At 63.7% G+C, this 57671-nt stretch carries 50 protein-coding genes (1 of these 50 running past the window's edge); 20 read left to right on the top strand and 30 right to left on the bottom strand.

The annotated features are described in order from the left end of the window. From FG95_RS08450 to FG95_RS08440, 3 genes are all read right to left on the bottom strand, one after another. On the bottom strand, positions 1-484 hold the 5' portion of the coding sequence (locus tag FG95_RS08450) for a superoxide dismutase (RefSeq protein WP_188682256.1). 185 nt of this gene lie to the left of the window's left edge; 484 of the gene's 669 nt are visible here — the first part of the coding sequence; the start codon lies at positions 482-484; its stop codon lies off the left edge, out of view. Positions 485-558: 74 nt separating this feature from the next. Further along, positions 559-1956, bottom strand: a complete 1398-nt coding sequence (chrA, locus tag FG95_RS08445) for a chromate efflux transporter (RefSeq protein ID WP_037555262.1) — start codon at positions 1954-1956, stop codon at positions 559-561. A gap of 2 nt (positions 1957-1958) precedes the next feature. Next, complete coding sequence (locus FG95_RS08440; RefSeq protein ID WP_037555261.1) at positions 1959-2882, bottom strand: chromate resistance protein ChrB domain-containing protein; 924 nt, start codon at positions 2880-2882, stop codon at positions 1959-1961. A gap of 183 nt (positions 2883-3065) precedes the next feature. On the opposite strand from FG95_RS08440, the gene FG95_RS08435 reads away from it, so the two are divergent. The 3 genes from FG95_RS08435 to FG95_RS21340 all read left to right on the top strand — a co-directional run bounded on the left by FG95_RS08435 (position 3066) and on the right by FG95_RS21340 (position 4760). Next, entirely contained in the window at positions 3066-3956 is an 891-nt protein-coding gene (locus tag FG95_RS08435; RefSeq protein WP_037555260.1) for a DUF1259 domain-containing protein, read from the top strand. A gap of 69 nt (positions 3957-4025) precedes the next feature. Beyond that, positions 4026-4355 (top strand): PepSY domain-containing protein, encoded by a 330-nt coding sequence (locus FG95_RS08430; protein WP_235211502.1) that lies wholly within the window; start codon positions 4026-4028, stop codon positions 4353-4355. 78 nt (positions 4356-4433) lie between these two features. Further along, complete coding sequence (locus FG95_RS21340) at positions 4434-4760, top strand: Rap1a/Tai family immunity protein (RefSeq protein ID WP_373289591.1); 327 nt, start codon at positions 4434-4436, stop codon at positions 4758-4760. A gap of 209 nt (positions 4761-4969) precedes the next feature. Here FG95_RS21340 and FG95_RS08425 read toward each other — a convergent pair whose 3' ends face one another. From FG95_RS08425 to FG95_RS08400, 6 genes are read right to left on the bottom strand one after another with little or no spacing between them, the layout of a single operon-like run. Beyond that, on the bottom strand, positions 4970-5326 hold the full coding sequence (locus FG95_RS08425; RefSeq protein WP_268746859.1) for a DUF6118 family protein: 357 nt from the start codon (positions 5324-5326) through the stop codon (positions 4970-4972). A 35-nt stretch (positions 5327-5361) separates the two neighbouring features. Then, positions 5362-5973 (bottom strand): plasmid pRiA4b ORF-3 family protein, encoded by a 612-nt coding sequence (locus FG95_RS08420; protein ID WP_037555259.1) that lies wholly within the window; start codon positions 5971-5973, stop codon positions 5362-5364. Continuing rightward, positions 5970-7511, bottom strand: a complete 1542-nt coding sequence (gene tnpC, locus FG95_RS08415) for an IS66 family transposase (protein WP_037555258.1) — start codon at positions 7509-7511, stop codon at positions 5970-5972. The genes FG95_RS08420 and tnpC overlap by 4 nt, the downstream gene beginning before the upstream one ends. Before the next feature lie 53 nt (positions 7512-7564). Beyond that, entirely contained in the window at positions 7565-7912 is a 348-nt protein-coding gene (gene tnpB, locus FG95_RS08410; RefSeq protein ID WP_006963110.1) for an IS66 family insertion sequence element accessory protein TnpB, read from the bottom strand. Next, positions 7909-8328: an IS66-like element accessory protein TnpA gene (gene tnpA, locus FG95_RS08405; RefSeq protein WP_037555256.1), complete on the bottom strand. Its 420-nt coding sequence runs from the start codon at positions 8326-8328 to the stop codon at positions 7909-7911. Before tnpA ends, tnpB begins: the two co-directional genes overlap by 4 nt. A gap of 25 nt (positions 8329-8353) precedes the next feature. After that, complete coding sequence (locus tag FG95_RS08400; RefSeq protein ID WP_052182211.1) at positions 8354-8704, bottom strand: hypothetical protein; 351 nt, start codon at positions 8702-8704, stop codon at positions 8354-8356. Positions 8705-8886: 182 nt separating this feature from the next. On the opposite strand from FG95_RS08400, the gene FG95_RS08395 reads away from it, so the two are divergent. After that, positions 8887-9993 carry a recombinase family protein gene (locus FG95_RS08395; protein WP_081933069.1) on the top strand — a complete coding sequence of 369 codons (1107 nt, stop codon included), beginning with the start codon at positions 8887-8889 and terminating at the stop codon, positions 9991-9993. Between the two features lie 327 nt (positions 9994-10320). On the opposite strand, the gene FG95_RS08390 is transcribed toward FG95_RS08395, so the two are convergent. From FG95_RS08390 to FG95_RS08370, 5 genes are all read right to left on the bottom strand, one after another. Further along, on the bottom strand, positions 10321-11301 hold the full coding sequence (locus tag FG95_RS08390) for a TerC family protein (RefSeq protein WP_037555255.1): 981 nt from the start codon (positions 11299-11301) through the stop codon (positions 10321-10323). A gap of 140 nt (positions 11302-11441) precedes the next feature. Next, entirely contained in the window at positions 11442-11738 is a 297-nt protein-coding gene (locus FG95_RS08385; protein WP_037555253.1) for a TFIIB-type zinc ribbon-containing protein, read from the bottom strand. 3 nt (positions 11739-11741) lie between these two features. Then, a complete protein-coding gene (locus FG95_RS08380; RefSeq protein ID WP_308423591.1) occupies positions 11742-11900 on the bottom strand; it encodes a DUF465 domain-containing protein in 159 nt (52 codons plus the stop codon). A gap of 229 nt (positions 11901-12129) precedes the next feature. Further along, a complete protein-coding gene (locus FG95_RS08375; protein WP_037555250.1) occupies positions 12130-13056 on the bottom strand; it encodes a hydrogen peroxide-inducible genes activator in 927 nt (308 codons plus the stop codon). Positions 13057-13260: 204 nt separating this feature from the next. Continuing rightward, a complete protein-coding gene (locus FG95_RS08370) occupies positions 13261-14148 on the bottom strand; it encodes a LysR family transcriptional regulator (protein WP_037555249.1) in 888 nt (295 codons plus the stop codon). Positions 14149-14248: 100 nt separating this feature from the next. Here FG95_RS08370 and FG95_RS08365 point away from each other — a divergent pair, with 100 nt between their 5' ends. Genes FG95_RS08365 through FG95_RS20490 form a run of 5 tightly spaced genes read left to right on the top strand, consistent with a single transcriptional unit; the run spans position 14249 to position 20422 of the window. After that, entirely contained in the window at positions 14249-15874 is a 1626-nt protein-coding gene (locus FG95_RS08365; protein WP_037555247.1) for an NADH-quinone oxidoreductase subunit L, read from the top strand. After that, positions 15871-18429 carry a YbcC family protein gene (locus FG95_RS08360; protein ID WP_037555245.1) on the top strand — a complete coding sequence of 853 codons (2559 nt, stop codon included), beginning with the start codon at positions 15871-15873 and terminating at the stop codon, positions 18427-18429. Before FG95_RS08365 ends, FG95_RS08360 begins: the two co-directional genes overlap by 4 nt. Further along, complete coding sequence (cysD, locus tag FG95_RS08355) at positions 18426-19331, top strand: sulfate adenylyltransferase subunit CysD (protein WP_037555243.1); 906 nt, start codon at positions 18426-18428, stop codon at positions 19329-19331. Before FG95_RS08360 ends, cysD begins: the two co-directional genes overlap by 4 nt. A gap of 2 nt (positions 19332-19333) precedes the next feature. Next, the gene (locus FG95_RS08350) at positions 19334-20197 is read left to right on the top strand and encodes a DUF6671 family protein (protein ID WP_037555242.1); all 864 of its coding nucleotides are present in this window, start codon (positions 19334-19336) and stop codon (positions 20195-20197) included. 27 nt (positions 20198-20224) lie between these two features. Then, positions 20225-20422: a hypothetical protein gene (locus tag FG95_RS20490; RefSeq protein ID WP_144035767.1), complete on the top strand. Its 198-nt coding sequence runs from the start codon at positions 20225-20227 to the stop codon at positions 20420-20422. 149 nt (positions 20423-20571) lie between these two features. On the opposite strand, the gene FG95_RS08345 is transcribed toward FG95_RS20490, so the two are convergent. Together FG95_RS08345 and traA are read right to left on the bottom strand one after the other, a co-directional pair. Beyond that, on the bottom strand, positions 20572-21285 hold the full coding sequence (locus FG95_RS08345) for a DUF6118 family protein (RefSeq protein WP_052182209.1): 714 nt from the start codon (positions 21283-21285) through the stop codon (positions 20572-20574). Between the two features lie 10 nt (positions 21286-21295). Beyond that, positions 21296-24256: a Ti-type conjugative transfer relaxase TraA gene (traA, locus tag FG95_RS08340; RefSeq protein WP_037555240.1), complete on the bottom strand. Its 2961-nt coding sequence runs from the start codon at positions 24254-24256 to the stop codon at positions 21296-21298. Positions 24257-24428: 172 nt separating this feature from the next. Here traA and traD point away from each other — a divergent pair, with 172 nt between their 5' ends. From traD to FG95_RS20915, 3 genes are read left to right on the top strand one after another with little or no spacing between them, the layout of a single operon-like run. Further along, positions 24429-24734 (top strand): conjugal transfer protein TraD, encoded by a 306-nt coding sequence (traD, locus tag FG95_RS08335; RefSeq protein ID WP_037555239.1) that lies wholly within the window; start codon positions 24429-24431, stop codon positions 24732-24734. Next, positions 24697-25014, top strand: a complete 318-nt coding sequence (locus FG95_RS08330; protein ID WP_327195728.1) for a conjugal transfer protein TraD — start codon at positions 24697-24699, stop codon at positions 25012-25014. The genes traD and FG95_RS08330 overlap by 38 nt, the downstream gene beginning before the upstream one ends. Continuing rightward, a complete protein-coding gene (locus tag FG95_RS20915; RefSeq protein ID WP_169714565.1) occupies positions 25011-25178 on the top strand; it encodes a DUF6771 family protein in 168 nt (55 codons plus the stop codon). The genes FG95_RS08330 and FG95_RS20915 overlap by 4 nt, the downstream gene beginning before the upstream one ends. 3 nt (positions 25179-25181) lie before the next feature. On the opposite strand, the gene FG95_RS08325 is transcribed toward FG95_RS20915, so the two are convergent. From FG95_RS08325 to FG95_RS08305, 5 genes are all read right to left on the bottom strand, one after another. Continuing rightward, positions 25182-25619 carry a MucR family transcriptional regulator gene (locus FG95_RS08325; RefSeq protein WP_088441750.1) on the bottom strand — a complete coding sequence of 146 codons (438 nt, stop codon included), beginning with the start codon at positions 25617-25619 and terminating at the stop codon, positions 25182-25184. Positions 25620-25690: 71 nt separating this feature from the next. After that, entirely contained in the window at positions 25691-26197 is a 507-nt protein-coding gene (locus FG95_RS08320; protein WP_052182207.1) for an RNA polymerase sigma factor, read from the bottom strand. Beyond that, on the bottom strand, positions 26194-26691 hold the full coding sequence (locus tag FG95_RS08315; RefSeq protein ID WP_229667090.1) for a hypothetical protein: 498 nt from the start codon (positions 26689-26691) through the stop codon (positions 26194-26196). The genes FG95_RS08320 and FG95_RS08315 overlap by 4 nt, the downstream gene beginning before the upstream one ends. A gap of 220 nt (positions 26692-26911) precedes the next feature. Further along, entirely contained in the window at positions 26912-27832 is a 921-nt protein-coding gene (locus tag FG95_RS08310; protein ID WP_037555238.1) for a HEPN domain-containing protein, read from the bottom strand. 122 nt (positions 27833-27954) lie between these two features. After that, positions 27955-29703 carry a ParB/RepB/Spo0J family partition protein gene (locus tag FG95_RS08305; protein ID WP_037555237.1) on the bottom strand — a complete coding sequence of 583 codons (1749 nt, stop codon included), beginning with the start codon at positions 29701-29703 and terminating at the stop codon, positions 27955-27957. A gap of 714 nt (positions 29704-30417) precedes the next feature. On the opposite strand from FG95_RS08305, the gene FG95_RS08300 reads away from it, so the two are divergent. Further along, entirely contained in the window at positions 30418-32529 is a 2112-nt protein-coding gene (locus FG95_RS08300) for a DUF4238 domain-containing protein (RefSeq protein ID WP_037555236.1), read from the top strand. A gap of 210 nt (positions 32530-32739) precedes the next feature. On the opposite strand, the gene FG95_RS08295 is transcribed toward FG95_RS08300, so the two are convergent. Both FG95_RS08295 and FG95_RS08290 read right to left on the bottom strand, forming a co-directional pair. After that, positions 32740-34743, bottom strand: coding sequence for a UvrD-helicase domain-containing protein (locus tag FG95_RS08295; RefSeq protein ID WP_037555277.1), 2004 nt, complete (start codon positions 34741-34743; stop codon positions 32740-32742). A 4-nt stretch (positions 34744-34747) separates the two neighbouring features. After that, positions 34748-36796: an ATP-dependent nuclease gene (locus tag FG95_RS08290; RefSeq protein ID WP_052182206.1), complete on the bottom strand. Its 2049-nt coding sequence runs from the start codon at positions 36794-36796 to the stop codon at positions 34748-34750. 618 nt (positions 36797-37414) lie between these two features. Here FG95_RS08290 and FG95_RS08285 point away from each other — a divergent pair. From FG95_RS08285 to FG95_RS08270, 4 genes are all read left to right on the top strand, one after another. Continuing rightward, positions 37415-37642 (top strand): helix-turn-helix transcriptional regulator, encoded by a 228-nt coding sequence (locus FG95_RS08285; RefSeq protein ID WP_037555235.1) that lies wholly within the window; start codon positions 37415-37417, stop codon positions 37640-37642. Further along, positions 37639-37845 (top strand): hypothetical protein, encoded by a 207-nt coding sequence (locus FG95_RS08280; protein ID WP_037555234.1) that lies wholly within the window; start codon positions 37639-37641, stop codon positions 37843-37845. Before FG95_RS08285 ends, FG95_RS08280 begins: the two co-directional genes overlap by 4 nt. 73 nt (positions 37846-37918) lie before the next feature. Beyond that, a complete protein-coding gene (locus tag FG95_RS08275; RefSeq protein ID WP_229667087.1) occupies positions 37919-39556 on the top strand; it encodes a recombinase family protein in 1638 nt (545 codons plus the stop codon). Positions 39557-39726: 170 nt separating this feature from the next. Further along, the gene (locus tag FG95_RS08270) at positions 39727-41100 is read left to right on the top strand and encodes a M20/M25/M40 family metallo-hydrolase (RefSeq protein ID WP_037555232.1); all 1374 of its coding nucleotides are present in this window, start codon (positions 39727-39729) and stop codon (positions 41098-41100) included. A gap of 79 nt (positions 41101-41179) precedes the next feature. Here the strand turns inward: FG95_RS08270 and FG95_RS08265 are convergent, their stop codons facing one another. Continuing rightward, on the bottom strand, positions 41180-41773 hold the full coding sequence (locus FG95_RS08265) for a TetR/AcrR family transcriptional regulator (protein WP_037555231.1): 594 nt from the start codon (positions 41771-41773) through the stop codon (positions 41180-41182). A gap of 33 nt (positions 41774-41806) precedes the next feature. Between FG95_RS08265 and FG95_RS08260 the strand changes: the two genes are divergently transcribed. The 3 genes from FG95_RS08260 to FG95_RS08250 all read left to right on the top strand — a co-directional run bounded on the left by FG95_RS08260 (position 41807) and on the right by FG95_RS08250 (position 45916). Next, the gene (locus FG95_RS08260) at positions 41807-42994 is read left to right on the top strand and encodes an aromatic ring-hydroxylating oxygenase subunit alpha (RefSeq protein ID WP_037555272.1); all 1188 of its coding nucleotides are present in this window, start codon (positions 41807-41809) and stop codon (positions 42992-42994) included. 103 nt (positions 42995-43097) lie between these two features. Further along, positions 43098-44315 (top strand): FAD-dependent oxidoreductase, encoded by a 1218-nt coding sequence (locus FG95_RS08255; RefSeq protein ID WP_037555229.1) that lies wholly within the window; start codon positions 43098-43100, stop codon positions 44313-44315. Then, the gene (locus FG95_RS08250; RefSeq protein ID WP_037555228.1) at positions 44312-45916 is read left to right on the top strand and encodes a phytoene desaturase family protein; all 1605 of its coding nucleotides are present in this window, start codon (positions 44312-44314) and stop codon (positions 45914-45916) included. The genes FG95_RS08255 and FG95_RS08250 overlap by 4 nt, the downstream gene beginning before the upstream one ends. Here FG95_RS08250 and FG95_RS08245 read toward each other — a convergent pair. The 6 genes from FG95_RS08245 to FG95_RS08220 form a co-directional block, all read right to left on the bottom strand. Beyond that, a complete protein-coding gene (locus FG95_RS08245; protein WP_081933070.1) occupies positions 45878-47134 on the bottom strand; it encodes an amino acid permease in 1257 nt (418 codons plus the stop codon). The genes FG95_RS08250 and FG95_RS08245 overlap by 39 nt on opposite strands. Before the next feature lie 58 nt (positions 47135-47192). Continuing rightward, a complete protein-coding gene (locus tag FG95_RS08240; RefSeq protein WP_037555225.1) occupies positions 47193-49619 on the bottom strand; it encodes a TonB-dependent receptor in 2427 nt (808 codons plus the stop codon). 140 nt (positions 49620-49759) lie between these two features. Further along, positions 49760-51574, bottom strand: a complete 1815-nt coding sequence (locus FG95_RS08235) for a tetratricopeptide repeat-containing sulfotransferase family protein (RefSeq protein ID WP_037555223.1) — start codon at positions 51572-51574, stop codon at positions 49760-49762. Between the two features lie 11 nt (positions 51575-51585). Then, the gene (locus tag FG95_RS19845; protein WP_052182205.1) at positions 51586-53199 is read right to left on the bottom strand and encodes a DsbA family protein; all 1614 of its coding nucleotides are present in this window, start codon (positions 53197-53199) and stop codon (positions 51586-51588) included. 54 nt (positions 53200-53253) lie between these two features. Further along, positions 53254-54657: a M48 family metalloprotease gene (locus FG95_RS08225; protein ID WP_200880174.1), complete on the bottom strand. Its 1404-nt coding sequence runs from the start codon at positions 54655-54657 to the stop codon at positions 53254-53256. Between the two features lie 144 nt (positions 54658-54801). Beyond that, positions 54802-57414 (bottom strand): Rne/Rng family ribonuclease, encoded by a 2613-nt coding sequence (locus FG95_RS08220; RefSeq protein WP_037555221.1) that lies wholly within the window; start codon positions 57412-57414, stop codon positions 54802-54804. Positions 57415-57671 lie beyond the last annotated feature (257 nt).

Raw genomic sequence — 57671 nt, 5'->3', positions numbered from 1 at the left:
AATGGTTGTGCAGCGAGCGGGTGTGGAGATTATAGACGAGCACGCACCAGCCCGATCCGCCGGCAAGGCTCATACCGGTGCGGCGAAAGTCGGCCTCCCAGCGGTCGAACGAGCCGAACGCCGCGCCCAGCGCATCGCGGATCGAGCCGGCTGCCTGGCCGTTGCCGCCAAGCCCGTCGAAATATATTTCATGAAGCACGACCGAACCGGTGCGGTGCAGCTCCTCGCGCTTGAGGCCGCCATAGACCACCGGCGGCAGATCGGGGTCGGCGAGCGCGGCGGCAAGCCGGCTTTCAATCATATTCAGTGCCTTGACCGAGCCCGCATAATTGTTCTCGTGGTGCGATGTGATCAGCCGTTCCGAGAGGCCGTGGAGCCTGGCGGGATCGAACCTGAGCGGCTTGACCTGATGATTTCCGGCAAAGGCGGGGACAGCCGTCGGCGCTGCGGTCGGCGTCTGCGCGGAGGCTTCGTTCATAGTCATGGCGGCGGCTCCGATGCCAAGAGTTGCGATTGCACTGCGTCGGGAAAGATGGTCGATCGTCACACGTCACTCCTTCAGATGGTCATTACATATGCGGCCCCGAGGACCGAGCAGACGCCGAGCACCGGCAGCATGCCGGCCTTGAACCGGAACATGGCGAGTATCGCACCCACGGCCAGCGCCAGCGCCGGCCAGTTGACGGACGTCAGGACTGGGAGATCGATAGCGCCGGCTGCGAACGGCACTTCGCGGACTCGGCCGAACAGAGTGTGGATACCAAACCAGACCGCCAGATTGAGAATCACGCCGACCACTGCGGCAGTGATCGCCGAAAGCGCGGCCGACAATGCGCGGTTGCCGCGCAACCGTTCGATGAACGGCGCGCCGGCGAAGATCCATAGAAAGCAGGGCAAGAATGTGACCCAGGTGGTGAGGATCGCGCCCAGCGTCGCGGCGACAAGCGGAGGCAACCCGGTCGCCTCGCGGAAGGCTGCCAGAAAGCCGACGAACTGCGTCACCATGATTAGCGGTCCCGGCGTAGTTTCGGCCATGCCGAGCCCGTCAAGCATTTCGCCGGGCTGGAGCCAGCCATAGGTCTCGACCGCCTCCTGCGCGACATAGGCTAGCACAGCATAGGCGCCGCCGAAGGTCACCACCGCCATCTGGCTGAAGAAGGTGGCGATACGGCTGAATACGTCGTCCGCACCGAATGCGATCACTAGCGCTGCGACCGGCGCCAGCCAGAGCACCAGCAGAACGCCGGAGATGCGCAGCGACCATGAAAGGTTCGGCCGCGCATGGTCGGGAAGGCCCTCGCCAAGCGCGGTGTCGCGGTCGTGGACTATCTCGGCACCGGCGGGACCATGTCCGCCGCCGCCATTGAATGCGGTGTAACCAGCGCGGCCACCGAAGAAGCCAATCAGCGCGGCGGCAAGCACGATCAGCGGGAAGGGTACGTCGAGCACGAAGATCGCGACGAACGCCAGCGCGGCAAGGCCGCGCATGACGTTGTTCTTCAGGGCACGCGAACCCACCCGAACCACCGCCTGCAGAACCACCGCCAGCACGGCCGCCTTCAAGCCAAAGAACAATCCCTCGACCAGCGGCACTTCGCCCAGCAGCACATAGACATAGCTGAGACCGAGAATCGCAAGGAAGCCCGGCAGCACGAACAGCGCGCCCGCGACCAAGCCGCCTTTGGTCTTATGGAGCAACCAGCCAATATAGACTGCTAGCTGTTGCGCTTCAGGGCCGGGCAGCAGCATGCAATAGTTGAGCGCATGAAGGAACCGCTCCTCGCCGATCCAGCGCTTCTCCTCGACCAGGATGCGATGCATCACCGCTATCTGGCCCGCCGGTCCGCCGAAGCTGAGCAGCGCGACCCTGATCCAGACGCGCACCGCCTCGCCAAAGCTGATGCCGTGCTCGTGCGGCCTCTCAACTGCAAATTCAGCGCGTGCGCTAGCCTCCATCTTTAATCCTCTTTTCGCCGGGTGAAGTGAGCATAGAAACCGTCGAGCGCGGTCGATCCGCGCGCGATCCGCTCCTCGTCGTCCTCCGTGCCGGCACAGATGCCGGCGATAAGTGCGCTCACGCCCGGAGTCTCCGGGCGCTCGAACCGCGCATCGGCAATATCGAGGTCGTGAACAATTTCGCCGAGCGCGCGAAGAGCTGGATCGGTCTCAAGACCGGTGCGGAACAGCAATGTCTCGAAGCTGCAGCGGTCGCCTTCGTGGGTGAACTCAGCGTCCGCCATGTCGAACCTCAGTTCGTCAGGCTCCGGCGCATAGCCCTTGCCCTCGACGAACTTGAAGCTCGCCTCGGGATCGATGAAGCGGCGAATGAGCCAGGCGGATGCGATGCGATCGACGTGGACATGGCGGCGCGTCACCCAAACGCGGCGCTTTAACTCGACCGGCGTCAGATCGGGCGCACCCGGGCCGCTCACGTCGGGATGTTGATGGGAGCGGCGTTCGGCCTCGGAAATGGCGGCCTCAGCCTCCTGCTGGCCGTGCGCTCCGAAAAAGTCGATCGCGGCGATCTCGTTCAGGCGCTTGCGCAAGCGGCCTGCGTCCGACGTGGCGACGTACTCGCCATCACTCAGAGCGCGCGCCTCGCGCGCCAACTCCTCATAATCGGCATCACGCGCGGCGTCGAACACCCCTTGCAACTCCGCATCGCCCATGCCGCCGGCAAGCCGCGCTTCTAGGATCAGCGCCTCGCCGCCGTTGTCGGTGATCTCGCGATGCAACTCCTCGAACAGCGTGTGCGTGTCCTCGCGATTAGGGAGGGCATGGACGGCGTTCTTGAGCGGCGCGGCGCCGATCGCCTGCAAGCGCCGCCACACCTTTACCCGCAAGTAAGCGGGTTTGGCCGGGAGCTGCGGAATCAGCAGCAACCAAGGAGTTGTTCGTTTGTTTGTCATAGTTGTATCTTCCCACCCTACGATTGAAAGGGTTGCATCACAAGCCCCATAAGCATAGGACTGCTCACCGCGAAGACAGAAACGGAGAGCGATGCTGGGTCTGTCGAGACTCGCCTGTTTCGTGCTCGCATGACGTGCGCTGATGAAGGATCAAATATGCTGAAAAAGACCCTCGCCTTGACCCTCACCGGCCTCCTGCTTGCAAGCCCCGCATGGGCAGCGCCGGACTGGTCGGCGGTCGACCGCGCGATAGGAAGAGCGGGCGCTGAACAGGCGGGGGGAGTTCACCGCTACAGCTTCCCACGTTCGGACCTTAGCGTCACGCTGGATGGGGTAACGATCAAGCCCTCCCTCGCGCTCGGCTCCTGGGCAGCGTTTCAGCCGATGGGTGACGAGGCGATGGTGATGGGCGATCTCGTGCTGACGCACGACGAGGTGAACCCCGTTATGAGCCGCCTGCTCGCAAGCGGTTTCACGATCACCGCACTCCACAATCATCTGCTCCGCTCGTCGCCCGCGACCATGTACATGCACATCGCCGGCCACGGAGACCCGGTGAAGCTCGCGGCCGCGCTCCGGCAAGCGCTGTCGGCCAGTCGGACCCCGCTAGCCTCGCCGCAATCGCCCTCGACCAGCGCAACCCCATCGCCGCTCGATCTCGACACGGCCGCGCTCAACGGATTGATGGGCGGTGAGGGCAAGACCGCCGGCGGCGTCCTCCAATACAGCTTTCCGCGCGCCGAGCGGCTGATGGACGGCGGCATGGAGACTCCGCCGACGATGGGCACGGCGACCGCGATCAACTTTCAGCCGACCGGGAACGGTCGAGCTGCGATCACTGGCGACTTCGTACTAGTCGCAAGCGAGGTCGATCCAGTCCTGCGCGCGCTGCGAGCGAACGGGATCGAAGTCACCGCGCTGCATAATCACATGCTGAACGACGAGCCGCGGCTGTTCTTCATGCACTTCTGGGCCAACGACGACGCAGCCAAACTCGCCCGTGGGCTGCGCGCGGCGCTCGACAGGATGAACAATCAGAGGAGTTGAAACCGGACGACGGCTCATTGGGCCGCAACCGCCGCCCGCTCGACCCACGGCCCTCATCTAGGAAGTGGAATGAACATGGCTAGCAAACGAACTCTCACTGTCGTCGCGGGCGTCGGCGCGGCCGCGCTGGCGATTGCCGGTGTCGCGATCGCGCAAAGCCACGAGGCGAACGAGAACCGGATCATCAGCGAGCACAGCGAAAGAGATATCCCGCTCGATCAGGTGCCTCAGGCCGCAATGAAGGCCGCACGCGCGCAACTCGCGTCAATAAGCAAAGCGGAGCAAGTCACTCGAAAGGCGGACGGAAGCACGCTCTATGAAATCAAGGGCAAGAACAGTGACGGCAAGACGATCGAACTGTTCGTCACGCCTGAAGGCCAGGTGCTCGGCCGCGAATGATGAAAAATCTCGGTGGGTCGGCTGTCGGCGGGCCGGCCCACTTACCTCGAATGCAATGTCACGAGACGGGAGAGGAAAATGAGGCCAAGACGATTGATATTGTTCTGCGCTGTCTTGGCCGCCCTGCCAGGTAGCGCGGTCGGTCAAACAGAACCCGCTTCAGCAACAGGCTCGGTACTGTTCGCAAGCTGCCAAGCGAATGAGCCGCGATGCGGCGCCTATCTGCAAGGCGTGCTCGACATGATGATTGGTGCGCGAGAAGCAGAATGCGGTGCTCCACGCTACGACCGGGCGGCGCTGCGCGCGGCATACGTACGCTGGGCGGAGCGGAATAGCTATTTCCTGAGCGTTCATATGGTGGCGGGCGCTGAACGGGCGCTAAAGGAGGCATGGCCATGCCCATAGCATGCCATATCCCGGCGGCGCAGCCTGCTGGCGACTGTTTTTAGGGCAGGCGAAGCGTCCGCCTGACGGTGAATTCCGCCCGCTCAACGATCCCATGTCGCGACTCAAGCTCGTCAGTTAGCGTGTTGCAAAGCCGACTGGTCGCGCGCTTCTAATATTGCTCCGTAGCGCTAGGTCGGCTTCGCTGGGGGCTGCCCCGCTCGCTCCGGTCAAAGCTGCCGATTCCCTATCCTGATTGTGCATCGCACCGGTTGCTTAGCCTTGACGGCCTGCTGCTCGCAGGTGTCGATGGCATCGCGGTTGTCGCGGCGCATCTCGGCGGCATCGACGATGGCCTGCCATGCATCTGGGCGACCGGCACGCATGATCCGGGCTCCGGCCTCCCACAGCGTCGGCTCGCGCACTGTTCGTGCGGCGATGCGTTCGGGCCAGTGCCAGCTAATCGGCATGATGCGCGCGACCACGCCGGGCAAGATCGCCCAGAGCAGGCAACCGGCAAGAACTCCGCCGCCGATGCCCGACCATATGTGCTCGCGCTGCTGCTCCCGCGTGTGGGCGTTGCCGATGATCCGAGTAAGCGTGGTCAGGAAACCGCCATCGATTAGCTGTCGCGGGATTTAGCGTCGGCGTAGGCGGCTCTTCCCTGTGCTCGTCGCTTGGCGAGCTTCGCCATGCGTGCGTTGATCTCGTCGGCGCCGATATCGGTGGGATCGAAGACGCCGCCATACCATTGCACCATGGATGCGCGCTCGGGATGGCGCGGCTTGGCCATGGCATTGAGGAACTCTTCAAACCCCGGGGTTCCGCCGACATCTTCGGGCGGGGCTCGTCGTTCGCCATCGACGAAGCGCGGGTAATCGATGCCGGGGATGGCGGGTGTGATCTCTTCGATCTCGATACGATGTCGCCAGTTGTCCCCGAAATCATAGGTGTAGGTGAAGCTGGTGATGCCGCGCTCGACGAGCTTGCCGATGCGCATATTGGCGGCATCGCGGGTGCGGACCATGAAAGCGTCATCATCATCGAAGCGGATGCCATAGGCGGCATCGCCGACGTCGAAACGGAACAGATGGTAGTTCTCGAAGAGCATGCAGGCCTGGATCGCGAGGTGCAGGGTCTTGAGGCTGTTGGTGACGGGAAGTTCGACACGGCGCCAGATGGCGGGCTTCATGTCTTCGAGCGTGATGCGAATCCGTGCGATCTGGTCGGTCATGCCGCCATGCTGACGGGTGCGCTTTGCGCTGTCCAGTTCCACGGCATGAGCTCGTCCCAGCGGGAGGCGGGCCAGCCCGATGCGATCTTCTCGATGACATCGGCGATATAGGCCTGCGGCTCGACGCCGTTGAGCTTGGCTGTCTCGATGACCGAGTAGGTGGCAGCGGCGCGTTCGCCGCCAGCCTTCGATCCGGCGAACAGCCAGTTCTTGCGGCCGATCGCGATGGCGCGGATCGCGCGCTCGGCGATATTGTTGTCGATCTCCGCGATGCCGTCATCGATGTAGCGGGTCAGCGCGTCCCAGCGCTTGCGGCCATAGGCAAGCGCCTTCGTCATCGCCGACTTGGGCGACAGACGACGCAGGGCGTCGTCGATCGCGCCGCGAAGCGCATCGATCTGCGGCCTGGCTTGCTCCTGTCGTTGTCGGCGCCGGATATCGGGCGGCTGGCCGCGCACATCCTCTTCGATCCGGTAGAGCCCGGCGATACGTGTCAGCAGGTCGGTGGTAAGCGGCGTCGGGCTCGTCTGGTGGCACTCGAAGATCTTGCGGCGAAAGTGTGCCCAGCAGGCGACCTCGCGGATGCGGTTGCCTTCATAGAGCTTCTCATATCCGGCATAGCCGTCGGCCTGGAGAAGGCCGGTGAACGATCTGAGCTCGCTCTGCGGATGGATGCCGCTGCGATCAGGGGTGAACCGATACCAGGCGAGTGCCGGGGTTGCGGCGCCCGATGCGCGATCATCGACGACATAGGCCCAGAGCCGTGCCTGCGCGGTGCGGCCCTTGCCGGGCACGAGCATCGGCACCGGCGTGTCGTCAGTGTGCAGCTTGGCGGCCTTCAGCCCTTCTTCGCGGATGCGGCTGACGATCGGGTCGAGCAGATGCGCGGCCTGGCCCGCCCAGCCGGCGAGGGTGGAGCGATCGATGTCGATACCCTGCGCTGCCATCATCTCTGCCTGGCGGTAAAGCGGGAGATGATGATCGAACTTGTTCACGACGACATGGGCGAGCGTGGCAAAGCTCGCCTTACCGCGTGCTATCGCCTTCGCTGGCGCCGGTGCCTGGACGATCTTCTCACAGGCGCGGCAGCTATACTTGGGCCGCACGGTGCGGATGACGCGCCACTGGATCGGGGCAATATCGAGCTGCTCATCACTGTCGTCGCCAAGCGGGCGCAGCGCGCCGCCGCAATCGGGACAGGTGCAGCTGCCGGCCTCGGGCTCGATCCGCCGTTCCGCGCGCGGCAGATGATCGGGCAATGCGCGCACCGGCGATACCCGTTCGGCGGGTGCCCGCTCACTCGTTCGGCTGTCGGCGACCTCAGCCTCGCCTTCGAGTTCTTCGAGGGCCAGCTCGAGCTGCTCGATCTGGAGCGCGAGCTTCTCCGAGGACTGGCCGAAGGTCATGCGGCGAAGCTGCGCGAGCTGGTGGCGGAGGGTGTCGATCAGCGTATCGCGCGCCGCCAAAGCGGCTTCGAGCTCGGCGATCCGGGCGTCCTTGTCGATGCTGGAAGAGGCTGGTTCCGACACGCGGAACATCTAGCAAAAGTGGCTCCGCGATGCCAGTAAAACCCTCACTAATCCGCCACTTTTTACCCTGCGAGCAAGGGCGCCGCGGTGCGTTCGGGACGCCGCCAGTCAATGCCTTCGAGCAGCATCGAAAGCTGCGCCGCGGTGAGGCTGACCTTGCCCGCCTTGGTGATCGGCCAGACGAACCGGCCACGGTCCATGCGCTTCGAGAAGAGGCACAGGCCCTGGCCATCATACCAGAGCAGCTTGACCAGATCGCCGCGCTTGCCGCGGAACGCGAACAGCGCGCCCGAGTGCGGACTCTTCTCCAGCACCTGCTGCACTAGCACCGCGAGGCCGTCGAACCCCTTGCGCATATCGGTGGCGCCGCAGGCCAGATATATCCGTGTCGTCGGCGGTAACGGGATCATCGGGCAAGGACGGACATCACCCGTGCCAGCGCATCGGCATCGACCGCCGCGTCGACGGTGAGCCGCACGCCTGACGGCAGCTCGATCCCGATCTGGCCGCTGCCTGCCGTCGCCGGGGCCGGAACGGACACCTCCACCTCGGCGAACGAGGGTGCCGGCGTGCGCTTCGCTCCCGTCAGATCGCCAGCCAGGGCCTGTCGGCGCCACGTATAGAGCAGCCCGCTGCCGACCGCGTGCCGCTGGCATGTCGCCGAGACCGAGCCGTCGGGGCCAAATGCCTCGCGCAGGATCGACAGCTTCTGATCCACCGACCAGCGACGGCGGCCACCGACGACCGCGATCCGACTGCTCATACGATCACTCATATGACCAGTCACAAGAGCACTCGCTCCCGCCGCTCCGATATCCTCGCTCATCACCGCTCCTCGCAAAGAGCGGCTATCAGCACCCCGGAACGCCGTCCCGCAAGGCGGCCTTCACACCACGGTTACTGATCCGATGCAATGCCTGAACAGCGTCCACCTGACTCTGCTGGACCTGCTGGACGCTGGCCCGGTCGGCCTCGCGGGCCTTCTGCGCCGCTGCAGCGATGCGTGCCCCCATATTCTCCGGGGTCATGTCCAGCGCGGGCGCATCCTCGATCGCCTTCAACCGCTTGTGAACGGCGGCGAGATACGCGTTCGTCTTTTCCAATGTCGGGCTGTAGTCGGGGATCTCGATGCTCAGCCGCTCGGCCGCCATATGCTCGACGGCGCGGACCATGAGCGCGATGCGCCCGTCGAGCCCCGCCACGCGGTCGTCGAGCCGCGCGAAGGCTTGCCGCCGGCATACTCGCGCCGAATCCGAACCACTGTCTCCAAAACCAACATCCCGATCTCGCCGCCTGATTATCCAGGCCGCTGCTTAAACCATCGAAATGAGGGGTCCCTTTTAGACGCCGATCACCCCGCTAACGGGGTCCTTTTTGCACGCCGATCCACACCGGAAAGAGCCCGCTTGCGATCGCGCGCGACCTCAACGCCGACGGTGTTGCCGGACCTGTCGGAAAGGCTTGGCGCGACACCAGCATTCGGGGCGATGTGCGGCGGGGAACCGGTATACTCAATAATGAGCTGTATGTCGGGGTCCGGGTTTGGAACCACAAACACACCATGAAAGACCCCACCACTGGCAAAGAAGTCATGCGCCTCAATCCTGAATCCGAGTGGATCCGGAATGCGGCGCCGGAACTGCGCATCGTCAGCGACGAGCTATGGGCCGCGGCGAAGCGTCAGCAGGAAATCGTTGCCGACCGATATGTCGGCATCAAGCAAGCCGCACAGGCCCGTTCGCTGCATCAAGCGCGGCGTCCAGCCTATCTGCTCTCCGGCTTGCTCGAATGCGGCGTTTGCGGCGGAACTTATGCCCTCGTCGTCGGAGACCGTTACGGCTGTGTAGGTCGCTATCGCAGCCACTCATGCACGAACGGCCGCACAATCCGGCGTGCGGAGCTGGAACGCCGCGCGCTGGCTGGTATCGCGGATCGCCTTGTTTCGGCGGACAAGATCGACGCAGCGGTGGCTGCCTATGTGGCGCATATCAATGGCGAGAACCGCGAGCGTCGAGTTCAGGCCGATGCCGACGTCCGTGCGCTGGCAAAGGTCGACCGGGCGCTCGCGGGGATCATGGCGGCGATTGAGGATGGTCTCTACCAGCCCAGCATGAAAGCCCGCATGGCTGAACTCGAACGCGAAAAGCAAGAGATCGCTGCACGGCTAGCCGACACGCCGCAGCATATTCCCGACATCCATCCGGGCATTGCTGAAATCTACAAGGCCAAGGTCGCGCGGCTCACCGAAACGCTGGAAGACCTGGAAACTCAGCTCGATGCTTCAAGCGACATTCGCTCACTCGTCGGCAAGATCGTTCTACATCCCGGCGCCAAGCGCGGCGAGGTTCACGCCACCCTGCACGGGTCGCTGATGGGCATTCTTGACTTTGTGAACGACAATCAGCAACCCGACGCCAACAGAGTTATAACGTCAGTGGCCTCGGGTTCGCGGAGCCACCGATGTTATAACTTGCTGGCGGTGCTTATATAAACTCAACATAAACACGATTTTTAGACAGTTATGATGTTGAGCCAGTTATGGGCGGGCGCCCCGAGCTCCTCTCCAAAAAATGGGAGCGTCAGGTACATTACACGCGTCTCCTTCACGTCATTATGCTTGCGCCATCGCAGCTGCGAGAGCTGCGGTGGTAGCTGCCCAACCGGCGTAAATACTGAGCTTGAATCGAGCATAAGTCATTCTTCGAACTCCTCTTTGGTCATGCAATAGGCCCATTCGGTCTACGCCTACGTACTTGGTCGGCTGCGTTAGCCTGCCGACCGTGCTCTGGATTTGCGCAATCGACGTTTATTCTGGCGTCTACCCAAAGGGAGGCGGCGCCGCGCGAGTCCTCCATAGTGACCAACCGACTCCAGCCGCCAAGATAACAAATGTGATAGACAGCGACGCAACCGGCGGGATTTTAGCAAGGCCAAGTGCATCGGCCACGAATATCTTTGATCCAATGAACACGAGCAGCATTGCCAGCGCATATTTGAGATAGTGGAACCGGTGCACCATTGCCGCGAGCGCGAAATAAAGGGCTCGCAGCCCGAGGATCGCAAAGATATTCGAGGTGTAAACAATGAACGGATCGGTGGTGATCGCGAAGATCGCGGGTACGCTGTCGACCGCGAATACGACGTCGACGATTTCCACCATCGCGAGGGCAAGAAACAGAGGCGTCACCCAAAGCTTCGGCTTGCCAGTCACCCCGTCGGGCTGGCGTACAAAAAAGCGCTCGCCGTGCAGCTTTTCGGTCACGGGGAGATGCTTCTGAATGAAGCGAAGTGCCCCGCTTGAGCCAACATCATAGTCCTTGCCCGCGGTCATCCACATCTTGACGCCGGTCAGGATCAGGAATGCCGCAAACACATAGAGAACCCAGCTGAACTGTTCGACCAACGTTGAGCCAACGCCAATCATGATCGCGCGCAGAACGATCACGCCGAGGATCCCCCAGAATAGCACGCGGTGCTGATATTGCCTCGGAATTGCGAAATAGGTGAAGATCATCGCGATCACGAAGACATTGTCCATCGCAAGACTTTTCTCGATGACAAAGCCGGTGACATACTGAAGCCCGGCGGTTTCGCCCATATACCACCAGACCCATGCGCCGAAGAGCAGACCAAGGCCAATATAGACCGCTGACAGCACCAGGCTCTCGCTCACCCCGATCTCGCGCTGCTGCTTGTGCAAGACCCCGAGGTCGAGCGCCAACAGGGTAACGACGATGGCAAGGAAGGCGAGCCACATCCAAAGCGGCTTACCGAGCCAGATATATTCAAGAAATTCCATGGGTTCGATCCGATCCGGGTCAGCCTAGCGTCAGGCGGTTGGTGATTGTCCGACATCGCAACCCAGGTCGAGGTCGCCAGAGGGACCCGGAATTATTGCGCAAGAAACCCGCCGCCGACGGCAGTCGGCGGCGGGAAGGATCAATCGAACAGGTCCGACAAAAAGGACTTTTTGCGCTTGCCCGGCCGGTAGTGGCGATCATCGTCGCCGCGATAGCCATCCGACCGATAGTCTTGACGCGGCTGATCGTCTTGGCGGGATGCTGACGTCGCGTCACGGGCGCTGCGTTCGATGATTTTGTCGAGCTCACCGCGATCGAGCCAAACGCCGCGACAAGTCGGGCAATAATCGATTTCTACGCCCGAACGGTCGGACAAGGTCAGTCCCGTCCTGCAATTCGGGCACGGCATGGCGGCTACCGCATCGGCGCTGCGCATGGCTTAAGCCGTCCCTTGTAGGCGCGACCCGATCAGCCTGTGCATGCGATCCTTGATCGCGAGCCGCAGCTTTTTGAGCCGCAGCAAGCGCCAACTATCCGGTATGCGGCGCTTCTGTTCGCGGCTTATCTCCGCGTCAAGCTTGCTATGCGCGAGCGCCATTCGATATGTAATTGAATTCATAGTCTCTCTCCACTCGATGTTTGGTCGACCGGAAAAGTGCGGTGCTACTTGACGGGCGTCAGGAGCCGATCACCAATCCGATGCGGTCCGACATCGCAGCTGCCTAAACGGCAGTCGCCAGAGGGGCCCGGGCCGCACAACAATCGATAGATTATTTGCTGATAGATGGCTAATTCGATTATGCGGGCAAAGCAATAGAAAAAATCTATTACTCGCGAAACAGTCCCCCGTTCGCACCGGTCAATGCGCTTGCTTCGGTTCCGATACGTTCGGCGATCATTCGATAAGCGTCGCCATAAGCTGCGCCCGAGCGCCACGCTGCTGCAATGCTGCGCGTGAAGTGCCACCCCTCTGGTTGGAGGACGGCGACCCCAGTCCGGCCCGCGACATCAGAGCGGATGTATAGTTCCGGGAGGATCGCTAAGCCTATCCCTGAGGCAGACATTTGATGGATACTGTCTAAGCTGGTGCCTTCATAATCGCGCAGCAGCTCCATACCGAACGCGGTGCAGATCGTGGCGACCTCACGATGAAGATGATGACGTCTGTCGAGGCTAAGTACGTGCGCCCCTTGAAGATGTTCGCAGCGCAGGTTTTGGAGTTTCGTAAGCGGATGGTCGGAGGCAGCAACAACGAACAATCGCTCGCGAAATAGAGGCTGAACATTAAGATCGCTGCCCGCGATCGGCAACGGCCCCAGCAGCATGTCGAGAGCCCCGCGTGACAGCGCAAGCGCTTGGTCGTCGGGAATCCCTTCTTTGATATGCAGTCGCAGATCTGGTTGCTCACGGTGAAGTGCCGCCACGATCGGCGGCATCAAATAAGGCCCCAAAGTTGGTGTAACACCAAGTCTTAGGGTTCCAGCTAAGCGGTCGCCTGCGCGCCGAGCAACATCACGAATGTCCTGCGCTTCGACCAAGAGCCGTCGTGCTCGCGCGGTGATATCGCGGCCAATCGGAGTCAGATCGGCACCCGTTGTGTTCCGCTCGATTAGGATTACGCCAAGACTATCCTCAAGCGAACGCAACTGCTGACTGAGGGTGGGTTGCGAAACATTGCAAGCCTGCGCCGCGCGGCCGAAGTTGCGCAGATCCGCGATCGCGACGAGATATTCAAGTTGGCGTAGTGTCGACATCGAACACTTCTTCATATGCTAAGGCAGCGTTGAAACTGATCATCGATCGGGTTCCGTGCAAGCGGATCCCTCGCCGACGGACGAGTACCTTCGTCAATTCGGCGAAAGAGAGATGGTAGTCCAGCATTTTGCGCAAGCCCTGATCGGCGATCTATTTCCAGATATCGCTGGCGACTCACGTCGAGTTCGACAAGACCGGCGTGATCACTTGTCTTTAGCTGCGCACGCGAGCAGGTCCGCGAGTAGGGGATTCGGGAAGCGGCGTTTCTGCGTTATCGCGTAGAAAGTTTCGCTTAGGTTCGGAATGGGACAGACCTCTACGAGAAGACCTGCCGCCAGCTCGTCCCGCACCACTATCGGTGGCACCAATGCTAGCCCTTCGCCGTCGCGGGCGAGAAGCCGTAACATAGCCATATCGTCCACCTCGGCAATGATGAGCGGGCGCACGCCAGCGAGTTCGACGATTCGATCGAACCCAACCCGGATCTCGCTATCCAAGCTTGGGAGTAAGATCGGTTGGGATTGTAGGTCTTCAGGAAAGCGAAATGTAAAGGATTGGGCACTCGGCCGCCTAACAATCGCAACCGGTTGCTGAGCCAGTAAATGGCTGCGAAGATCAGACCGGGCATCAAGCTGTGGGGCGCTGTTCGCGAGCACGACATCGACCGTATGCGCCTCCAACTGGGCGAGGAGATCGCGCATGTTGCCTGAACGGATGATGAGTTCAACGTCAGCTCTGCCAATCAGTGGGCTCAGGAACTCCAGCTGGAAGTTGCGGGAGAGCGTGGTCAACGCGCCAACCCGAAATGCCTGCCGCCGATCCACTGGGCGCCCCTTCATCGTGCTTACAAGCTCGTCTCCGGCCTGGAAGACGGTATCTGCATAATCGAGGGCGATGCGTCCGGCCTCGGTAAGGACAAGCCGCTTGCCGGCTCGGTCGAACAGCGGATGGCCGAGCTGCAGTTCGAGCTTGCCGAGCTGCACCGAGAGCGCCGATTGCGACAGATTAAGCCGTTCGGCGGCGCGCGTGAGGCTCCCCTCATGGGCGATGGCCCAGAAATAGCGCAGATGGTGATAGTTGAGAGTTGGCATTAATTGCGTTTACAAAAACGAACGATGTTGCGCAATCTTTGTATTATCTAGAACCCGTTCCCACCGTTAATGAATAGGTCGCTTCGCGCTGGAGACGACCATGATGCCGAACATAACCTGGTGCCTCGCTCTCGGACCGCTCGCGCTCGCAATCGCCGGATTGGCGGCCGGCCGCGTCCAGCCGGGTCAGGGCCGCGTCGGAGGGGGTGCCGCGTTGATCGCAGGCTTCGCGCTGGCGCTCGCTGTGGCCACGGGCATTGGCATCGCGGTCAAGGGCACCTTGGCGACTGGCACGATCGGCGTCGCAGGTGTCGGCGTTGGATTCTATGTCGATACCCTGGCCGCGATCATGTTCGCGCTGGTCGCCTTCGTCGGCTTGATCGTCGTCCTTTATAGCCGCAACTATCTCGACGGTGACCGTGGGCAGGCCCGTTTTACCAAGTGGCTGTGCCTGACGCTCGCGGCGGTGCTGCTGCTGATTGTATCGGGCAATCTGTTCCAATTCGCGCTGGCCTGGATCGCGACCAGCCTCGGGCTCAACAAGCTGCTGCTGTTTTATCCCGAGCGACAGTCGGCGGTGCTCGCGGCGCGGAAGAAATTCCTCGTCAGCCGCCTCGGCGATCTCTGTCTGATCGCGGCGATGGTGCTGCTCCATCAAGCCTTCGGCAGCCTCGACTATGCGGTCCTCTTCGCCGGCGCCGAAGCGATGCGCCTCGGCGGTGATATTCCAGCCGTGATCCACGCGGTCGCGCTACTCCTGGTCGTGGCAGCGCTGCTCAAGTCCGCCCAGTTCCCGTTGCATGGCTGGCTCACGGAGGTGATGGAGACACCGACGCCGGTGTCAGCGCTGCTCCATGCTGGCGTCATCAACGCCGGCGGCTTTCTAGTGCTGCGCTTAGCCGACGTCATCTCGCTCTCGGCGCCATCGATGGAAGTGCTCGTCATCGTCGGCGGCGTGACCGCGCTGTTCGGCTCGGTCGTCATGTTGACCCAGACCAGCGTCAAGGTTTCGCTTGCCTATTCTACGATCGCCCAGATGGGCTTCATGATGCTGCAATGTGGCCTCGGGGCTTTCGCCGCCGCGCTGCTGCACATCGTTGCCCACTCACTCTACAAGGCGCACGCCTTCCTCGCGTCGGGCAGCGTCATCGACCTCGCGCGGGCGTCTTGGTCGCCGAGCCCCGGCGGCCAGCCGCACCCAGCGCGCATGGCGATGATCGTTGGTCTGGTGCTGGCGGCGGCGCTGGTCGTGGGGACGCTGTTCGGCGCTACCATTACCGCGCAACCGGGGGTGTTCGCGCTCGGCGCGGTCGTGATGCTCGGTCTCTCGCACCTCATCACCCAGGCCTTCGATGAGCGGCCGAGCCTCTATGTGGTCGCCCGCACTGTGGCGCTCGCAGTCGCGGTGTCGCTCGCCTATTTCGGGCTGCAATGGGCGGTGGAGCATTTGCTCGCCGGGTCGCTGCCCCCGGTGCAGGCACTGCGCGGCCCGCTCGATCTCGTCATCGTCGCCCTGGTCGTGCTCGCCTTTGCGGCGGTGACAGTCTTTCAGAGCGTCTTGCCTGGCAAGGCGGACGCGCCGCGCTGGCAGGCCATCTACGTCCACCTCGCCAACGGGCTCTACGTCAACACGGTCGCCAACCGGCTGGTGCTGCGGTTCTGGCCCAGCCCGCCGCCGCCCAATGCGATCGTTCCCTCGACCCCTGTCAGCGGAGTTCCTTCATGAGCCATGCCGTAGCCGTCGCGATCGATCCGCTGAGCCCGTCACAGGATGTCGAGCCATCCAGCTCCCTGCAACGGTCGGCGATTGACGCCGCCATCGACCGAGCGTGCAACAAGATCGCGCCGCTTTGGCCGCTCAAGCACTTCGTAGCGGTCAATCCATTCCTCGGTTTCAGCGACCAGAGCTTCGCGGCGACATGCGCGACGCTGCGCCGTGTCGCCGGCGTCGACATGCTGATGCCGCGCACATTCTACCGTGAAGCGCTGGCGGCCGGACGGATCGAAGATCGCGATCTGGAGGTGGCGATCGCCGGCACGTCCGGTCATGCGACGCTGGCGAGCGATGCCGCTGCGCTGTGCCGGTCAGCTGCGCGAGATCCGGTGACGAAGAGGCCGAAGGCGGTCGTCGCGACCGTCGCCGAAGTTCTCGATGCGTTGGCGGCTGGCGACCGTCAGGCCTCGCGCACGGCGTTCATGATCGACGAGATCTCGAAATGGTGCGCGGCCTATTTCGACGAAGGCCAGGCAGCCTGGAAGCTGCCGTCGCGGGCGTTGCCTCCTTACGCCGCCTGGCGCGCGGCGATGCGATTTGACCGCAACCCCGAGACGATGGGGATCAAGGGCTTCCGCGAAGCCGTCGCTGCCCTGGCCGACGATCCGCTCGAGGCGATCGCCGCGGTCGTCGGCGCGCTCGGTATCCCCGATCGCGCGGTCGAGGATTATCTGCACCGCGCGCTGGTCGATATCGGCGGCTGGGCCGCCTATGCGCGCTACCGTGTCTGGGACAACGCGCTTTACGGGCGTGACGACGACACCCTGGTGCAGCTGCTCGCGATCCGGGTGGTGTGGGGCTATGCGCTGTTCCTCGAACGCGCGGACCCTGACTTCAGGACGGCGTGGTCGAATGCGATGGCTGAGGCCGCGGCGCTGCCGGAAGACGAGCGCCTTGGCAACGATCCCGAGCTGGCCGTCGATCTGATGCTCCACGAGGCCTATGAGGCCGCCTACCAGCGCCAATTGCTCGCGCGGCTGGGGCAGCACCTCGCATCTCCCGCGCCTGCAAAGGGCGCGCGCAAGCCTTTCCAGGCGGCGTTCTGCATCGACGTGCGCTCCGAAGTCTACCGGCGGGCGTTCGAAACCGTCTGTCCCGATGCCGAGACTATCGGCTTCGCTGGCTTCTTCGGCTTCCCGATCGAATATGTACCGATCGGCCGCGACACCGGCGGCGCGCAGTGCCCGGTGCTGCTCAAACCTGCCTTCGTCGTCTGCGAGGCGGTCACCGGCGCTTCTGAGCCCGAGGAGACCAATATCCTCAGGCGCCGTCTGATGCGTCGCCGGGTGGCCAAGGCGTGGAAGGCGTTCAAGCTCTCGGCGGTGTCGTCGTTCACCTATGTCGAGACGGCGGGGTTGCTGTTCGCCGGCAAACTCGTCGGCGACAGCGCGCGCCTCACGCGGACGGTCAGCGATCCCAACACCGATGGTCTCGACGAGAACGTCATCGGTAGGATCGGTCCAAGTCTGGAATTGCGTCCGGTGGGTGGCCGGCTGACCGGCTTCGACGACGCGCAGCGCGTCGCGATGGCCGAGGCTGTCTTGCGCGCGATGTCGATGACGCAAGACTTCGCACGGCTGGTGCTGCTCGCTGGGCACGGCAGCACGACGGTCAACAATCCCCATGCCTCGGGCCTCGATTGCGGCGCGTGCGGCGGCCACACCGGCGAGGCGAACGCCCGCGTCGCGGCGGCTATCCTCAACGACCCTGGCGTGCGCACCGGCCTCGCCCGCAAGGGGATCGATATCCCCGAGGACACCTGGTTCCTGGGCTGCCTGCACGACACCACGACCGACGAGGTTCGCATCTTCGACGCTGATGACCTCCCTGCAACCCACGCGGCCGATTTGTCGGCGCTGAGCACGGCACTGGCCACCGCTTCTTCGATGGCGCGCGCCGAACGCGCGCTGGGACTCGGGATCGACAAGACGACGGACGTTGATCGCGCGGTGAAGGCGCGCAGCCGTGACTGGGCGCAGGTCCGTCCTGAATGGGGGCTCGCTGGCAACGCCGCCTTCATCGCCGCGCCGCGTGCGCGGACGCGCGGGCTCGATCTCGGGGGCCGCGCTTTCCTCCACGACTATGACTGGCGCAAGGATGATGGGTTCGGCGTCCTCGAATTGATCATGACCGCGCCGATGGTCGTCGCAAGCTGGATCAACCTGCAATATTACGGCTCCACCGTGAACAACCGCGCCTTCGGCAGCGGCAATAAGGTGCTTCACAATGTGGTCGGGCAATTGGGGGTGCTGGAGGGTAATTCCGGCGACCTCAAGGTCGGGCTGCCCTGGCAGTCGGTGCATGACGGCGAGCGCTTCGTCCACGAGCCGCTACGGCTAAACGTCTTCATCGAAGCGCCCGAGGAGGTGCTCAGCCAGACGATAGCCGCTCATGCGAGCGTGCTCGAGCTCGTAGACAATGGCTGGGTGCATCTGTTCCGGATCGATGAGGACGGCCGCACGATCCGACGCTATGCTGGGGGACTGGCCTGGGCGGCGGTCGAATGACGGCAACACTCTCGCATCTGTCACGGCTAGAATCCGAGGCGATCTACATCCTGCGCGAGGCGGTTGCCGAAGCCCGCAAGCCGGTGATGCTATTCTCGGCGGGCAAGGATTCGACCGTGCTGGCGCATCTGGCGCTGCGCGCCTTCTTTCCAGGCCGCCCGCCGTTTCCGTTGTTGCATATTGATTCGACTTGGGAATTCCGATCGCTGCTCCGCTTCCGTGACGCCTTTGCCCGCGAACACGGATTCAAACTGATCGTCCACGTTAACGAGGAAGGGCGCGCCGCTGGCCTGAACCCGTTTGATCATGGTGACCGCTATACGCTGGAAATGCGCACTGAGCCGCTCAAAGCTGCTCTCGACCTGGGCGGCTTTGACATCGTCTTCGGCGGAGCGCGCCGCGATGAAGAAAAGTCGCGGGCGAAGGAGCGCTTTTTTTCGGTCCGCGCCAAGGGGCATATTTGGGAGCCTCGCCAGCAACGTCCTGAGCTTTGGAATCTCTACAATACTCGGCTGGTAAGCAATCAGTCGGCACGCGTGTTCCCGCTATCGAATTGGACCGAAGCCGATATTTGGATTTATGCGCTGGCGAATGATATTTCGCTGGCGCCGCTCTACTTCGCAGCAGAAAGGCGCGTCGTCCTGCGCGACGGAGGGCTGATTGCTATAGACGACGCCGCCCGAATGCCACTTCGCGCGGGCGAAACTGCCGAAATCAAAACCGTGCGTTTTCGAACGCTTGGTTGCTGGCCGGTGACCGCGGCGGTTGAATCCGAGGCGACGGATCTTCGCTCCGTCGTGCAGGAGACGTTGGCCGCGTCGGCGTCTGAGCGGCAGGGGCGAATCAGCGACGGCGACGAGGGAGGGTCGCTCGAACAAAAGAAGCGTGAGGGGTATTTCTAGCAATGCGCCCCGCTGTCCGACCCTACGATGACGAACTGGCGGTGCTGGCAACGATGCACGGCAAGGAGCGGGTTATCCATCCGCTGCTAAAGCGCGCGCTCGGCCTGCACGTAGCGGTGAGCCGCGATATCGATACCGACTGGTTCGGCACATTTAGCCGTGACGTGGAGCGGACTGGCACGCAGATCGACGCGGCGCGCGCCAAAATCTCGGCGGCATTCGCCGCCACACCCGAGGCGACCGTCGCCATTGCGAGCGAGGGCAGTTTCGGTCCGCACCCCTATATACCCTTTGTGCCGCTGGCGCGTGAGATCGTCATGCTCGCTGATCGGACCCGAGGTATAGAAGTTATCGGATACCATGCTTGCTTGGAAACCAACTTTAGCCATGCGGTGGTCTCGAACGTGGAATCGGCGCTGGAATTTGCGTCGCGGCTCCAATTCCCGAAACACGGTCTTCTTGTTATTGGTTGCCGGGACGGACAGCCGGCACCTGAACGAGTTCTGCTCAAAGATATCGCGGATGCGAACGATCTAACCGACGCTGTCGAACGCGTAGTCAGTATATGCGGCACCGCCTTTATCGAAACCGACATGCGGGCCCACCGCAATCCGACGCGAATGCGCGGGATCAAACGCGCGACCCTGGACTTGGTGCGGCGTTATCGCAGTTCGTGCCCGGTATGCGCTGCACCTGGGTTCGCGGTCACGAGGCGGCTAACCGGGCTACCGTGTTCTTGGTGCCACGGCCCGACAGACGCCATCCGAGCGGAAGTGATGTCCTGCGTCCTATGCGACCACCGTGTCGAGCGACCAATGGCAGCTGTCAGCGCTGACCCTGGCAGCTGCGGCCAATGCAATCCTTAACGCGCTTAGTAACGGAGCAAAAAAATCATGATTCCAGAGCCTTCCAAGAAATATCCGCTGAAATCAGACGAACAGATAGCATGGATTCTTGCTCACCCCGCGATGAGTCCTTGGCTCAAGCAGGCGTTGCGGACGGCTCGAGAACGGGATCCCAATGCCGTTTTGAACGATCTTGAAGTGCTGCGGCACGTCATGAACTCGAAAATCTCGGACTGCCTGCGCTGATTATGGGAGGATAACGCGCAGTAGGTCAATTGGCCTCGTCCGTGACCCTAGTCCAGAACGCCTGCCGCCCAAGTGGGGCGTAAATTTCGGCCTTGAATGTGATAGAAAGCGCGGCCCGACCTCCAGCTTTATTACGCGATACAACCTATTCAGATTCCTGTTTCATACGAATTTTCCTTAATCTGTATAGTGCAGCGCACCGACTTTTTGGACCTCTCTGCACTCTTTTCGCAGGCGGCAATCTTGTCCTTATTGTCGTGGCGCATCACCGCCGCGGCGGAAATTGCCCGATAAGCTTCCGGACTGCCAGCCTGCATAAGCCGCACGCCGCCTTCCCATATCGTCGGCGCACCGACGATATGCGCCGCCATTCTCTCGGGCAGCTGCCACCGATCCGGCAGCGCCCTGGCAAAAGCGCCCGGCAGGATCGACCAGAGCAGGCACCCGGCGACAATGCCGCCGCCCACTGCCCAAATGAGGTGAAGGCGCTGCTCATGCGCTGCCCGCAGCGTCGATATCGTACCGCGCAGTTCATATGCGGCATTGTCGAACCGCACCTGCGCCCGCTGCATTTCGCTTGCCGTGGCGTCACGCGCCTGCCGGGCCGCCCGGTCAATCTGACGCGCCATTTCTTCCGGGGTCAGCTCCATCGCAGGCTTGGCAACGATGGTTCTCAGCGTTCGCTCCGCGGCACCGAGATGTTTCGATAGTTCGCCAAGCGTATCAGTGTAGTCCGGGATGTGGATATCGGCCCTCTCTGCCGCGAGTTGCTCCACCGCGCGGCGCATGAGCGCGACTTCGCCTTCGAGCCGGGCGAACGCCGTGGTTGCGGGATCCTGATACTCCATTTCCTGTTCACGCATGTGTCTTCTCCTACATACCAATACCGATGCCGCGCGACCGCACGTGACCGAGCCCGGCGATGTCGGCGAGTTCCTGTCCGATGGGGCGAACCGCTCGCGCGTCGATGCCGAGCGCCGCCTTGCGGGCGCTGAGAATCGATTCGACCTGCGCGTCGCGCTCAAGGCTTTGCGCCATCGCGCCCATCTCGCCCGAAAGACGGCTGGCGGTGCGTTGCTGGCCTTTGGTGAGCGAACGCTCGCGCTGCTGCTGGAGCTTCTGCCAGCCCTCGACGAAGCGATCGGCGCGGCGCGCCGGATCGGTGCGGACTTCGGCTTCGAGCTGCATGGCGCGGATCGCGGCCTGACTGTTGCCTTGGGCGGCTTGCGCAACCAGCTCGGGCTGGCGCTCGAACGCCGACGCCAGATCGCGCCGCGCGTGGGGTCCGATTGCGCCGAGCGCATCGCCAGCGCGTGCGAGCGCATCGTGCTGGTGCCGCAGTACCGGCAGCTCCTTCTCGCGCATCCGGTTGATGTCGGCCTGCGCGCGGGCATAGCGTTCGACCGCACGGCGCTGGTCGGTCGTTCGCGAGGTATCGCGGGGTTCAACGCTGGCGCGCCTCACGACCGGCTTAAATCCCGCAAAGATGCTGCGAGCCTTCTCGGGGACTTGCTTTGCAATCCCGAGGCCCGCCCGAGACAGGGTCTCGGGAAGCTTTTTCGCGGCTTCAACGATTCGCTCGCGCATTACTATCCCGCGCCGCTCGGCAAATGCCCGCGCGGGGTCCGCCTTGGCATAGTCCGCCGCCATGTCCTTGGCGCGCTCGCGGCTCAGGGTGCGAACGAGCTTGCCCTGATCCTTGAAGTCGTCGCGGCCGTAGTGGAGGCTCACACCGTCGCGGTGGCGGCTCAGCCCGACATAGGCGCTGTGACTATCCATCCCCGGCGTTGCCAGCACATGGGTGCGGTCCACCGTCATGCCCTGCGCCTTGTGGATGGTCGCCGCATAGCCATGATCGATATGGGCATAATCCTTGAGGTCGAACGCCACCGACCGTCCGTCACCGGTGTTCACCGTCATGCCGCGTTCGCTGACCTGCTCGATCGTCCCGAGCGTCCCGTTCTTAACGGCCAAGCTATGCTCGTTGCGCAGGAAGATGACGCGGTCGCCGGGTGCAAACACCCGGTCGCCGCGCTCGACCTTCACCGCGACGTCGGCGCCAAGATCGCCCGACGAGCGCATCCGTTCCCGCGCTTCCTCGTTGAGCGCGCGCACCTCGTCATTAGTGTGGGTGAGGATGATGCGGCTAGCGTTTGGATCGCACTTCCGGTCGCGATCCCAATTCTCTACGAGGTCAGCGCGCGCCGCTCCCCGCGTCTCGGCGGCGCGCACCATACCCGCCTCGTCATAGGCGCGGATCGCATCGCCGGTGTGGCCCGTGGCCAGCTCGCGGGTCGCCTCGCGTTGCCAGCCTTCATGCTGGCGCCGCACTTCGGTGATTTCAACACCGCCATGCCGTTCGTGGAGCGCGTGGAACGCTGCGCCAGCCTCGATCGATTGCAGCTGCTGCGGATCGCCGACCAGCACGACTTTGGCGCCGGCATCGGCAGCGTGCGACAACACGCGCTCCATCTGGCGCGTGCCCACCATGCCGGCCTCGTCGATGACAAGCACATCGCGAGTGGTGAGAAGATCGCGGCCCTGCGCCCAACCATGTTCAAGGCTGGCAATCGTGCGCGAGGCGATGCCCGAGCCGTTCTCAAGACCCTCGGCCGCGATGCCTGACAGCGCGGCACCGCGCACCTCCAGCCCGGCGTTCTCCCATGCCCCGCGTGCCTGGCCCAACATCGCGCTTTTGCCCGTTCCGGCATAGCCGATGACGATTGCAAGATCCTGCCCTCTCGTTATATGCTTCAGCGCGGCCTGCTGCTCGCGACCAAGCACCAGGCCAACACTCCCGGCTGCGTCAGCGGCTCTCTGCAAAGACGCGGCCGGGAGACCATGACGCGACCGCCCCGCGAGCCGTTCCGCCGCGAGTTCAAGTCGCTGCTCGGCCTCAATCATTTTGCGCGAGGTGAACCTATCCTCGCCGCGTCCGTCCCGACCGAGCGCAATCAGGTCGGGCGATGATCGCACCGCGCCGATGACCGCATCAAATTGTTCGCGCCCGTCGCTGTGGCGGTGCGCAAACATGGCAAGGTCGCGTGTCGTGAACGTCGCCTGCCCGTGCGTGATCGCGTCGAGCGCCACGCGGGGATTGGTGATGATCCGCTCGCCATTGCGCTGCGCGATCTCGCGGTGTTCAGCAAGTCGTTGGGCCTCAAGTCCGCGATCGCCCATGCGCGATGCGGCGGGTCCGATCTTGTCCTGCGGTTCAAGCGCGATCCCCTGCGCCGCAAGGCTGCGGTGGTCGATACGCGCGTCGATGTCGAGGTCGGCGAGGCGCTCATTGACATGATCGGCCCAGCGCTCGCGCCATTGCTCGACGAATTCGGTACGATTCCAATCGCGGACCTTGGCGCCGAACCCGGCTTCGCCATCCTCGCCGACGACGATCTCGCGCATCGTCAGCATCACATGCGCGTGGGGTTTGGCCTGTCCGTCGGCGCCGATGTCCCAATGCACATTGAGGTCGGCGACCATGCCCTGATCGACAAACTCGCGTTGCACAAAGTCGCGGGCGAGTTCAATGCCCTGCGCCTGGTTCATTTCGCGCGGGATCGCGAACTCCACCTCGCGGGCAAGCTGCGCGTCCTTGCGCTTCTCGATGGCCTCGATATGATTCCAGAGCTGCTCGCGATCGCGATATTGTTGCGGCGCGTTCGTGGGCAGCATCACGTCCGAATGCACGACGCCCGATTTGTTGGTGAAGTCATGCGCCCGGTCGAGCCGTTCATCGTACAGCCGTTCGGCCGAACGATAGGCCGCTGCTGCGACGGCGCTCCGTCCGGCGGCGCGGCTGATGACTTTGACCGAGAGATGGAAGATTGCCATTGCGGCAATCCATCTACACTTCAAAAGCCACGTCGGCACGACGTATAAGCGCGCCCTCACACGGAAAAATCCGCGGAGGGACTAGGCTGTGCCAGGCTGTCCCGACGACCTTGCTGCGCATCGTGAGGCGCGTCCCTATGATGGGGGCATCACACCATCATGGAGATGCGACATGCGCAAACCCCGCGATATCGATTCGGAATTGAAGGCGCTCGAAGCCAAAGCGAAGACCCTCAAGGAACGTCGCGTTCGCCAACTCGGCGAACTCGTCATCGCAACCGGCGCCGATGCGCTTGATGCCGATCTGCTCGCCGGCGCATTGATCGGCGCGGCCGCGACGAAAGACGCCAATACGAAGGAGGGCTGGCGCAAGGCGGGCGCGGGCTTCTTTCAGCGAACTGCGCGGAAAACAGCGACGCGATCTCATCGCGGTGCAGCGAATGACACGGCGCCTGACGGCCATGCGGCATCGGCTTGAAGCGGTGAAGGCGCGAACCGGAATGCGCGAATGGCAAGTGAAGCGCCGCGAGCGCACGCGCCAGCTTATCGAACTCGGCGGTCTCGTCGCGAAGGCCGGGCTGGTCGAACTGGCCGACGACGACCGCGCTATGCTTTACGGGGCATTCCTTTGGATGGCCGACACGCTGCGAAGCGATGGTGCTGCCGATACGGCCGCCCTCTGGCGACGCCGCGGCAAGCGGGCGTTCGCCGCGGAGACATTGCCGTGCGGCGACCGCAATGCCATAGGCGCGTCATGACGCGCGAACTGACCGACACCATTCTCCGGGTGGTCGAACGCGCGCCGCAATGGGTGCGGCGCGATCTCGACGCCAAAGACCCGGTTGCGCGCATCCGCGCCGAAGAATCGCTCGCGGCGATGATCGCCGATGCGCTCGAACGCCAGGCCGACCAAGCGGCCTGAGGATTATTTCGCGGCCGGGCGGCGCACAGGCGCCTTCTTGGGCCTGCCGCCGCGTCCCTTGGTGCCGAGCCCGATTTCCTTGGCAAGCGCGCGGCGCTTCTCGGTATAGTTGGGCGCGGTCATCGGATAGTCCTTCGGCAGGTTCCATTTGGCGCGATAGTCATCGGGCGTCATGTTGTAGTGCGTCATCAAATGACGACGGAGCATCTTGAGCTTCTTGCCGTCCTCAAGGCAGACGATGTAATCGGGCTTCACCGATGACCGGATCGATACCGCCGGTTCCTGTTTGACTTCGGGCTCGGCTGTGGCGCCAAGTCCCGACAGCGCTTCGTGCACCGATCGGATGACGAGCGCTATGTCCGATATGGCGACGCTGTTGTTGCTCACATGCGCGGCAACAATATCCGCCGTCAGCGTGACGAGCGTTTCGGTATCTTCCATTTGCGCCTCCAATGCGATGCAGATCGATAGTATTCTATCGATCCGCGACATGCACCGATGTCGCCGCTGCATCAAGCATATCGCGCAGCGAATGCCTTGCGGCATCGCACCAGCGCGCGGGTCATATGCTTTTCGACGGACTTGACGCTGATACCGAGTTCGTCGGCGATTTCGCGATAGGTCTGTTGCCGGAGCCGGCTCATCAGGAAGATGCGGCGGGTCCGCGGTCGCATGGCGAGCAGTGTTGGCCGAAAGGCGCGGCGGATATCCAGCTCGACCATGCGCCGCATCTGCTCGGGCGGCAGGGCGGCGTCGCATGTCTCATCGAACGGATAGAGGACCGCCCCTTCGCGGGCCTTTCGGCGCGACCGCTCGAAGACCAGATTGCGCGCGGTGCGAAGCAGATAGGGACGCGGATAGTCGATCCGGTCGAAGGCGCCGGAACGGAGCACGCGCATGAACGCTTCCTGCACAAGGTCGGGAGCCGCGTCGCGGCCGACGCGCCTCCGGAAATAGCGCAGCAGCATCGCCTGCTCGGCCCGGCAGAAAGCGTCGAAGGTGGTGGCGGGCGCGGTCATGACCGCGCCCCCTTGCGCTCGCGTGGCAAGGGCGCGTCGCGCGACGCGCGATAGAGGGTGATGCCCGCCTCGATCCGGTCGAGGATGAAGGTGTCGCGCTCGGCCTTGGCGACACGGATGTCGACCTTGGAGTAGAATTCAAGGCCGACCGCGCAGCGGTTGCCAAGCTCGCGGTCGATGACATCGCGGGCGCGGGTCCAGCATTCCGTTTCCTTGAACAGCGGATGATTGACGACGACCCAGAACTCGTAATCGGAAAAATTGATCGTATCCTCGTCTTCGTACCAATTCTTCCGCGCATAGGGACCGATCAGGATGATGCGCCGGATCTCGCCCGGCTCGGGCGCCTGCACCGCGTCGGGGTCGAAGCAGGCGCGCAGTATGCGCGTGATGCGCTCGACCTCCTGCTGCTTGCGCCGGATGAGATGGCCGACGCGCGCCATCACGACTTCGCGCGCGTAAACGTCGTTTGCTTTCGATTTCGGGGTATTCATTTGCAGCTCGCACACTGGCGGTCCGCGCATTCATGCGCGGATGTGCAAGCGGTGTCCGCTGTGTGCCGCTAGCGCGGGCTACAGCAACTGCCCGACCTTCGCGGCCGGACCTGCATGATGCTGGCAGGACGTTCCTCGGGATGGCCGCCAGTCATTCCATCCCGTGGGTGCGATTATGTCAGAATCCGGGAATCCCGGCAAGTCGGGCGGCGCGCGCCATTTATGCGTGCGCCGTTTTTTCGAGTTCGGCGATCTTGTCTGTGCAGACTTGATGAACGACGCGGCCCAATTCCTCGACGCGTTCGCCGAGCCAAGCGAGTTCCTCTGCGCTGATCCTGTAATGCTTGCTGTAGCGGGCCTTCGTGTAGGCTTCCTTCAGCTTCTGGAACATCGCGCGCTCGCGGCGATTGCTCTCGGGCCAGATGCCGAAGAGGCGTCGGTCGAGTCCTTCGGCGAGCGAGCGCAGAAAGGCGATATTGTGGTTGTAAGGCGTGTAATAGGTCAGCGTGAGCAACAGACTGACGTATAAGCGCTCGGTGGCTTGATGCAGGTCGAATGCAGCGTCCTTCAAATAGCCTTTTTGAAGGTAGAATTGGGCGCCTTCATACCGCTTCATCGCTGACGGAAAGCCGTCTTCAAAATATTCCCTCGCTGTTTCCAGCGCCTGCTGTGGCGTCTTCGGCTTCGGCGTCGCCAATTCCCGGTCATCGGCCTCATAGAGCGCGATCCCGTCTTTCGCGACTTCCATGAAGAAGACACGCCCATGCGCGAGACCGTCGTTCACTTCGTGCAGCGAGTGAACGATGAAATTGACCGGCGTCCGAAGCGTCTTCTCGATCGTATAGGCGCGAATGAGCCGTTCCTCGGCTTTCGCCCAATAAGCAGCGCGGTCGGTCAGCTCCTTCTGGCTGACGATGACGAGAATGTCGTAGTCCGATTTATACTGGTTCGCCGACAGCGGCGCATCGACATGGTCGCCGCGTGCGTGCGATCCGAACAGGATGATCTTCAAGATGCGGGCGCCCTTGCGGCGCCCGGTCGCATTTTCGGTCGCCTGCCCGAACTCGTCGAAGATGATTTCGACGATGCGCTCAAGCTCGCGCTGCTTGGCGGCGGGAAGATGATCGACGTCGGTTCGCATGGGCCAGGAATCTTCGGGCAATGCCCGTCACTTGGCAAGAACAGATTGCCCGGCGCTTTGCGCCGGGCCAAAAATCTGGGGGAACGGGCGGACCCGTTCCCCCAATTATACGCCGCTAATCATCAAGCCGCCTCGCGAAGTTCCGGTTCGTTTTCGACATGTGCCGGGTCGAGCAGCGGCGCGACACGATCGCTCCGCTCGACACAGCCGATGCCGCCACGCTCGGTATAGCCCGACGGCGGAAAGGCGAACCAGCGGGGAAGCCAGCCCTCGACCTTCGCCCGGCCATTGCCACCCGTGAGACAATCGACAAGAATACCGCGCTGCACCTTCGTGGTCGCCCCGGCATTGGCCTCCGCCGCGTCGGTGCCCGCAACCTCGGCGACGACGGCATTGAGCAATTGCTTGTCGCGAATAAGGTCGGGCAACACAGTCGTGTCGTTCCAGCATGTCCGCATGTTGGTGCCGGTGATCTGGCCCAGCAACTCGACCTCGGCGCTTCCGACGCTGAGCGTCTCGCCCATCACGACGGGCAGGATACCCACCACCGAGTCATCGGACAGCGCGAGCAACTGGACGAACAGCCCGGCAACACCATGCTCGCCATCATAGCCGCCAACCACCGTGGGCGCTTCGGGATCGAAGCCGAGCAGGTCGAGCACCGCACGGCGCGCCTTGTCGAACGCCGCCTCGCTCGCCGACACCTCGACGCTCTCGGCAATCGCATCGCTCGCCGCGCGCTGCTTCTCGACATCGACCCGCCATAGCGGCGATCCGAAGATGGCGTGGGCGACCATCATGCGCAGGGCGATTCCCGGCTCGGACAGCATGGATGCGCGTACGGCAGCATGGCGGTGGAGGTCGATATAATTGCCGAGCGCCGCGCTGACTTCGGGACGCACGGGCTTGGGGGTATCCGTCTCACCCTTGGCGAGCTGCCGCGCTTCCTTGGCGGTGATATAGCCTTCGTGGATGGCGACCTCGCCGCGATGGCTGATGGTGGCGAACACCTTGCCGCCCTTCTTCTTCGGGCAGCGTTCATGCTCCCACGAATTGAAATGGGCGCCGCGCTCCATGACGACGACATCGGCCCAGCCGCTATCGCGAAAGAAGCTGGCCTGTTTTTCGACCTCGGCCATCTGCGCGGTCCAGAAAGCATCGGCGTCGGCAAAATAGCTGTCCTCACCGAAGAGGTCGGAAATGACCTCGCCGGTGTAGTCGCCAAGGTCGAACATCGCGACCTTGGCCGAAATCGCGCTTCCCCCGAACAGCCATGCCTTCAAGCTCGATCCCGTGGGCGCATGCTTCTCCGGGCAATCGACCAGCGCCAGCCATTCGCGCTGCTGCGCTTTGGTGGCGAGGGTCAGATGCCGCATGGTCACGGCATCGATTTTGTCGGCCCGATAGAGGTTACGGATACGGGGCAAGAGATTGCCGACAGCCAGCGTGCGCTTCACCTGCAACGACGTGAGTCCGAACGTCAGGCCAATGTCCTCGGCGCTCCGGCCTTCGCGGACAAGCCGGGTAAAGGATTCGCAGCGATTGATCTCATCGGGATCGAGGCGCGCGATATTCTCGATGAGCGAGGCTTCGAGCGCCGCCGCATCATCCCCGGCTTCCATCACCGCACAGGGCAGCGGATCGATGCCGTCCTGTTCTTCGGCAACGGTCAGCGCCGCATGATAGCGCCGTTTGCCCGCCACGATCTCGTATAAGCCTTCCTCCGTTCCCGGCCTGACGATCAGCGGTACGAGGATACCGCGCGCCCGCACCGACGGCAGGATGTTCGTGAGGTCGGGCTTCTTCGCGACCCCGCGCATGTTGGCGGGCGACACCGAAAGCTGCGACAGTTCGATATGCTTGAGTTCCATGACTTGTCTCCTTTGCTCTTCCTAACCACCGCAGCCCCGGCTGAGCGGGGTGGGCGGCGAGAGCGACCGGAGAGGCCCGCCTGCAAGGCAGAGCGCACCCGAAGGGCTGCAACGAAGTGGAGGACCCCGCAGGGGTTGCGCGCTGCCGGGCGGGCCTCAGAGGAGAGCGACGACCACTCCGCACGGCCGGAGGCCCATGCCATCGCGCGGAATGCGCGATGACCTTTGGGCCGGAGCCAAACTCCGGCCCGATGCGTCAGCGATCGTCACGGCGAAGCCGACGAGACGGCGCGAAGCGGTGGCTCGGTTGAGCGAAGCGGAATAGAGCGCGGCCGCCGCAGGCGGGACGCCGAACCTGTTTGCCTTTCATGTGAAGCGGGAATTCTACTTCACTCAGACAATTGTCCTCCACTCCGGCTCCCGCCGGGTCTGCTCTGCTGAAAAGTTCTTGAGTGGGTGGGGATGTCCAATCAATGTCGTATTTTGGGCCAAACTGGCCGGTTGCGGTCAGGCGTCTTTTGGAAGAATAAGGCACAAAGCTACCGTTGGCGCATCCTATATCTGGCGCCCCCCGCGTACGGACTAACTCTCAAATGTGATGAGCGAGTTTCCAGATCGGCTCCAGCCTGCTGACGCGCGGTTCCGCTTTCACGGAATTCTATGGCTTTTAAATCGACGCACCGTCATGATGCGCTATCCGAAAGGCTGAGAAGAATGGCTGGAAAAAACCAGCACTATATTCCGCAGGCAGTGCTGCAATCCTTTGCCATTCCTGACTCGCGCACGGCGCAGGTCCATGTGTTTCGGCGCGAGAAGCATTTTCGCTCTTCGATCGCCAATGTGGCGGCCGAGGATTATTTCTATTCAGTTCCTTCGAGCGACGGGACTGAGACGCTCGACGATATCATGACGCGGCATGAGAATGGGCCGTTCAATCGAGACCTCAAATCTCTTTTGGGCGCGACGCCGGGTGCCATACACCCCGACGCTCCCGCCGAGGTCTTGGCACATCTCATTGTCCGCGGCGACCATCTGCGTGGCGTCTTCAGGGCTTCCGCCCCGATCCTCGCCGAGTTTGTCGACGATCTGCTGGGGAGCAGCGAGCAGATAGCGCGAATGATGGGCGCTAGCGGCCCGGCTCCATCAGACTTGTTTCGGGAGCGGTTAGCGAAGGCAGTGGACGAACGTCATCCGCTCTCGCAACTCGGTTTGCCGCGTCCGGTGATTGAAGCGATCGCTTATATGATGCTCCGCGAAAATGCCGAAACGGGCTTCGAGGAGGCTGCCGAAGCCCTAACGGCCGCGATCGACGATTTTCGAGAGAGAGCGGGGGCGATCGCCAAGGACGCCCAGGTAAAGGCGCTTTCCGGCGCTATGATTCCTGAAGGTCGGATCGAAATATTGCGCCAGCTCGACTGGCGCATCGTTGATATCGACCAATCGACCTTCGTTCTCCCCGACTTTATCAGCCTAGCGTTCGACAAGGCCGGGAGGAGTGGAACGATTTTCAGCTTCGACGCGGAGAGCCTAATCGCCGTCCTGATGCCGCTCACGCCATCGCGCATGCTGATCGGCGGCGAATGCCCCGCATCGATCGCTCTGGCAGACTTCAACGTCTTGGCGGCGTCGCATTGCCTGAACTTTTTCGTGAGTGCCTATACCGACAATGAACTTCAGGATCTTCGGACGAGGATCGGCACTGAAGCCCTCGATCCCATCCACCAAGGTCTGGCAGAAGCCGCAAGCGAGTTTCGAGCCGAGATCGAGGCAGGTGAAAACTCCGACGTCCCGCAAGACGCCGGTGAATGGCGTCATCGGCAGGGTCCGGACATCCAGTTCTCGACAGATTATCTCGACAGCGAAGCAGTCGTCGCGCTCACTCCGATCCTGGGTCAACTTACGGGGTATGCCCGGCAACGCTTCAATACAGACGCCCTGATCCGGATCGTGGCGCCTGCGGACTATGCCCACCGGCTAGCCACGATCGACCGGGGAGAACTCGACGATGGCGAGCCTATCCGTCCTGCAACGGATGGATGGAGCGCCGCCTATAATGTTCCCGTCGAGGAGAACGGGCGACAAGGCATCGTAATGGTGCTGCATCCCGACGCAGTCGCCATGTTGCTCGCGCCCGACGACACTCTATTCGCGGCAGCCGCTAGCATCTTGATCAGCCAGTTCGCGCGCTTCGGCACCGATCATGTGATTGGTACCGTCTTCGCCAAAGGAGTCGATGCCATCACCGGCGGGGTCAACCGGTTCATTCTTCCGCACGCGTTGCGGATTTGGAAATCCTACATGGTGGCGGACGGACATTGCCGGTTCGCCAGCGATATGCGCGATCATTATCGCAACATCTTTCTCGGCGCTCTCGATGCATTGCCCGCGCGGCTCGTTGATGCGCGCCGCGGCTATTGGATGAGCGAAAACGATGTCGATGGCCTGCTACCTGCCGCGATCCTGCCGACCATCGAGTTGCTCGAATCGGCCGCATGCGCGGCTGCGAGCTTCAAGAGCGAAGCCGGAGACGCCAACATTGCTCCCTTTTGGCAGGCTCTTGATGCAATAGGACTGGCAAAATGGTTCGCACTGTTCCGGGCGGACCTAAAAGCCTTATGGGAGCCCGGAACCAGCTATCCTGAGCCGGCCGCCTTTAATGTTCTCGTTACGCATGTTCAGCGCATTCTATTGACTGGGGCCATTTTTCCGTGGGACGACGGATCGCCATTCGGGCGGATCGAGGTGCCGTTCTGGTCCGACCTCGCATGGCTCACCGAGCAGGCCACGATGGCGGCCGAAGAGCCGGAGTCAACGCCAGCCCCTTAGCCTCCTGCGCCCGACTCTTCTTGGCCGCATCTTAAGCGGGACGCATTAGCTGTCATTCCAGAACCGGATGGCTACGCTAAGCCATGCCTCAAGACTTTTGCCCAGCCAAGTCACCGGTGAGGTCCGATGGCAAACGCCCGGCGGCGGTTGCGGTACGCAGGTGAACACATCGTCGACATATTTGAACGCGCGCGTAGGGCGAAGAGCTAGCTAGGGCTCCGCCGGCTCCGCGGCGGCACAACAGTCTATGACCTCCCAGCCGCGACCCGTCAAAATATCGAGCTCCCCTGCGTCAAAGACATCCTTGCGCATCGCGACACACAGAAGATGCGTTGGACGGGTCATCGCCACATAATGGAGTTTCAGCCGCCCCAGGGTACGCGAGCCCTCGAACACCTGCCGGCCGCGGTTGTTCACCATCGATCCGCCCGCCTTCGCACCCAGCAACCAAGGCTTGAGCTCGCTCAGGTGATGATTATAATAATAGCTGTCGAGGACGAGCGTAGCGGTATGCGTCTCGCCTTTCACCGAGTGGATCGAGCCTAGGCGTATATGTACCTCCGGCGCTTCGCTAGGGTAAGCGAAGAGATTGTCGGTGCGCGCAAATATCGCCTCTTGGTCCGTTTGAGCCGGTACGGGCGGCCAGGCGAGGAAGGCATTGGCGGCGGCGCCAAGCGCTGCAGTGCCGCTCAGAACCTTGACAATCTCCACCGCGAGGGGAAGCCCATTAACCTCCCAGTCGGGGGAGGCGAATTCGCCGCGACCGGATAGGATCAACTCCAGAAACGCGAGGTAATGGGCGCGAGCATCGCTATCGGCGAGATAGTCGAGCATCCGGCGATGCGGGGATTTTCGAGCAATCCTGCCATGCGTTCCCCCAGCAAGTTCGCTCGCTGCTAGCAGCGCCGCCGCAGCCGCGTTGATCAGCCGTTCGGTGTTTCCTGAGCCCGCCGTCTCGAAGCGCGCTCGCGCGAGATATTGGGCGAAGCGATCCGGCGCCGTTTCCCGCCGCGCGCAGCTTGGATCATAGCTCGGGACATAATGCCCCATCGCGTGGGGCACGCGGCCATTTTGATCGAGTTCGTGCACCCCGGCGACCGCAGTAAATGTGCCGGCCGCGAGTGCTGCCGCGTCGAACGATGCGACGAGATGCGCACCGAATTTCGGAAGGACCGACTGCACCGATGCGTCGTCGAACAGGAATATCGCAGGCATTTTCGGCTCGGCTGCGATGTGTGGCGGCGGACCGGCGCCGACAAGCGCCTGCGGCGTGACGCCGAAGCCCTTCACCTCGTCGGCAAGGCTTTGGCTGAAACGATAGCTGCGCGGCAAGGGGTGGACGGCGGCGCCGGGAAATGGATCGGTCTCGGCGCCGGCGAGGCCCGGCTTTGCATAAATCGCCTGGTTTGAATCGCCGAAGCGCTGCCGGCGCACCGGTCCGTCGCCCGCACAGAAGATGCGGTGCAGCAGCGCCGACTGCTCTTCACTGTTATCCTGGGCTTCGTCGATGAAGACTAGCGGGAAGCGCTGGCGCAAATCATGGGCTGCCTCAGGTCGCCGGTCGAGCAGGTCATTGGCCCAGACGAACATTTCGTCGAAGCAGAAATAGCCCTGCTCGCTAAACTTGCGGCGGGCCGCGATTATGAGCTGGCCCGTCGGTGTGTGAGGCCCGAACTTGCCGACCTTGCCGCCGGTATAGTCAGGACCGTCATAGGCCATCGCAGCCGGCGTCAGGTGGCTTCGCTCCAGCGCGATGCGCGTTGTGTACGGCAATTCGTACCAACGCTTCGCGAGCGCGATCTGCGTATCGATGCAGCGGACGTTGAGTCCATTTGATCTGAGCCACGGCAGCGCCAAATATTCATTCACAAAGGAATGGATCGTCCCGACGAAATGCGGATACCGCATCAGTGCAAGCCCCGCCGCCGAGTTGCCAAGTTTCGTCCCAATCTCGTTGCGCGCCGCGTTTGTGTGCGACAGAACGCAAATGCCCTGCTTCCGATGTGGCCATCGCACGGCCAGCACGGCAAGCTTGGCGACGAGGAGTGTGGTCTTGCCGCTGCCGGGGCACGCCTCAAAATCGACGCTATCGAGCCTCCGCATTGCCTGGAAGCGGCTTTCGTCGCCATCCACCGGTGCGAATCCGTTGGGGCCCAGTCCCATCAGGCTGGCGGCCCAAGGCACATCCTGCTCGCGGATCAAATCGTCGAACATGCGTTCAGCCCGCCGCGATCGGGTCGGCAGGGACCCCGCCTGCGGCAGCCGCGCCGCCGGCGTCGTCGAATGGCACGGTGACATGCGCGATCGCCGCCACGGCATAGGGCGGCAGCAGCGCGCGCAGCGCGCCCGCATTCAGAGCGCCGGCCTTGAACGCGTCCTCGAGTATCTCGGCAAGATATTGCGCGGCAATCGCCTTCGACGCTTTTTCGACCTCGAATTGAGCGTAAATATGCGAGCTGAGCGTCGGTTGATCGTGCCCGGCTCCCGCGAGCGCACCGTAGGCGGCATCAGCCGCGCCGATCACATCGGCCTTCACCGCGGTGCCGGCATTCAATTGGTCGTCGGCGAGCGCCAGCGCCGCCGCACGCCACACCAACTTGCCGAGGCCGTGGAAGGCGAGATCATATTCGAGCGTCCACTCGTCGGAGACGAAAGTTTCAACGCGCTGTTCCGAGGCTTTTTCGCGGCGCGCTGTGCGGCGCACGTCCAGTCCGGCGCCCGGAAAATCGGCCTTGCGTCGCCATTGCCGGCGGGAAGGTGGTATGGTGGGCACGGGCAGGCCCGGCTCGAGCTTGCCGATGATCCACGGCGCCATGTCGGGCATCACGTCCATGTCGGTAACGCAGGCGACAGGGATGTTGATTACCCCGTCCGTTTCGGGGTCAGACCGCATGAAGATGCGCGCGTAACGGCCGAGGCCGACGCCTCCCACATTGACGAGCGAAACTCCATGCCGGTGGAGGTCGCGGTCGAGCAACTTTGCGATCACCGGGAGCAGAATCGTCTCGGCATCGCCTTCCACGATCAGCACCGCGCGTGCAAAGAACAGGTTCGCCTTGGTCACGTCGAGGAAGCGTTCGAGAAAGCGATAGTCGGACTTGCTGAGTTTGGTCTTGCCATGCCCCAGCGGAAAGGCGCGCGCGCCTTCGATGAGCACAAGATTGTCGAGGCGGAGGTCGGAAGCGAGGTTCGGGCTATGGGTCGTCACGATGATCTGGATTCGCTGTCCATCCGCGCGCTGCTTTTCGGCCTGCTGTTGAAGAAAGGACATCAGGCGAAGTTGTCGTTGCGGATGAAGATGCGCCTCAGGCTCCTCGATCAGCAGCAACGGAAAGCCATCGCTCTCGGCAGCGAGCAACAGTAATTCGCAGGCCATGAACAAAAGGTTGTTCGATCCAAGACCGCGGCTGTGCGCGCTGTCGGCGTCGGCGGAGGCCGTCAAGGCAAGTTCGAACTTTTCGAGGAGCTGGCGAAGTCGCAGATTATCTTCTTGTCCGCCGGCGATCCCTATCCGCGCGAGCAGCAGGTCATTCGCAAATGAGAGCGGCGCGAGATAGTCTTCGTTGAGCCGCTTGCGTGCTTGTTTGATCCCCGCGTTTTCGCCGAACAAATGGCTCGAATAGTCGCCTAGCCCCAGGACACTGAGCGCTGCAGGGTCGACGGGCGGGTTGGCGTCACGGTCAAACGCTTCGCCCGTCTCGCGAATTTCCTTCGTATGCTGAAGGATCTGCGAAAGCCGCGAGCCCCGGCCCGCGCTCATGGCACGCTCGGCATCGCGCAGCGGCCTTAAATATGTCGCGGTGAGCAGCGAGCGCGCCCCAAAATCGAGCAGAGGGCCGTCGCCCTTGGCGCCGGTGCGCCATTCGGGGGGCAGCACCCGGCGCGAGCTTCCTTCCTTGCTATTGCGCTTGGCTATCCAGGTGACGATGAGCGCCGTCTCGGCCGCCGCGCCCTCGCCCTCATAGGTGAGATATTCTGCGAAGGCACCGCGATCGGCAACAGTGAGCCCGCGGAATGTCAGACGGATCAAAATTTGCTCGGCGCGGTCGGCCTCGGGTGCGGCCTGGTGAAAGTCAACCGGGTCGAGGCGCAGTAAGTCATGATCGCGCGTCCCCAATACCAGCCGCAGCGCGTCGACGACCGCGGTCTTGCCCGCATCGTTTTCGCCAATTAGCGCGGTAAGGCCAGGGTTTAGCGGCAAAACGAACGCCTTTTCCGCAGCGCCGAATGGCCGAAAATTCTCGATCTTTATCTCTGAAATGTACACGGCTCACCCCTCAGCAAAGCAGGCTAGCAAAAGGAAGTGGTGAGAGAAACCGACTGCGCAGCAGTCCTGCCAAAATGGTCCTGAACTTCTTGGGCCCCGCTCAAGTTATTGAAAAGCTCGGTCCTCTCCACTGGTGGCCGATTGTCCCGCTCACGCGCCATCGCAACGCGCAATAGATCGGCTTGCTAACACGGCTCTAAAGCGGCTCGAGAAGAGCAGTGTGAGGGCAAGGCCGCCACTCGTCAACGAGAAGACAAATGACCGCTTTCGGGTCTGGCGCGAATACGTCCGGAACGGCAGGCTTAGGCGCAAACCTGCCGATCTCTGCTCGAAAATAGATTGCTTCACGCAACAGACAGGGCCGAGTCGAATCGGCCCTTTCAGTCTAGGGCTACTCGGGAGGGTGCCAATCTTGGCACCAAACGTCTTCGCTGGGACAGCATGGGAAATTAATTTCGGCCCAAATATCGCACGCTGGGCAACGACAAGAAACGACAAGAAACGACAGGACACGACAGGGCAGTTGGCACCATTTTTGGCACTCTTGCGCGATTAGTTCGGATCGCCAATTCTATACCCAGGGGAGCCCAACCGAAGCCAGCCGATGGAGTAATTGCCATGCCCGTCTCCGATAGGATCATCCGCCTACCGACCGTTCTCAATCGCACCGGACTGTCCCGGTCCACCCTCTACCGCAAAATCGCCGAAGGCACCTTCCCGGAGCAGGTGCGTATCAGCGTCCACGGTGCCGGGTGGCGGGAGTCGGCCATCAATCGGTGGATCGCCGATCCGCCCGGCTACCGCGCCGAGAATGACAATCGGCCCATCGGTGATGGGCCGGTATGAAAAAGGACGAAGCGCCGCGTTCGCGGCCGCTCACGGCCGCGAATGACAACTCTTCCGCACTTGCTCCTGCCGCCGTTGACGCGGCCCTGACGCGCATCGCAGAGGCGATCGGACGACACATCGCGCGCGAGCACATCAATGCCCGAAAAGCCGCCAACGACAATGACGTCGCACCGAAAAACCCGAAGGCGCCAAAGCATTGACCATAGGGTGTTCGCACAGGACACTGTCTTAACCGGCTGTGCGGGGCTTTGTCCCGCCACATGAAAGGAAGACATGATGATCCGCGCCGCGCTCTATGCCCGCTATTCCTCCGACCAACAAAATGCCGCGTCGATCGCTGACCAGCAGCGCATCTGCCGCGAGCGCGCTGAACGCGAAGGATGGCAGATTGTCGGGAGTTTCGAGGATGCCGCCATCTCGGGCGCGAGCATGATCCTGCGACCCGGTGTCCAGAAGCTGCTCGCCGATGCGCAGGCGGGGAAGTTCGACATCGTGCTCGCCGAAGCGCTCGACCGGGTGTCGCGCGACCAGGCCGATGTCGCGACCTTCTACAAGCATTTGCAGTTCGCACGCGTGCCGCTCATCACGCTTGCCGAAGGCGAAATCTCCGAGCTGCATGTCGGGCTCAAGGGCACGATGAACGCGCTGTTCCTGAAAGACCTCGCAAAGAAGACGCATCGCGGTCTGCGCGGGCGTGTCGAGAAGGGCTTCTCTGCCGGAGCGGTCGGCTATGGGTATCGCATGGTCCGGCGGCTGAACTGCGAAGGCGAGCTGGTGCGTGGCGAACGCGAGATCGATCCGGCCCAGGCGCTGATTGTCGAACGCATCTTACGCGAGTTCGCGGCGGGCAGGAGCCCACGCGCCATCGCCTGCGACCTCAATGCCGAAGGCATCGCAGGCCCGGCAGGAAAGCCGTGGCGCGACACGAGCATCCGCGGCGATGTGCGCCGGGGAACCGGCATCCTCAACAACGAGCTATATGTCGGTGTGCGCGTCTGGAACCACAAGCATAGTGTGAAAGACCCGAACACCGGCAAGGAGGTCACCCGGCTCAATCCTGAATCCGAATGGATCAGGAATGCGGTTCCCGAGCTTCGCATCGTCAGCGATGCGCTCTGGGAAGCGGTCAAGCGCCAACAGCAGATGCTTGCCGAGCGCTACGCATTGGTCAAGGAAGCGGCGCAGTCGAGGAGCGCGCAAGGGCTGCGCCGTCCAGCCTATCTGCTCTCCGGGCTGCTCGAATGCGGCACTTGTGGCGGAACCTATGCTGTCGTCGTCGGTGATCGCTATGGCTGTGTCGGCCATCATCGCAGCCGTAACTGTTCCAACGGCCGGACCATCCGGCGTGAAGAAATCGAACGCCGTGCGCTTGCCGGTATCGCCGAGCGGCTGGTGTCGGCTGACAAGATCGAAGCTGCTGTCGCGGCTTATGCTGCGCATATTAATCGCGAGAACCGCGAGCGACGGATACAGGCCAACGCCGACCGGCGGGCGCTCGCGAAGGTCGACAAGGCGGTTGCGGGCATCATGGCCGCGATCGAGGACGGGCTGTATCAGCCCTCCATGAAGGCACGCATGGCCGAACTCGAACGCGAGCGGGTCGAGATCAGCGCGCGGCTCGCGGAAGCGCCGCAGGACGTTCCCGACGTGCATCCCGGCATTGCGGAAATCTATAAGCGCAAGGTTGCGAGGCTCACCGAGACGCTTGGCGATCCCGACACGCTGCTCGATGCTTCATCCGATATACGCTCGCTTGTCGGCAAGATCGTCCTTTATCCCGGCGACAGGCGCGGGGAGGTCCATGCCACTCTCCATGGGTCGCTCACGGGTATCCTTGACTTTGTGAACGACAACCCGCAGCCCGGTCACCGCCGAGTTATAACAAAGGTGTCCTCGGGTTCGCCGGGATGACGATGATAGTAGGGCCACTTCCGGTCGAAAGCCGCCCTTTAAATATTTCGCGCAGAGGCCGCAGAGATCGCGGAGTTGGGGTGCTCTCCTCTCTGCGATCTCTGCGGCCTCTGCGCGAATCATTCTGACCGCGCTTGCGATCCGCGCCAAGGTCGCCATAGTCCGCTCCCATGCGAAACCTCACCGCTCCGCTCGCCCTCGCCGCCGCCCTGCTCGCCGCCGCGCCCGTCCACGCCAAGCCCGCCGACCCCGCGGTGGCGAAAAAGATACTCAAGGACAGCGTCGCGATCCCGACCGTCGAGGGCCGCGGCAAGGTGCCCGAACTCGCGGCCTATTACGCCGGCGTGCTCAAGGCGGCGGGCTATGCCGACGCCGATATCGAAATCACCCCGATGGGCGAGACCGCGACCTTCGCCGCGACGCTCCACGGCACGACCAAACAAAAGCCGATCGTGCTGCTCGGCCATATGGACGTCGTCGAGGCCGACCCCAAGGACTGGACGCGCGACCCCTTCGTGCCGGTCGAGGAAGATGGTTATATTTTCGGGCGCGGATCCGAAGACAACAAGTTCGACATCGCGATGATGGTCGCGACGATGGCGCAGCTGAAAAAGGACGGTTTCAAGCCGAAGCGGTCGATCATCTTGGCTTTGTCGGGCGACGAGGAAACCTCGATGACGACGACGCGCGCGCTCGCGGCCAAATATAAGAATGCCGAATTCGCGTTGAATGGCGACGGCGGCGGCGGGCTGATCGCCGAGGACGGCAAGCCGCAATATTACGGGCTGCAGGCGGGCGAGAAGACTTATGCCGACTTCACGCTCGAAGTCACCAACCCCGGCGGCCACAGCTCGCGCCCTTCGGACGTCAATGCGATCGTCCAGCTCGCGAACGCGCTCGCCAAGGTCGGTGCCTATCGCTTCGCGCCGCAGCAGAATGAGCTGACCAAAGTCGGTATGCCGATCGTCGCCGAGCAGGTCGGCGGCGAGATCGGCGCGGCGTTGAAGGCCTTTGCCGCCAACCCCGCCGACGCCGCGGCGATCGCGACGATCCGCGCCGAGCCCGAATATGTCGGCCAGATCGGCACCACTTGTGTGCCGACTTTGGTCAAGGGCGGCCACGCCGAAAATGCGTTGCCCCAGCGCGCGACCGCGAACATCAACTGCCGCATCTTTCCCGGCGTGCCGGTCGAAACGGTGCGCGCCGAGCTCGAAAAGGTGATCGCCGACCCCGCGGTCAAGGTGAACACCGATCCCGACGCCAGCGCCAGCGATGCCTCGCCGCTGCGCCCCGATGTGATGGCGGCGGTGAAAAAGGCGGTGCACGCACGCGCGCCCGGCCTGCCGATCATCCCGTCGATGAGCGCGGGCGCGACCGATAGCTATCATTTCCGCGCGCAGGGCGTGCCGAGCTACGGCGTCGCGGGGCTCTTCTCGAAAGCGAGCGACAGCTTCGCCCACGGCCTCAACGAGCGCGTGCCCGTCGACGCGATCGCCCCCGCGCTCGCGCATTGGGACAGCTTGCTGCGCGATTTGTCGAAGTGACTCCTTCTCCCCTCGGGGGAGAAGGATACGCAGCCTTGCCGCGAAGCGGCTAGGCGAAGTTGGATGAGGGTGAGGGCGGTTAGGGCAGCAACGCCCCCACCGCCCTTTCGACCATCGCCGCCGCCGCTTCGGCGCCGAAGCTTTCGGGGTCGAGCGACAGTTCGAGCCACAGCCCGTCGACCATCGCGGTGAGCATGATCGCGAGCCGCCCGGCGTCGGCCGCGCCGCAAAGGGCAAGCAGTTCGCCGAGCCGCGCGCGATAGCCCGCGTAACTTTCCGCATGGATTTCGGCCATACGGGGATCATTTCGCGACAGCGCCCAGAAGGCGGTCCATGCGCCGAGCAGTTCGGGATCGGTCACCGGCGGGCGAAAGCTGGCGGTCAGATAGGCGGCAAGGCGCGCGCGCGGATCGTCGCCCGCCGCCTCGACGGCTTCGGCAAAAATCGCGTCCATCCGGTCGCTCGTCGCCTGATAGGTTGCGGCAACCAGATCGTCGATGCCGCCGAAATAATGGCGCAGCAGCCCCGGCGATACGCCGGCCTTTGCGCAGATCGCGCGCACGTTCGTCCCCGCCAGCCCATGTTCGGCAAGGCACGCCGCGGCCGCCTCGATCAGGTCCGCCCGGCGGGCATGGGCGCTTTCGCGCGTAAAGGCTTGGCGAGCGGCGGTCATATTGTTATACGCATGTATAACAAGGACCCGATCATGGCAACGCTACGCGACACCTTCGACAACTTCCAGAACGTCGACCCCTTGGGCGGCTGGTCGCTCCCCGCCTGGACCTACAGCGACCCCGACTTCCACGCCGCCGAGATCGACCGCATCTTCCGCCCGAGCTGGCAGGTCGTCTGCCACGACAGCGACATCCCGAACTCCGGCGACTGGCACAGCATCGATTATTGCGGCGAGAGCGTCATCCTCGTCCGCGGTACCGACCGCATCGTCCGCGCCTTCACCAACGTCTGCCGCCACCGCGGCTCGCGCCTCGTCGACGGCGCGGCGGGCTGCGCGAAGAAGCTCGTCTGTCCCTATCACGCCTGGACCTATGAACTTGATGGCCGGCTGACGGGCGTGCCCGATTCGGCCAGCTACCCGACGCTCGACAAGGGCAAGGCGGGGCTCGTTCCGGTCGGGCTCGAACAATGGCGCGGTTTCTGGTTCGTGCGGCTCGACGACGACGGCGGTCCATCGGTCGCGTCTATGATGGCGCCCTATGAAGCGATGATCGAGCCTTACCGCTTCGAGGAGCTCGGCGCACTCGGCCGCGTCACGCTGCGCCCGCGCGAGGTCAACTGGAAGAATGTCGGCGACAATTATTCGGACGGCCTCCACATTCCCGTCGCGCATCCCGGCCTGACGCGCCTGTTCGGCAAAAGCTATGGCGTCGAGGCCGAAGAAAATGTCGATCGCATGTGGGGCGATCTGATCGACCGGCCGTCGGCCAACTGGTCCGAGCGCATGTATCAGCGGTTGCTGCCGCCGGTCCCGCATCTGCCCGAAGCCAACCAGCGCCACTGGCTCTATTTCAAGCTCTGGCCCAATGTCGCCTTCGACATCTATCCCGATCAGGTCGATTTCATGCAATGGCTGCCGACCGGGCCGACGAGCTGCCTGATCCGCGAGATCAGCTATGTCCTGCCCGACGCCTATTCCCAAGAGTGGCGCCGCGAGATGAAGGCCGCGCGCTACCTCAACTGGCGCATCAACCGCCAGGTCAATGCCGAGGACACCGCGCTGATTACTCGCGTCCAACAGGGCATGCAGTCGAAGAGCTTCTCGATGGGGCCGCTCAGCGACAAGGAAGTCTGCCTCAAGCATTTCTGCGCGCGGATGCGCGACATCATCCCCGAAGCGCGGCTGGAGCGGGCGCCAGCGGCGGGGTGGAGCCGATAAGCTTCCCCTCCCGCTTGCGGGAGGGGTTAGGGGAGGGGCGGTTCCCTCCGACGTCGAACGGGACAGGCCCTCCCCCGGCCCCTCCCGCAAGCGGGAGGGGAGCATGAGCGATCATCCGGTCATCATCGTCGGCGGCGGGCCCGCCGGCATGGTCGCGGGGCTGCTCTTCGCGCGCGCCGGGGTGCGGGTGACGGTGCTCGAAAAGCATAAGGATTTCCTCCGCGACTTCCGCGGCGACACGGTGCATCCCTCGACGCTCGAGCTGTTCAGCGAGATCGGACTGCTGGGGGAACTGCTCGAGGAGCCGCACGCCGCGATCGACACGATGACGCTCAATCTGCTGGGTGGGCGCTATACGATCGCGACGATGAAGCATCTGCCCGTTGCGGCGCCCTTCGTGGCGATGATGCCGCAATGGGACCTGCTCGATTTCATCGCGGGACAGGGTAGGCGCTACCCGACGTTCGACCTGCGCATGTCGACCGAGGCGACCGGCCTGACCTATGACGGTGCGGGTCGCGTCAGCGGCGTGACGCTGGCGACCGGCGAGACGCTGCAGGCGCAGCTCGTCATCGCCGCCGACGGGCGCCGCTCGGTGCTGCGCGACGCTGCCGCGCTGCCGCTTCACGATCTCGGCGCGCCGATGGACGTGCTGTGGTTCCGTATCCCCGTGCCCGCGGGCATGGATATGTCCGAAGTCGCGCTCGGCACGATCGACAAGGGCGGCATGGTCGTCGCGATTCCGCGCGGCGATTATTGGCAATGCGCGCAGATCATCGAGAAGGGCGGCTTCGCGCCGATCGAGGCGAAGGGCATTGCCGCCTTCCGCGAGCGCATCGTCGAGATCGCGCCCGGCCTCGCCGCCGGAATCGATGCGATCCGGGGCTTCGACGACGTCAAATTGCTGTCGGTCGCGCTCGACCGGCTGACGCGCTGGTCGCGCCCGGGGCTGCTGGCGATCGGCGATGCCGCGCATGCGATGTCGCCGGTCGGCGGCGTCGGGATCAACCTCGCGGTGCAGGACGCGGTGGCGGCGGCGAACATCCTCGCTGCGTCGCTCGCCGCGGGGGCCGACCCCGATCCGTTGCTCGCCAAGGTGCAGGCGCGGCGCTGGAAGCCGACGGTGCGGATGCAGGCGCTCCAGCGCGCCGCGCACCGGCGCGTCGTCGAACCGATGCTGCGCGGCGAAATCACCCGCGTGCCCTTCGCGGTCCGCCTGCTCGACGCCATCCCGCTGCTCCGCCGCATCCCGGGCCGCATTCTCGGCCTCGGCTTCGGCGGGCAGCATGTCCAGTCCCCGCTCGCCAAGGAATTTTCATGACCAAGCCCTATGACGCCCTCATCATCGGCGCCGGCCACAACGGCCTCGTCTGCGCCTTCTATCTCGCGAAGGCTGGGCTGAAGGTCCGCATCCTTGAGGCGCGCGACGTCGTCGGTGGCGCCGCGGTGACCGAGGAATTCGCGCCGGGCTTCAGGAATTCGGTCGCAAGCTACACGGTCAGCCTGCTCCAGCCCAAGGTGATCGCCGACATGAAGCTCGCTGATCATGGCTATCGGGTGATCGAGCGGCCGATCAGCAATTTCCTGCCGCAGGAGGACGGAACCTATCTGAAGCTCGGCGGCGGGCTCGAACGCACGCAGGCCGAGTTCCGCAAATTCAGCAACCGCGATGCCGAGGTGCTGCCGCAATATTATGACGCGCTCGAAAATGTCGCCGAACTGCTCCGCGACTTGGCGCTGCGCGTCCCGCCCAATGTCGGCGAGGGGCTGCGCACGCTGCTCGATGGGGCGCGGCAGGGCCGGCGCTTTGCGGGACTCGGTCTCGAACAGCAACGCGACGTGCTCGACCTCTTCACCAAGTCAGCGCGGACGATGCTCGACAGCTGGTTCGAGAGCGAGGCGGTCAAGGCGGCCTTCGGTTTCGATGCGGTCGTCGGCAACTATGCCAGCCCGGACACGCCGGGCAGCGCCTATGTCCTGCTCCACCACGTCTTCGGCGAAGTGAACGGCAAGAAGGGCGCGTGGGGGCACAGCGTCGGCGGCATGGGTAAGATCACCGAAATCATGGCGAAGGTCTGCCGCGATCATGGCGTCGAGATCAGCCTCGAAAGCCCGGTCGCGAAGGTGCTGGTCGACGGCGGCAAGGCGGTCGGGGTCAAGCTTGTCGGCGGCGAGGAAATCGCCGCGGCGCGCGTGATCGCCAATGTCGGGCCAAAGCTGCTCTACGAACGGATGATGGACGCGAGCGACCTGCCCGCCGACTTCCAGCGCCGGATCAAGGGCTTCCAGGCGGGCAGCGGGACGTTCCGTATGAATGTTGCGCTTTCGGAGCTGCCGAAGTTCACCTGCCTCCCCGAGCCCGGCGAGCATCACCAGTCGGGAATCATCCTCGCGCCGACGCTCGACTATATGGATCGCGCCTTCCTTGACGCGAAACAATATGGCTGGTCGAAGGCGCCGATCGTCGAAATGCTGATCCCCTCGACCGTCGACGAATGTCTCGCCCCACCGGGACAGCATGTCGCCAGCCTCTTCTGCCAGCAATTCGCGCCCGAGCTTCCCGGTGGCCGCGACTGGGATGATGAGGAGGAAATCGCCGCGGACACGATCATCGACACGGTCGAAAAACATGCGCCGGGTTTCCGCGCGAGTATCATCGCCCAGACGCGCCTGTCGCCCAAGGGGCTCGAACGCAAGTTCGGCCTCGTCGGCGGCGACATCATGCACGGCAATATGAGCCTCGACCAGCTCTGGGCGGCGCGCCCGATATTCGGCAACGGCGGTTATCGCGGGCCGGTGAAGGGCCTTTATATGTGTGGCGCGGGCACGCATCCCGGTGGCGGCGTCACCGGCGCGCCGGGGCATAATGCCGCGCAGGTCATCCTACGCGACCGGGGCCTCTTCGCGCCGCGATGGCGCTGACAATCGCGTCCAGATATAGAGCGGCAGCCCCGCCGCCATCAGGATCAGGCTCATCGCGCTGACGCCCGCTCCGGCGCCCCATAGCGTCCATATCGCATAGGCGAGCCCCGCGAGCGCGACGGAGATCGCGACGCGCAGCCGCAACGCCGCCGCGGCGCAGGCGAGGTAGAGCCACAAGGTTACCGAGGTCGAGAGGATCGCCATGAAGGTGAACATCTCGCTCGTCGACTTGCTGTTGTTCAGGATGACGCAGACGGTCGCGATGGCGCTCGACAGCAGCAGTGCCGCGGCGGGCGTGCCGTGGCGGTTCGTCCTCGCGAACCAGGCGGGAAGCAGCCCCTGTTCGGCAAGCCGCGCGGGCTGTTCGGCCTGGATCAGCGTCCAGCCGTTGAGCGCGCCGAGCGCGCTCACTGCGGCAAAGGCGGCGATCCACATCGCGGGGCCATGGCCCCAATAGGTTTCGGCGAACAGCGCGAAGGGCGCTTCCGAGGTTGCGACCGCGGCGGCGGGAAGCATCAGCGCGATCGCCGAACAGACGATCAGATAGAGGAGGCCGGTTGCAAGCGTGCCGATGATCGTTGCGCGTGGAATGGTGACCGTCGGGTTCGCTACCTTGTCGGCGGCGACGCTCGCCGATTCGAAACCGAGCAGCGCCCACAGCGTCAGGATCGCCGATCCGCTGACCGCGGTCAGCGAGAGCCCTTCGGCAGGAAATGGCGTGATCGTCACGGGCTCGCCGCGTCCAAAGGCGATGGGGATCAGCACGACGACGGTGACGAGGGGGATCAGCTTGATCGCGAGCGTGACGATCTGGAAGCGTCCCGCCGCGCGCGCGCCGCGCCAGTTGATCGCGGTGACGAGCCAGATCAGCGCAATCGTCGAGATTGCCATATGATCGCCGATCGCGGGGACGAAGAGGCCGAGGAAGGAGACGCTCGCGACCGCGAGCGTGACGTTCGCGGTCCATACCGAGACCCAATAGGCCCAGCCGATCATGAAGCTCGGGACCCGTCCGAAGGCAAGTTCGACGAAGGCGGTCGGTCCGCTCGCTGCCGGAAAGGCGACGGTGAGCCGCGCGATGACGAAGGCAAGCGCGAGCGCGCCCGCAATCGTGATCGCCCAGCCCGCGACGCCGTTCCAGCCGAAGGGCGCGAGGCTGGCGGGGAGCAGAAACACGCCCGACCCGATCATATTGCCCATGACGAGCGCGATGCACATCGAAAGGCCGAGCTTGCGGCCCGGCCTTTCGCTGCCGGTCGAAAAATCGCTCACCCGGTCAGAATTCCTTGCTGACCTTGATCCCGATCAGGCGCGGACGCACGACCGTGTCATAGAAGACGCCGCCGTTCGCGGTGACGCCGTCGGGGTCGCCGCAGGTGGTTTCGAGGCACTGGACCCCCGCGTTGATCACGCCGTTGCTGTCGAACAAATTGGTCGCGAAAAGCTCGGCTTTCCAGCTATCGCCCTTCACTCCGAGGCTGATGTCAGCGGTCGTATAGGCGTCGAACATGCCCTTAATGCCGTTTTCGAGTGTGCGCACGTCACTGCGTCTTTTGCCGATATGATTGACCGCGAACTGGACATGCCCGCCAAGGCCACCGACGGGGAATTCATAGCGCGCGACGATATTGCCCTTGAACTTTGGCGTGATGGGCAGGCCGGCGCCCTTCGGCGCGAGCAGCGCATTTTCGGCGCCGTCGGCACCCGGCAATGTGCAGTCGAAAGCGTCGTTGGCGATCGCGCAGAAATCGCGGCGGATCTCGGCGTCGTTATAGCTCATGCCCGCGTTGATCGAGAAACCGTTCTGCCGATAACCGAGGTCGAGTTCGACCCCGCGAATCCGCGCGATGCCGGCATTGCGGATTTCGCTGAGCCCGTTGAGGCCGAGGAAGGAGAGCTGGATGTCGTTCCAGTCCTGCTGATAGATCGCGCCGTTGAAACGCACCGGACCCCAGCTCGTCTTCCACCCGAATTCATAATTGTCGAGCGTGTCCGAGCCATAGGGCGGGAGCGATCCGCGCCGGTTGATGCCGCCGGGACGGAAGCCGCGCGACCAGGTCGCATAGACGAGTGCATCATCGCTGAACTTGTAGGTCAGGTTCAGCTTGTGGATGAAATCGGTCTTCTTCGTCCTCTTGTCGAGGTTGGTGCAAGGCGACCCGTCGACCACCGCCGGTCCCTGGCACGCATAGACCGGATTGCTGCTGAATCCGGGGTTGTTGTAGCCGAAAAAGCCGACAAGGCTGTTGTCATATTTGTACACGCGGCCGCCGCCGGTCAGCGTCAGCCGGTCGGTGATATCGAAACTGATCTCGCCGAAGGCGGCATAGTCGCGGTCGACGCGGATCTGCTTGGTCAGCCAGATATTGTCGACGGTGCCGGGTACCTGCAGGTCGTCGGACAGGTCGTCGATGATATAATGCTGCTCGATATTGTGCTTTTGCCGCTGCCAGAAGATGCCACCGATGAAGCGGATGCGCGCATCGGCGGGCGAGGCGACGCGGGCTTCGAAGAAGTTGCGCCGATAGCGGTCGATGCCCTGGATATACTGGTTCGGGCTGATCTGGTCGCCGGCATTGTCGTAAAGATAGACCGCCGATCCATAGAGCGCGTCGTAGAAATAGGCATAGTCCGAATAGTCGCTCTCGACGTCGGTCTTGCGGCGAAGATGCCCGCCGGTCACTGTCAGATCCCAATTGCCGAGCTTGCCTTCGATCGTCAGCGCGGCCTGCAGCCATTTGTCCTTCGACGATTCGGGATTGTACTGGACCGTCTGCAGCTTGCCGGTGACCGCGCTCGACCGTTCCTGCGCAAAGCTGCCGTTGGTCTTCTGGATCTGGCCCATGATCGTCGGGCGCAGCGTCCAGTCTTCGTCGAGATCGATGCCGAGCGCGAGGCGCGCGCCATAGGTGTCGGCGTCGTTGTAATTCTTCTCGGCAAGCGCCGCGTTGGTCTGGACGATGTCGTCGCCGGGCAGGTCGACCAGATCGTCGCCGACATATCGCTTGATCGGATAGGTGCGGCTACCCGGGATATTGTCGATATAGCCCGCGTCGTGGCGATACCAGCCGACGAGGCGCAGCGCCGCGCGCTCGCCGAGCGGGGCGTTGATGAAGCCCTCGACGACGCCGCCGAAATCGCCGTGCGCGACATTGTTGAGCTCGACGCCGACCTCGCCATAGGTGCCGCTGGTGTCGGGCTGGTTGGTGACGAGCTTGATCGTGCCCGCCATCGAACTCGCGCCATAGAGCGTGCCCTGCGGCCCGGCGAGCGCCTCGACGCGCGCAAGGTCATAGGCGTGGATGTCGAGCGCGCCCTGGATCGTCGTGATCGGCATTTCATCGAGGTAGGTGCCGACGGTGGGCAGCGAGGCCGAATGATTGGCATTTTCGCCCGATGCGACGCCGCGGAAATAGACCTGGCTGAACCCGGGCGCGGCGGTCTGGATCGTCACCGACGGAAGGAATTTGACGACGTCCTGAAATTCCTTGACCTGCAACTCGTCAAGCCGTTCGGTCCCGATCGCGGTGATGGCGAGCGGCACGTCCTGCAGATTCTGTTCGCGCTTCGACGCGGTGACCACGATGTCGCGGTCGTCGTTTATATTGGCTTGCTGTGCGAGCGCGGTTCCCGACGTGCACAATATCGTGCTGCCGAGCAGAAAGGCGCCGCTGTTTGTAAATGCTGCCGATAGCTTCCGCATGAGATCCCCCTCAGATGACAGTCATGTGACGGAGAATGACCGAGTGCGGCGCGAGCGCAAGCATTGTTGTGCGGTGCAGCGGTTGTTGGTCGAAAATGTCGCGGGCTGTTGCCCAAAGGCAACGTTTCGTCGCGGGCGCTTCAGCCGAAATCGGCGGGTACGGCTGGATAGGCGGTGAGCACGGGCCCCAGCGCGCCTTTCAGCGGGGCGAGCCATTCTTCATAGGGCCGCCACTGCCCGACGCCGTCGCGGTTGATCGGGCGGCGCACCTGTTCGCTCGACGCGGTGCGGACGGCGCGCGCGTTGACGTGAAACGCCATGCACCCGTCCTCGAACGGCTGGCCCAGCCAGGCGAGCATCGCGCGCACCTCGGCCTCTGGGTCGTCGAGCAGCGCTTCGTGGATCACGCGGTAGACGCGCCCGGGCTGCACGGCGTCGATATGCGCCATCAGCCGCACATAATCCCGGTAATAAGCGCCGACGTCGGCGAGGCCGTAGCTGAACGCCTGTCCCTTGGCGAAATGCTGACGGAAGTTCGAAAAGCAGCAGTCGAGCGGATGCCGACGCGCATCGATGATCTTCGCATTTGGCAGCACCAGCCGGATGAACGCGGTGTAGAGCCAGTTGTTCGGCAGCTTGTCGATGTAGAAGGGTTTGCCGGTCTTGCGCTGCACGGCGGTGCGATCGAGGAAGGCCGCGCCGAGTTCGGTGAGCCGGGCGAACGGGGTTTTGGCCAGTGCCTCGATCCAGCGGCGTCCGTCCTGCTTTGCCTCGCGGCCGAGCCCGAGCGCGAGCGCCGGGATGTCGGGCAGTTCCATCGTGCCTTCGATCGCCGAGTGGCAGCTCAGGATCTGTTCGATCAGCGTCGATCCCGCGCGCGGCATGCCGAGGATGAAGATCGGGTCGGGCGCCGGATTGCCCGCCCCGGCGCGCGCGCTGAAAAAGTCGGGCGTGCAGGTGGCGATGATCGCATCGACCGCCGCGCTAGTGTCGGCGGAGCGATAGCCGAGTTGACCCGACCGGATGGCGTTGCCCGCGGCATAGTGGCGAAAGGCGGGCGCATGGTCGCCGGCATCGTCATAGGCCTTGCCAAGCGCGAAATGCAGGTGCAGCCGGTCGTCGGCGCGCGTTTCGCCATCGGGTTCGGCGGCGGCGAGAGCCGCTTCCATTTGGCCCCGATCGCCCGCGTCGAAACGGATCGTCTTGAGATTTGCGAGACTCCACCAGATTTCGCCGAGCCCCGGGTCGGCGGCAAGCCCGCGGCGATAGGCCGCGATGCCGTCGTCCTGCCGCCCGACCGTCTTGAGCATATGGCCATAGCTCATCCACAGCTTGGCATGACCGGGAAAGCGGCGGGTCAGCTCCTCGTAGAGCGCGAGCGCCTCGTCATAGCCGCCGATGCGGCCGAGCGCGGCGGCGCGGAGGTTCGCGTGCGCGGGATTGTCGGGGTCCTCGCCAAGCACGGCATCGAGCGTCGCGGCCGCGTCGGCAAAGCGGTTCTGCTTGTAATAGACGGTCGCAAGATTGGCGCGCGCCGCGCCGAAGCCCGGCGCGAGCTGCAAGGCGCGCGACAGCAGCTTTTCGGCATCCTCATAGCGCCCGAGCCGCCCCGCGACTTCGGCGAGCATCCGGATCGCGGCGACATCGGTCGCATCCTCGCGCAGCCGCTGGCGCAACGTACCCTCGGCGTCGGGAAGGCGATTTTCGGAAAGCGCGAGCGCTGCGTCAACCATCGCGTCGTCGTGGATTGTCGCCGAAACCGCAGCGAGCGAAGCGCCCTGCGCCTCCTCCTCGCGGCCCAGCGCGCGGAGCGCCTGCGCGGCGAGCCGGTGCGCCGCTGCCGAGGTAGGCACTTCGTCGATGATCGCCTGCGCCTGCGCGAGCGCCGCGCCGGGCTGGCCGTTCAAAAGCTGGCGGGCGTTGGCGAGTGCCTGGTCGAGCGTGACGGTCGCCAATGCCGCTTGCCTCAGCTTTTTGCCGCGCGGGCCTTGCCGACCGCCTGACGCAGCGCGTCATAGCCGATCTGGCCCTGGAACAGCTGATCGCCGACGATCCAGGTCGGGGTGGCGTTGAGCTGGAGCTGGGTCGCGATCGCGAGGTTGCTGTCGAGCTCGCGCTGGAACAGTGCCTCGTTCGCGGTCGCGTCGGCGCTGCCGTCGGTCACGACACCCGCCTTTTCCGCCGCGGCCGCGATGGCGGCGGGTTCGAGCGACGACGCCTGGAACATCGCATGGTGGAAGGCGTCATATTTGCCCTGCCGCGCGGCGGCGAGCGCCATGATCGCGGCGTCGCGGCTCTGCGGGGCGATGATCGGCAATTCGCGGAACACGACCTTCAGGCGCTTGTCCTCGCGGATCAGCCGGTCGACGTCGGGCACGCTCGCGCGGCAGAAGCCGCAGGCATAGTCGGTGAAGACGACCAAAGTGACGTCGCCGTCGGCGTTGCCCGCCCATGCGCCGGCATAGGGTTTTTCGAGCGCCGGGCGGATCGCGTCGATGGCCCTCGCGATTTCGCCCTTGCGCTGCGCTTCGAGCGCCTCGGGAATGATCTGCGGGTTGGCCTTGATATAGTCGGCGACAATGGTTTCGACCTCGCTCTTGCTCATCCCGCCGCCGAACCGTTCGCCCAGCCAGAAGGCGAGCGCGAGGAGCAACAGGCCGCCGAGCGCCAGGCCCCATATGCGTGTGGAAACGCCTTCCATCCCGGCCCCCTTGATTTGCGGCGAACGCTGCGACGCCATCGCTTTGGTGTCTGTAGTTTTTTTGGCCGGCTGCGCGATCGGCGAGCGGTCGTCGCCTTCCATCATGCTCGCCGCGTTTTCGGGCGCGGGCTTCGCCATCGCCGGAATCGCGGCGTCGCCCGCGAACAGCGGCAGGTCGGGCGCTGCGGCCTTCGTCGCAGCGGCCTTCGCTTCGGCTTCCTCGCGCGCGAGCAATTGTTCGAGCCCCGACGGCGGCGGTGCCATTTCCTCGCGCGGCGCGGGGCGCAGCTTGGTCGCGGCGTCGCCCAGCTGTTCGCGCAGACTTTCGCCGCTCGCCTTGGCGATATCGACGACGCCCGCCCTGGTTTTGCCCGCAACCTCGCCGAGTCCGCGCCCGGCGTCGCTCGACAGTTTCCGGGCCTTGTCTCCGAGCGCCATCTTCTCCCAGGCGTCGCCGCTCGCCTTGGCCGCGGCGCGGCCCGCCTTCGCAGATCCGCGCCCGGCGGCGCGCGCGGCGCGAGTGGTGACGGCGCCGGTTTTCGCGGCGAGTTCGCGCGAGCGGCGCGGAATCTCCATCGCCTCGACGCGCGCGGGGATGTCGGCGCGTTCGCCGACGCGGATCGTCCAGTCGGCAAAGGCCTCCGCGCCGTTGCGGATACGGTCCCACAGATTCGCGGCGCCTGCCTTGATCGCTTCAGGCTTCACCAGTGGCTCGCCGCGCGGCTTCTCGGGTTTGCCATATCGCGTCAGGTCGATGCCGACGGGCGGCTCTTCTTTCGGTTTCGCCAGCCCTTCGCCTTGCGTCGGCGCGCCCATGCCCGGCGTCGGCGCGGGGTCGCGCAACCACGGCTGGTAATAATCGTCTTTTTTATCAGTCACTTGTTGCCCTTGCGCATCATTTTAGCGATGCGGTCCCCGTTAATCCTACTGAATCTAACGCCGTTTGCGCTCGCGTTCCACCTCGGCGCGGGCCACCATCGAAATATCCTGTGCACGGATCCAGTCGGGGGAGCCTTGGGGCAGTCCCTGCATCGCCATTTCGGCATTACGCAGCGCGAGCCCCGCCTGTCCACCCTCAAGACTGTAACGCTCGGCCGAGGCGAGCGCCGCGCGCGCCTGATCGCCCTTGTTCGCATAGACGATGCCGAGCTGATACCAGGCGAAGGGATTCTGGTTGTCGAGCGCAACCGCGGTTTTCAGTACGCGCTCGGCCTCGGGATAGTTGGCCGGGTCCTCGGTCGCGATCAGCGCATGGCCCAATGTCGCGCTGATCAATGGCTGCGAGCGCGACTGCGACACCGCCTTGCGCAGCGGGGGGATCGCTTCCTCGGGGCGCCCCGATTCGAGCAGCACCTGGCCTTCAAGCTCGAGAAAATAGGGATCGTTCGGATTCGTCGCGAGCAATCCCTCGACCTCTGCCAGGGCCTTTTGCGGGTAGGCGCTCTTGTGCCAGGCATAGGCGCGGGCGTAGCGCGCCGGGATGCTGCTGTTGCTTTCGGGAAATTTGCGCAACGTCCGCTCCGGCTCGGACATATAGCCCGACAGCTTGGCCTTGATCCGCTGGAATCTCTTTTCGATCGCGGGGTCAGCGGGCTTGTTCCATGCCGGATCGATGACATAGACCTCGCGCAGCGTCTGGATGCGGTCGCCCGACATCGGATGGGTGCGGCCATAGGCCTGATCATCGTCCTGCTTCACCGCATAGCGGAATTCGAGATTCTGCAATTTCTTGAAGAAGGCGAGGCTGCCGCGGCCGCTGATCCCGGCCTTCGACAGATATTGCGCTCCCGCGGCGTCGGCGGTCGATTCCTGGACGCGGCTGAAGGCGAGGAATTTGCCGAGCGCGGCCTGCTGGCCCGCCATCATGATGCCCATTCCCGCCTCGCCGCCGCCCGCCGCAATCGCCGCGGCGCCGAGCAGCAGGCTGAGCAGCGAGATACCGCTCGCCGCCTTTGCGCCTTCGTTGACGCGGATCGCGTGACCGCCCATGACGTGGCCGAGTTCGTGCGCGAGCACGCCCTGCACCTCTTCGGCGCTGTCGGCGGCTTCGATCAACCCGCTGAAGACATAGATGTCCTGGCTGCCCGCGACGAAGGCGTTGATGCTGCGGTCGCCGAGGAGATGGACGCGCACCTGTCCCGGCTGGAGTCCCGCCGCGACGGTGAGCGGGTCCATCATGTCCTGGAACAGCGCCTCGGTCTCGGCGTCGCGCAGGATCGATTGCGCCATCGCGGGGCGCATCGCGATCGCGAACGTCGCCAGCAAGATCAGCAGGATACGGAAGAAGGGGCGCGGCCTTTGCGCCCCGGACGCGGGTTGCGGCGGGAAAGCGGTCATCCCCGCCCTTCTTGCGCCGCGCGCCTGAACCCCGAGTGAAGCCATGTGGGCTTATTGGGGTTCAGGTTGCGCGGACGCAAGATCAGCTCGCGATTTCTGCGATCAACTGCCGCGGTTTAATTGCCGCCCGATCGGCTTGGACGATCAATTGCCAAAGGTGCGCTGCCACCAGCCGCGGCGCGGTTCGCCGTCGGGACCTTCCTCGCCCTCGTCGCCATTGGCGGCGACCGGTTCGGCGTCGCGCGTCGTGGCGGCTTCGGGCGCGGCCTCGGCGGCGACGGCCTTCTTGGCGCGGCTCGCACGCTTTTTGGGCGCGGGCTTGGCGGGTTCGGCTTCGGGCTCAGGCGCCGCTTCGGCAACCGGCGCTGCATCGACGGCCGCAGCCGCCGCTTCGGCTTCGGCCGCTGCCTTGGTTTTGCGTGGCGCCCGCTTGCGCTTCGGCTTCTCCTCGGCAACCGGTGCTTCTTCGGCGACCGGTTCGGCGGCTTCGGCCACTTCGACCGGCGCCGCTTCGGCTTCGACTACCGCCTCGTCGGCGACGTCCGCGGTATCGGCCTTCTTGCGGCTGCGTCCACCACGGCGGCGGCGCGGCTTGGCTTCGGCCTCCTCGGCGTCCGCTTCCGAAGCAGCCTCGACAGTTTCGGCCGGCGCGGTTTCGGCTTCGTCGGCGCTGTCGCCATCGCGATCCTCGCCGCCTTCGCTGCCTTCACCGATTTCATTGCCTTCTTCGTCGCGGCGACCACGACGGCCACGGCGTCGACGGCGGCGTCGCTTGCGCCCGTCGCCATCGCCTTCGCCCTCCTCGCGGTCGCGCGATCGCGCAGGACGTTCGTCGGCAGCTTCCTCTTCGGCTTCTTCTTCCTCGTCCTCGGGATAGTCGTCGTCATCCTCGATCGGCGCGATCGGGGCGAAGCTGCGCCGCGCGACCGGCGGCGGGCCGCTCACTTCGACCGCCATGCGCGCGCCTTCGGTCTCGCCGTCGGGCAGGATTTCGACCGTGACGCCGTAAAGCTCTTCGATCTCGCGCAGTTCGCGGCGCTTTTCGTTGAGGAGGTAGAAGGTCGCCTCCTGGCTCGCGCGCAGGGTGATCTTGTTGCCCTTGCCGCGCGCGGCTTCCTCTTCGATCAGGCGCAGCGCGCTCAGGCCCGCCGAGCTCGCGGTGCGGACAAGCCCAGTGCCTTCGCAATGGGGGCAGGGGCGCGTCGAAGCTTCGAGCACGCCGGTGCGCAGGCGCTGGCGGCTCATTTCCATCAGGCCGAAGCCCGAGATGCGGCCGACCTGAATGCGTGCGCGGTCGTTCTTCAGCGCCTCCTTCATCGCACGCTCGACCTTGCGGACGTTCGAGCCATGATCCATGTCGATGAAGTCGATCACGACGAGCCCCGCCATGTCGCGCAGGCGCAGCTGGCGCGCGATCTCGTGCGCGGCTTCGAGGTTGGTGTTGAGCGCGGTCTGCTCGATATTATGCTCGCGCGTCGAGCGGCCCGAGTTGATGTCGATCGAGACCAAAGCCTCGGTCGGATTGATTACCAGATAACCGCCCGATTTGAGCTGGACGACGGGGTTTAGCATCCCCGCGAGCTGGTCCTCGACGCCGTAGCGCTGATAGAGCGAGACGGGGTCGGCATATTGCTTCACGCGGCGCGCGTGGCTCGGCATCAGCAGCTTCATGAACTGCTTCGCCGCCTTATAGCCCTCGTCGCCCTCGACGAGCACTTCCTCGATGTCTTTATGATAGATGTCGCGGATCGCGCGCTTGACGAGGTCGCTGTCCGAATGGATCAGCGCGGGTGCCGAGCTGCCCAGCGTATTCTCGCGGATCTCGTCCCACAGGCGTGCAAGATAGTCGAAGTCGCGCTTGATCTCGACCTTTGTGCGGCTCATTCCCGCAGTGCGGACGATGCAGCCCATCGTCGGCGGCAGGTTGAGCTCGTCGATCATCGCTTTCAATTTGCGGCGATCGGCGCCGTTCGAAATCTTGCGGCTGATCCCGCCGCCGTGCATCGTGTTCGGCATCAGCACGCAGTAACGGCCGGCGAGCGACAGATAGGTGGTCAACGCCGCGCCCTTGTTGCCGCGCTCTTCCTTGACGACCTGCACCAGCATCACCTGGCGGCGACGGATGACGTCCTGAATCTTGTAGCGGCGGCGCAGCGACATGCGGCTCTCGCCATCCTCGTCGTCATTGCGGCGGCCCCGTCCGCGACCCCGTCCGCCCTTGCGGCCGTCACGCCCGCGGCGCTTGCGATCGCCGCGGCCATCCTTGCCTTCTTCGGCGCCTTCTTCGCTTTCGCCATCCTCGGCATCGCCGTTTTCGGCGGCCTCTTCCTCGTCGCCATCTCCATCTTCGCCGATGGTTTCAGGGACAGGGGCATCGCCATTTTCGTCTTCGTCGTGATATTCGACATCGGCGACATCGCCCTCGAGCTCGTCGAGATCCTCCTCGGCGCGCTGCGCGGCGGCGGCGGCATGTTCGGCCTCTTCGCGCAGCAGCGCGTCGCGGTCTTCCTTCGGAATCTGGTAATAGTCGGGGTGGATTTCGCTGAAAGCGAGGAAGCCGTGGCGATTACCGCCATATTCGACGAATGCCGCCTGCAGCGACGGTTCGACGCGGGTCACCTTGGCCAGATAGATATTGCCCTTGAGCTGCTTGTGCTCGGCGGACTCGAAATCAAACTCCTCGATTCGGTTGCCCTTGGTGACGGCGACCCGGGTTTCTTCCCGGTGCCGCGCGTCGATCAACATGCGCGTGGTCATTAGATACACTCCAAGCGCGCCTCGGCGCGCCATCAAAAAATCCCGCTAACCCTCCTTGCGGAAGGCCGCGGCGGATACGGGTGAAAGGAAAAAAGACGTTATTGCCGAAAGGAGCCTGCGTCCGGTCCTGGACGCGCATGCGGTCTTCAAATCCGGCGACGACCGGGGCGAAAGCGCCCGCGTCGGGATTTGAAGAGGGCATGGCAAGCCTCATACGGCATCAACCTGTTACGGGATGAGCGGGCGGGGGGGGGGGG

This window comes from Sphingopyxis sp. LC363 (genome assembly GCF_000756385.1).
Lineage (GTDB): Bacteria > Pseudomonadota > Alphaproteobacteria > Sphingomonadales > Sphingomonadaceae > Sphingopyxis.
The sequence above is the reverse complement of the archived record's forward strand: the minus strand, read 5'-3'. Positions and strand labels throughout refer to the sequence as shown.

What these genes read in the sequence shown, in the direction of transcription:
- chrA (WP_037555262.1), bottom strand. Translation starts at nt 1,956, where the DNA reads ATGGAGGCTAGCGCACGCGCTGAATTTGCAGTTGAGAGGCCGCACGAG.
- FG95_RS08435 (WP_037555260.1), top strand. Translation starts at nt 3,066, where the DNA reads ATGCTGAAAAAGACCCTCGCCTTGACCCTCACCGGCCTCCTGCTTGCA.
- FG95_RS08430 (WP_235211502.1), top strand. Translation starts at nt 4,026, where the DNA reads ATGAACATGGCTAGCAAACGAACTCTCACTGTCGTCGCGGGCGTCGGC.
- FG95_RS21340 (WP_373289591.1), top strand. Translation starts at nt 4,434, where the DNA reads ATGAGGCCAAGACGATTGATATTGTTCTGCGCTGTCTTGGCCGCCCTG.
- FG95_RS08420 (WP_037555259.1), bottom strand. Translation starts at nt 5,973, where the DNA reads ATGACCGACCAGATCGCACGGATTCGCATCACGCTCGAAGACATGAAG.
- tnpC (WP_037555258.1), bottom strand. Translation starts at nt 7,511, where the DNA reads ATGTTCCGCGTGTCGGAACCAGCCTCTTCCAGCATCGACAAGGACGCC.
- tnpB (WP_006963110.1), bottom strand. Translation starts at nt 7,912, where the DNA reads ATGATCCCGTTACCGCCGACGACACGGATATATCTGGCCTGCGGCGCC.
- tnpA (WP_037555256.1), bottom strand. Translation starts at nt 8,328, where the DNA reads ATGAGCGAGGATATCGGAGCGGCGGGAGCGAGTGCTCTTGTGACTGGT.
- FG95_RS08390 (WP_037555255.1), bottom strand. Translation starts at nt 11,301, where the DNA reads ATGGAATTTCTTGAATATATCTGGCTCGGTAAGCCGCTTTGGATGTGG.
- FG95_RS08385 (WP_037555253.1), bottom strand. Translation starts at nt 11,738, where the DNA reads ATGCGCAGCGCCGATGCGGTAGCCGCCATGCCGTGCCCGAATTGCAGG.
- FG95_RS08380 (WP_308423591.1), bottom strand. Translation starts at nt 11,900, where the DNA reads ATGGCGCTCGCGCATAGCAAGCTTGACGCGGAGATAAGCCGCGAACAG.
- FG95_RS08375 (WP_037555250.1), bottom strand. Translation starts at nt 13,056, where the DNA reads ATGTCGACACTACGCCAACTTGAATATCTCGTCGCGATCGCGGATCTG.
- FG95_RS08370 (WP_037555249.1), bottom strand. Translation starts at nt 14,148, where the DNA reads ATGCCAACTCTCAACTATCACCATCTGCGCTATTTCTGGGCCATCGCC.
- FG95_RS08365 (WP_037555247.1), top strand. Translation starts at nt 14,249, where the DNA reads ATGATGCCGAACATAACCTGGTGCCTCGCTCTCGGACCGCTCGCGCTC.
- FG95_RS08360 (WP_037555245.1), top strand. Translation starts at nt 15,871, where the DNA reads ATGAGCCATGCCGTAGCCGTCGCGATCGATCCGCTGAGCCCGTCACAG.
- cysD (WP_037555243.1), top strand. Translation starts at nt 18,426, where the DNA reads ATGACGGCAACACTCTCGCATCTGTCACGGCTAGAATCCGAGGCGATC.
- FG95_RS08350 (WP_037555242.1), top strand. Translation starts at nt 19,334, where the DNA reads ATGCGCCCCGCTGTCCGACCCTACGATGACGAACTGGCGGTGCTGGCA.
- FG95_RS20490 (WP_144035767.1), top strand. Translation starts at nt 20,225, where the DNA reads ATGATTCCAGAGCCTTCCAAGAAATATCCGCTGAAATCAGACGAACAG.
- FG95_RS08345 (WP_052182209.1), bottom strand. Translation starts at nt 21,285, where the DNA reads ATGCGTGAACAGGAAATGGAGTATCAGGATCCCGCAACCACGGCGTTC.
- traA (WP_037555240.1), bottom strand. Translation starts at nt 24,256, where the DNA reads ATGGCAATCTTCCATCTCTCGGTCAAAGTCATCAGCCGCGCCGCCGGA.
- traD (WP_037555239.1), top strand. Translation starts at nt 24,429, where the DNA reads ATGCGCAAACCCCGCGATATCGATTCGGAATTGAAGGCGCTCGAAGCC.
- FG95_RS08330 (WP_327195728.1), top strand. Translation starts at nt 24,697, where the DNA reads ATGACACGGCGCCTGACGGCCATGCGGCATCGGCTTGAAGCGGTGAAG.
- FG95_RS20915 (WP_169714565.1), top strand. Translation starts at nt 25,011, where the DNA reads ATGACGCGCGAACTGACCGACACCATTCTCCGGGTGGTCGAACGCGCG.
- FG95_RS08325 (WP_088441750.1), bottom strand. Translation starts at nt 25,619, where the DNA reads ATGGAAGATACCGAAACGCTCGTCACGCTGACGGCGGATATTGTTGCC.
- FG95_RS08320 (WP_052182207.1), bottom strand. Translation starts at nt 26,197, where the DNA reads ATGACCGCGCCCGCCACCACCTTCGACGCTTTCTGCCGGGCCGAGCAG.
- FG95_RS08315 (WP_229667090.1), bottom strand. Translation starts at nt 26,691, where the DNA reads ATGAATACCCCGAAATCGAAAGCAAACGACGTTTACGCGCGCGAAGTC.
- FG95_RS08310 (WP_037555238.1), bottom strand. Translation starts at nt 27,832, where the DNA reads ATGCGAACCGACGTCGATCATCTTCCCGCCGCCAAGCAGCGCGAGCTT.
- FG95_RS08305 (WP_037555237.1), bottom strand. Translation starts at nt 29,703, where the DNA reads ATGGAACTCAAGCATATCGAACTGTCGCAGCTTTCGGTGTCGCCCGCC.
- FG95_RS08300 (WP_037555236.1), top strand. Translation starts at nt 30,418, where the DNA reads ATGGCTGGAAAAAACCAGCACTATATTCCGCAGGCAGTGCTGCAATCC.
- FG95_RS08295 (WP_037555277.1), bottom strand. Translation starts at nt 34,743, where the DNA reads ATGTTCGACGATTTGATCCGCGAGCAGGATGTGCCTTGGGCCGCCAGC.
- FG95_RS08285 (WP_037555235.1), top strand. Translation starts at nt 37,415, where the DNA reads ATGCCCGTCTCCGATAGGATCATCCGCCTACCGACCGTTCTCAATCGC.
- FG95_RS08280 (WP_037555234.1), top strand. Translation starts at nt 37,639, where the DNA reads ATGAAAAAGGACGAAGCGCCGCGTTCGCGGCCGCTCACGGCCGCGAAT.
- FG95_RS08275 (WP_229667087.1), top strand. Translation starts at nt 37,919, where the DNA reads ATGATGATCCGCGCCGCGCTCTATGCCCGCTATTCCTCCGACCAACAA.
- FG95_RS08270 (WP_037555232.1), top strand. Translation starts at nt 39,727, where the DNA reads ATGCGAAACCTCACCGCTCCGCTCGCCCTCGCCGCCGCCCTGCTCGCC.
- FG95_RS08265 (WP_037555231.1), bottom strand. Translation starts at nt 41,773, where the DNA reads ATGACCGCCGCTCGCCAAGCCTTTACGCGCGAAAGCGCCCATGCCCGC.
- FG95_RS08260 (WP_037555272.1), top strand. Translation starts at nt 41,807, where the DNA reads ATGGCAACGCTACGCGACACCTTCGACAACTTCCAGAACGTCGACCCC.
- FG95_RS08255 (WP_037555229.1), top strand. Translation starts at nt 43,098, where the DNA reads ATGAGCGATCATCCGGTCATCATCGTCGGCGGCGGGCCCGCCGGCATG.
- FG95_RS08250 (WP_037555228.1), top strand. Translation starts at nt 44,312, where the DNA reads ATGACCAAGCCCTATGACGCCCTCATCATCGGCGCCGGCCACAACGGC.
- FG95_RS08245 (WP_081933070.1), bottom strand. Translation starts at nt 47,134, where the DNA reads ATGTGCATCGCGCTCGTCATGGGCAATATGATCGGGTCGGGCGTGTTT.
- FG95_RS08240 (WP_037555225.1), bottom strand. Translation starts at nt 49,619, where the DNA reads ATGCGGAAGCTATCGGCAGCATTTACAAACAGCGGCGCCTTTCTGCTC.
- FG95_RS08225 (WP_200880174.1), bottom strand. Translation starts at nt 54,657, where the DNA reads ATGACCGCTTTCCCGCCGCAACCCGCGTCCGGGGCGCAAAGGCCGCGC.
- FG95_RS08220 (WP_037555221.1), bottom strand. Translation starts at nt 57,414, where the DNA reads ATGACCACGCGCATGTTGATCGACGCGCGGCACCGGGAAGAAACCCGG.